Annotated in this window: 32 protein-coding genes (1 of these 32 running past the window's edge); 18 read left to right on the top strand and 14 right to left on the bottom strand. The window is 42.6% G+C overall.

Translation table 11 applies throughout. From position 1 onward, the window contains the following. On the bottom strand, positions 1 to 792 hold the 5' portion of the coding sequence (locus H6G14_RS22310) for a serine/threonine protein kinase (RefSeq protein ID WP_190569742.1). Its footprint begins 222 nt before the window's first position; 792 of the gene's 1,014 nt are visible here — the first part of the coding sequence; the start codon lies at positions 790 to 792; the stop codon falls past the left edge of the window. 169 nt (positions 793 to 961) lie between these two features. Further along, positions 962 to 1,864, bottom strand: a complete 903-nt coding sequence (locus H6G14_RS22305) for an alpha/beta fold hydrolase (protein WP_190569740.1) — start codon at positions 1,862 to 1,864, stop codon at positions 962 to 964. 212 nt (positions 1,865 to 2,076) lie between these two features. Between H6G14_RS22305 and H6G14_RS22300 the strand changes: the two genes are divergently transcribed. The 6 genes from H6G14_RS22300 to H6G14_RS22275 all read left to right on the top strand — a co-directional run bounded on the left by H6G14_RS22300 (position 2,077) and on the right by H6G14_RS22275 (position 7,631). Further along, on the top strand, positions 2,077 to 2,598 hold the full coding sequence (locus H6G14_RS22300) for a Ycf51 family protein (RefSeq protein WP_190569738.1): 522 nt from the start codon (positions 2,077 to 2,079) through the stop codon (positions 2,596 to 2,598). Positions 2,599 to 3,047: 449 nt separating this feature from the next. After that, positions 3,048 to 4,238: an iron-containing alcohol dehydrogenase family protein gene (locus H6G14_RS22295; RefSeq protein WP_190569736.1), complete on the top strand. Its 1,191-nt coding sequence runs from the start codon at positions 3,048 to 3,050 to the stop codon at positions 4,236 to 4,238. Next, positions 4,235 to 5,446, top strand: coding sequence for an aspartate aminotransferase (locus tag H6G14_RS22290; protein ID WP_190569733.1), 1,212 nt, complete (start codon positions 4,235 to 4,237; stop codon positions 5,444 to 5,446). Before H6G14_RS22295 ends, H6G14_RS22290 begins: the two co-directional genes overlap by 4 nt. A gap of 29 nt (positions 5,447 to 5,475) precedes the next feature. Further along, positions 5,476 to 5,802, top strand: a complete 327-nt coding sequence (locus H6G14_RS22285; RefSeq protein WP_011316916.1) for an ArsR/SmtB family transcription factor — start codon at positions 5,476 to 5,478, stop codon at positions 5,800 to 5,802. A 220-nt stretch (positions 5,803 to 6,022) separates the two neighbouring features. Then, positions 6,023 to 6,793, top strand: coding sequence for a pentapeptide repeat-containing protein (locus H6G14_RS22280; RefSeq protein ID WP_190569730.1), 771 nt, complete (start codon positions 6,023 to 6,025; stop codon positions 6,791 to 6,793). A gap of 217 nt (positions 6,794 to 7,010) precedes the next feature. Further along, a complete protein-coding gene (locus H6G14_RS22275; RefSeq protein ID WP_190569728.1) occupies positions 7,011 to 7,631 on the top strand; it encodes a TenA family protein in 621 nt (206 codons plus the stop codon). 16 nt (positions 7,632 to 7,647) lie between these two features. Here H6G14_RS22275 and H6G14_RS22270 read toward each other — a convergent pair whose 3' ends face one another. After that, on the bottom strand, positions 7,648 to 8,886 hold the full coding sequence (locus H6G14_RS22270) for a glycosyltransferase (RefSeq protein ID WP_190569726.1): 1,239 nt from the start codon (positions 8,884 to 8,886) through the stop codon (positions 7,648 to 7,650). A gap of 450 nt (positions 8,887 to 9,336) precedes the next feature. Between H6G14_RS22270 and ilvD the strand changes: the two genes are divergently transcribed. The 3 genes from ilvD to H6G14_RS22255 all read left to right on the top strand — a co-directional run bounded on the left by ilvD (position 9,337) and on the right by H6G14_RS22255 (position 13,338). Further along, positions 9,337 to 11,028, top strand: a complete 1,692-nt coding sequence (gene ilvD / locus H6G14_RS22265) for a dihydroxy-acid dehydratase (RefSeq protein WP_190569724.1) — start codon at positions 9,337 to 9,339, stop codon at positions 11,026 to 11,028. Between the two features lie 250 nt (positions 11,029 to 11,278). After that, positions 11,279 to 12,592 carry a cytochrome P450 gene (locus H6G14_RS22260; protein WP_190569722.1) on the top strand — a complete coding sequence of 438 codons (1,314 nt, stop codon included), beginning with the start codon at positions 11,279 to 11,281 and terminating at the stop codon, positions 12,590 to 12,592. 8 nt (positions 12,593 to 12,600) lie between these two features. Continuing rightward, on the top strand, positions 12,601 to 13,338 hold the full coding sequence (locus H6G14_RS22255; protein WP_190569720.1) for a hypothetical protein: 738 nt from the start codon (positions 12,601 to 12,603) through the stop codon (positions 13,336 to 13,338). On the opposite strand, the gene H6G14_RS22250 is transcribed toward H6G14_RS22255, so the two are convergent. After that, complete coding sequence (locus H6G14_RS22250; protein WP_190569758.1) at positions 13,318 to 14,478, bottom strand: NAD(P)/FAD-dependent oxidoreductase; 1,161 nt, start codon at positions 14,476 to 14,478, stop codon at positions 13,318 to 13,320. The two genes, H6G14_RS22255 and H6G14_RS22250, sit on opposite strands and share 21 nt — an antisense overlap. A gap of 275 nt (positions 14,479 to 14,753) precedes the next feature. Here H6G14_RS22250 and H6G14_RS22245 point away from each other — a divergent pair, with 275 nt between their 5' ends. The 3 genes from H6G14_RS22245 (at position 14,754) to H6G14_RS22235 (ending at position 34,078) form a co-directional block, all read left to right on the top strand. Beyond that, on the top strand, positions 14,754 to 15,494 hold the full coding sequence (locus H6G14_RS22245; RefSeq protein WP_190569718.1) for a hypothetical protein: 741 nt from the start codon (positions 14,754 to 14,756) through the stop codon (positions 15,492 to 15,494). Positions 15,495 to 16,754: 1,260 nt separating this feature from the next. Further along, on the top strand, positions 16,755 to 33,275 hold the full coding sequence (locus H6G14_RS22240) for a CARDB domain-containing protein (RefSeq protein ID WP_190569716.1): 16,521 nt from the start codon (positions 16,755 to 16,757) through the stop codon (positions 33,273 to 33,275). Between the two features lie 53 nt (positions 33,276 to 33,328). Then, on the top strand, positions 33,329 to 34,078 hold the full coding sequence (locus tag H6G14_RS22235; protein ID WP_190569714.1) for a PEP-CTERM sorting domain-containing protein: 750 nt from the start codon (positions 33,329 to 33,331) through the stop codon (positions 34,076 to 34,078). Between the two features lie 492 nt (positions 34,079 to 34,570). Here the strand turns inward: H6G14_RS22235 and H6G14_RS22230 are convergent, their stop codons facing one another. Then, a complete protein-coding gene (locus H6G14_RS22230) occupies positions 34,571 to 34,870 on the bottom strand; it encodes an RNA recognition motif domain-containing protein (RefSeq protein ID WP_190569712.1) in 300 nt (99 codons plus the stop codon). Positions 34,871 to 35,781: 911 nt separating this feature from the next. On the opposite strand from H6G14_RS22230, the gene topA reads away from it, so the two are divergent. The 4 genes from topA to H6G14_RS22210 all read left to right on the top strand — a co-directional run bounded on the left by topA (position 35,782) and on the right by H6G14_RS22210 (position 43,198). After that, on the top strand, positions 35,782 to 38,427 hold the full coding sequence (gene topA, locus H6G14_RS22225; RefSeq protein WP_190569710.1) for a type I DNA topoisomerase: 2,646 nt from the start codon (positions 35,782 to 35,784) through the stop codon (positions 38,425 to 38,427). 507 nt (positions 38,428 to 38,934) lie between these two features. After that, positions 38,935 to 39,378 (top strand): type II 3-dehydroquinate dehydratase, encoded by a 444-nt coding sequence (gene aroQ, locus H6G14_RS22220; RefSeq protein WP_190569757.1) that lies wholly within the window; start codon positions 38,935 to 38,937, stop codon positions 39,376 to 39,378. A 232-nt stretch (positions 39,379 to 39,610) separates the two neighbouring features. Beyond that, complete coding sequence (locus H6G14_RS22215) at positions 39,611 to 40,546, top strand: ADP-ribosylglycohydrolase family protein (RefSeq protein ID WP_190569708.1); 936 nt, start codon at positions 39,611 to 39,613, stop codon at positions 40,544 to 40,546. Positions 40,547 to 40,672: 126 nt separating this feature from the next. Beyond that, on the top strand, positions 40,673 to 43,198 hold the full coding sequence (locus H6G14_RS22210; protein ID WP_190569706.1) for an HD family phosphohydrolase: 2,526 nt from the start codon (positions 40,673 to 40,675) through the stop codon (positions 43,196 to 43,198). A 58-nt stretch (positions 43,199 to 43,256) separates the two neighbouring features. Here H6G14_RS22210 and H6G14_RS22205 read toward each other — a convergent pair whose 3' ends face one another. Further along, positions 43,257 to 43,748, bottom strand: a complete 492-nt coding sequence (locus H6G14_RS22205; RefSeq protein ID WP_190569705.1) for a hypothetical protein — start codon at positions 43,746 to 43,748, stop codon at positions 43,257 to 43,259. Between the two features lie 407 nt (positions 43,749 to 44,155). Between H6G14_RS22205 and H6G14_RS22200 the strand changes: the two genes are divergently transcribed. Continuing rightward, positions 44,156 to 46,096 (top strand): FAD-dependent oxidoreductase, encoded by a 1,941-nt coding sequence (locus H6G14_RS22200; RefSeq protein WP_190569703.1) that lies wholly within the window; start codon positions 44,156 to 44,158, stop codon positions 46,094 to 46,096. Positions 46,097 to 46,163: 67 nt separating this feature from the next. On the opposite strand, the gene H6G14_RS22195 is transcribed toward H6G14_RS22200, so the two are convergent. The 6 genes from H6G14_RS22195 to H6G14_RS22170 all read right to left on the bottom strand — a co-directional run bounded on the left by H6G14_RS22195 (position 46,164) and on the right by H6G14_RS22170 (position 50,968). Next, positions 46,164 to 46,481 carry a type II toxin-antitoxin system RelE/ParE family toxin gene (locus tag H6G14_RS22195; protein ID WP_190569700.1) on the bottom strand — a complete coding sequence of 106 codons (318 nt, stop codon included), beginning with the start codon at positions 46,479 to 46,481 and terminating at the stop codon, positions 46,164 to 46,166. Further along, positions 46,481 to 46,735: a type II toxin-antitoxin system ParD family antitoxin gene (locus tag H6G14_RS22190; protein WP_190569698.1), complete on the bottom strand. Its 255-nt coding sequence runs from the start codon at positions 46,733 to 46,735 to the stop codon at positions 46,481 to 46,483. Before H6G14_RS22190 ends, H6G14_RS22195 begins: the two co-directional genes overlap by 1 nt. Before the next feature lie 43 nt (positions 46,736 to 46,778). Next, complete coding sequence (locus H6G14_RS22185) at positions 46,779 to 47,066, bottom strand: DUF433 domain-containing protein (RefSeq protein WP_190569697.1); 288 nt, start codon at positions 47,064 to 47,066, stop codon at positions 46,779 to 46,781. Between the two features lie 259 nt (positions 47,067 to 47,325). Next, positions 47,326 to 49,860, bottom strand: a complete 2,535-nt coding sequence (locus H6G14_RS22180) for a tetratricopeptide repeat protein (RefSeq protein ID WP_190569695.1) — start codon at positions 49,858 to 49,860, stop codon at positions 47,326 to 47,328. A gap of 305 nt (positions 49,861 to 50,165) precedes the next feature. Further along, on the bottom strand, positions 50,166 to 50,564 hold the full coding sequence (locus H6G14_RS22175) for a hypothetical protein (RefSeq protein ID WP_190569693.1): 399 nt from the start codon (positions 50,562 to 50,564) through the stop codon (positions 50,166 to 50,168). Positions 50,565 to 50,626: 62 nt separating this feature from the next. Continuing rightward, the gene (locus tag H6G14_RS22170) at positions 50,627 to 50,968 is read right to left on the bottom strand and encodes a hypothetical protein (protein ID WP_190569691.1); all 342 of its coding nucleotides are present in this window, start codon (positions 50,966 to 50,968) and stop codon (positions 50,627 to 50,629) included. A gap of 294 nt (positions 50,969 to 51,262) precedes the next feature. Between H6G14_RS22170 and H6G14_RS22165 the strand changes: the two genes are divergently transcribed. Next, positions 51,263 to 51,649: a hypothetical protein gene (locus tag H6G14_RS22165; RefSeq protein ID WP_190569689.1), complete on the top strand. Its 387-nt coding sequence runs from the start codon at positions 51,263 to 51,265 to the stop codon at positions 51,647 to 51,649. A 235-nt stretch (positions 51,650 to 51,884) separates the two neighbouring features. Here the strand turns inward: H6G14_RS22165 and H6G14_RS22160 are convergent, their stop codons facing one another. Both H6G14_RS22160 and H6G14_RS33380 read right to left on the bottom strand, forming a co-directional pair. Further along, entirely contained in the window at positions 51,885 to 56,963 is a 5,079-nt protein-coding gene (locus H6G14_RS22160) for an nSTAND1 domain-containing NTPase (RefSeq protein ID WP_190569687.1), read from the bottom strand. A gap of 526 nt (positions 56,964 to 57,489) precedes the next feature. Further along, positions 57,490 to 57,671 (bottom strand): hypothetical protein (locus H6G14_RS33380; RefSeq protein WP_206757610.1); only part of this gene is annotated, 182 nt, incomplete at its 5' end.

Genomic DNA, 57,671 nt, shown 5'->3' with positions numbered 1-57,671 from the left:
AGTATAGCGATACTGCCACTTTGGTTCCACCATGCCCATTAACCAAGAGCGGAAGCGTAAATCGATTGGAGAATCTAGTTTCTGGAAATCAAAATAACCCTTATTGTTAATTAACTTACCAATATCGACAGAACGGATATTAGCAAGTAAACAAACTAGTGTCGCCCCTAAACTGTATAAGTCCGAAGCCAAAGACAAAGAATAGCCTAATTGTTCCTCTGGTGGTATAAAGCCTGGTGTCCCTGTTAGTAAGCTGGTGAGAGCTATTTTTGTATCCTGTACCCTCGCTAAACCAAAATCTACTAAGTAAGCATTCAGTTGGTCATCAACTAAAATATTTTCTGGTTTGATATCCCGATGAATAATTGGATCAATTCGTTGCTGTAAATACACCAAAATTTCTAAAATTGACACAGCTATTTGTTTAATTTCTTCTGCTTGGAAGCTGCGTTTTGAGCTTAATGGTAGAGCGTGTTTATATTCCTGTACTAAATAGAAAGCTGTCTGCGTTGCAAAAGAATCCAGATAGCGGGGTATGCGGGGATGATTTAGTTTTTGTAAGATTTGCGCTTCACTTTCATAAGCTGTAAAACCAAACCAGTCAGTATAAGTATGAGCAAAACTGAATTCTTTAATTACTACCTGTTGCTTAGAATGATGATGAGCTAAATAAGTGATGCGACCTTCTTCTTGGTTTCGTCCCAGTTCTCGAATAACTTGATAACCTAAAGCAGAACAATCTGGATGATTGATTAAGGGAATTGCTCCTTTATTAAACGCATCAAGCTCCATACACACCACCTGAGTTTGATTTTGTCAAGGTGCAATCAAAAAATTATAAATACTCACCCAGATTGTTACCTGCCATTCTGCCTTAATCTTCCTATGGAATGATGAGTTAAAAAGAGGGCATCATTAATTAGTTATTATTTCCCCCCTGCGTCCCTGTCTCTAAGAGTCCCTATTTCCTCCGTGCAAGCCAATCAATAATCTGGGCATTGACGACGTTGGGAACTTCATCGTGGGGACAATGACCAGCACCAGGGATAGGAATAATTGTTATGTCTTTACCATTATCCTGGGCTTGCTCGTAAATCTTCGCCCCTGTAATTGGTGTCCACGGGTCGTCAGCGCCCCAAATTACCAGTAAAGGACGTTCTACTTGGGGTAATAGTTCCTCTGGTGTGGGGCCAGGAGGTGCTGTGAGGATGGAGGCGAAAACTTGCTGCGCTCCAGGGTCGCAGGATGGGGTGTAAAGTAAATCAACTAACTCATCAGTGACGGCTGTACGATCGCGGTAAACTTGGTAGAGTGTGCGGCGAATTTGGGATTTTTGTCTGATACGGTTAAAGACAAATTTGCCTGTAATGGGCGATCGCACTACTCGATTAAATGTGGCCATCACAATCCGTAGTGGTGGGTTTAGTTCATGGGGGCGATGGCTTAAACCACCTGCTGAGTTGATTAAAACGCCACCAGATGTAATCTCTGGATGTTTTGCCAATACTATCAGGCTTAAAAGTGCGCCAATGGAATTACCGACAAATACGGCTGGTTGTTGAATATGGGCTGTCCAAAAGTCTTTTAGCAGTTCTACCCAAACATCTACACTGTAATCAATTGCCGCTTTGTCAGAACCGCCAAAACCCAATAAATCAATTGCAAAGACTTGGTAGCCAGCATTTGCCAAAACGGGAATGTTCTTGCGCCAATGTCCGATAGAAGCACCAAAACCGTGAACTAGGACTAATGGCTGTCCAGTACCCATGACTGTGTACTGAATTTTGTAATTACGCCAAGTCCACACCAGTTTATCAAAATTAGCGATCGCCGTCGCTGCTAGCGGTTGAGTCTTTAAAGTCATTATTATTAAGATTTCTAAACTATTGCTTTATATATTAAAGCCTCTCACGAGTCGTGTATGAAAAAGCAGAGGAGCTTCTGCATCGCCGTCTTGGTTCTTACCTCTCCCCCTGCCCCCTGCCTCTTATCAAGCATTATTCCCTGCTCCATGCACTACTCCAGTAAAATAGGTGTGTCCGTGATCAACTAAAAACACCTAAGTAGCCAATCTGTATGCTCACAACGGCTGAATTTCTGAAATATACTCAATGGTCTGGTATTGCCACTGTGGTATTTGCAGTTTTGGCAATATTAGCGTTCCTATTCAAATGGGGCATCCGCTTTCGGCTAGTGGGTACGACTGGCTTTATGTTGGTGCTAACTGCTGGTTTATTTGGACTTTCAATAGTTCCTTTGAGTCGTACTGTTATTCCTGGGGCTGTCAAGTACACTCTAGTTTACGATAATGGCTCAAACCAAGCAGTGATCTCCCTATCTCCCAAAATTTCCCCTGCGGAAGTAGAAGCAACTTTATTACAAGTAGCCAGCAATCTCAATTCTTTTGGGCGTTCTGGTGGCAGAAATGATGACAAGGTGACAATTCGCGCTCGTACTCTGATTCACCCAGAACCAGGGCTAACAGTACCACTTTACCTGGGAGAAGTTAAGCGATCGCTCGCTAGTCGAGAAGATACTCAGATATCTGTGGAAATATATCCAGAGAAATTTGCTCAATTGCCACCCGCAAAAGCTTAAGATCAGGAGTGCTGAGTTAAACTCAGCACAGGCTGAACGCCCCGCAAACAGCAAGTATTATGTTTTTTCACCACATATAGCGAGTGTATAAGTTTTTTGTATTTTCATATACAATTTTTGTTATTTTTAGATTAAGATATTATTTACCTAAATTTAATCAACCAGTCATTCATGGATGATGAAAAGTGTAAATTCTATTTCCTCATCCATGCGGTGATATGAATAACAATACTTTGGCTGAGTATTCTGACAGTGGTATTGTTAATAACTATATGTTTATTCAAAAGTTTGGTAGTTCAGAATTTAAGGATAATGGGCAATATTTAATTTCAGGCAACCCCGCTAATTATGTTCTGACAAGCATTTCCCTTCTTTGGGGAAACCGATATGAATTCTAATTAGTCTAAATTTTATGAAGATATATCAAGGTTTTTGGCAAACTAGAGTATATGCCTAATCAATTATCTAATCAAACCTTGTCTACTCAAACTGCTAGTTCATTCATTACCCTGGCGGTTGCCCCGGCAAAAGTCATCCGTGGCTGTAATATATTGCAGGTAGCCGCTACAGAAATTGCCAAGTTGGGCAGTCGTCCTTTAATTGTGGCAGGCAATAGCACCGTTGCTATCAGCCAAGAGAATCTGCAACCAATTTTAGAAGCCCAGAATCTGCACGTTGCCCAAGCCTCCTACGGTGCAGATTGTGCGGAAGCTAGCCTAAAAGCCTTGAGGAAAGCAGCCAAAGAACATAAAGCCGATGTCATTATTGGGATTGGTGGGGGTAAAGCTTTAGACACAGCGAAGTTAGTTGCCCATCAGTTAGATTTACCCGTAGCCACAATTCCCACCTCAGCCGCTACCTGTGCCGCTTGGACGGCGCTATCCAATGTATATTCTGAGGACGGGGCGTTTCTTTACGATGTGGCTTTATCTCGCTGTCCCGACTTACTGATACTTGACTACGACTTGATTCAAACAGCACCACAACATACACTAGTGGCAGGGATTGGGGATGCGATCGCTAAATGGTACGAAGCTTCCGTTAGTAGTGGGCATCTAGAACAAACTTTAATTATCTCCGCAGTCCAACAAGCGCGAGTTTTACGCGATATTTTATTCCAAAAGTCGGCAATTGCTTTACAACAACCAGGTAGTGAAGCTTGGCGGGAAGTTGTGGATGCCACAGTTTTACTTGCTGGTGTCATCGGTGGACTAGGTGGGGCCCAGTGCCGTACAGTAGCCGCCCATGCAGTTCATAATGGTTTAACCCACATTGCCGGACACAGTAGCATCCACGGTGAAAAAGTCGCCTATGGGATTTTGGTGCAACTGCGCCTGGAAGAAATGGTGCAAGGCAACCAACTAGCCACCGCCTCACGACAACAACTATTAAAGTTTTATGCAGAGATTGGACTGCCACAAAAATTAGGAGATTTGGGGTTGGGTAATATTACCTTAGGCGAGTTACAAACAGCCGCCGAAATCGCTTTAACACCTCAATCTGACATTCATCGCCTACCATTCAAAGTTGCGTTGGAACAGTTAATGGCAGCGATGGTTTCTACCACTGCACCAACAGATAGTAGAGACTCAGTTCATCGTGTCTCCACCAGGGGAATAAGTGACGAGGTTGAGGAATGAGTTTCGATTGGATTACGCCAGCAGATAGGATACAGCAACTACCACCTTATGTATTTGCCCGTCTTGACGAGCTGAAAGCTAAGGCACGGGAGCAAGGAATTGATTTAATAGATTTGGGGATGGGAAATCCTGATGGCGCGACACCACAACCAGTGGTAGATGCGGCTATCCAAGCTTTGCAAGACCCAGCCAATCACGGTTACCCCCCCTTTGAAGGTACAGCAAGTTTCCGCCGTGCCATTACTAACTGGTACAATCGCCGCTATGGGGTTGTACTAGACCCCGATAGTGAAGCCTTACCCCTACTCGGTTCTAAAGAAGGATTATCCCATTTAGCGATCGCCTATGTGAACCCTGGCGATGTGGTGCTGGTTCCTTCCCCCGCCTACCCCGCCCATTTTCGTGGCCCAATAATCGCTGGGGGTACAGTCCACAGCTTAATTCTTAAACCTGAGAATGACTGGTTAATTGATTTAACCGCCATTCCTGAAGAAGTTGCCAGAAAAGCCAAAATCTTATACTTTAACTATCCCAGCAACCCCACAGGCGCGACTGCACCCCGTGAATTTTTCGAGGAAATTGTGGCATTTGCCCGCAAATACGAAATTCTCTTGGTGCATGATTTGTGTTATGCCGAGTTAGCCTTTGATGGTTATCAACCCACCAGCTTGCTAGAAATTCCTGGGGCGAAAGATATCGGCGTGGAGTTCCACACCTTATCGAAAACCTACAATATGGCTGGTTGGCGTGTGGGTTTTGTTGTGGGAAATCGTCATGTAATTCAAGGCTTGCGGACACTCAAAACCAACCTGGATTATGGCATTTTCGCCGCCTTGCAAACAGCCGCCGAAACAGCCTTACAACTACCAGATATTTATCTGCACGAAGTACAACAACGCTACCGCACCCGTCGGGATTTCCTCATCCAAGGATTAGGCGAACTCGGCTGGGATGTTCCCAAAACCAAAGCTACCATGTATCTGTGGGTGAAATGTCCTGTGGGTATGGGTTCGACAGATTTTGCTCTCAACTTGTTGCAACAAACAGGCGTTGTCGTCACCCCTGGTAATGCCTTTGGGGTTGCCGGGGAGGGATATGTGCGGATAAGCTTAATTGCAGATTGCGATCGCTTAGGTGAAGCCTTAGACCGAATTAAGCAAGCTGGCATCCGTTATCGTCCAGAAGCTCTCGTTTCTACGCCAGAATAGAAATAGCAGCCCTTTATTGACTTTCATTCATGCAAACCCCCACTGCTACCGTTCCTCATTTCATCGCTGCTGGGTTCCATGCTCTTTCCGATCCTATTAGGATTAATGTATTGGAATTACTCCGTCAGCGAGAATTGTGTGTCTGTGACTTGTGCGAAGCTTTGGGGGTAAGTCAATCAAAACTGTCTTTTCACCTTAAAACTCTCAAAGAAGCTAGTTTAGTTAACTCCCGTCAACAAGGACGCTGGATTTATTACAGCCTGAATTTGCCTCAATTTGCTTTATTAGAAAAGTATTTGACAGATTACCAACACTTTGGGCAAGTATTACCTGCACGCTGCTGTGATAATAAGTAGTGGCACTATAGTAAACAACCCCTCACTTTATTTAATGATGGGTTGGGGTAGTTCTAAACAACATGATACGCAGTGATTACCAACTTTTGGTTCGGGCTATATATTAACTCAACTCTCGGATAACTACTTGCTTTATATCGGTCTATACGGAGGGCAAACTGCTCAAGTGACTCATATTATAAGCGGTTGAGTACTGAGTAGAAAAACTCTGAAATCGACGATGAGAAACCTAATTTTTATTGCTACTACTTTTATAACTACAATTAGTTTGACCAATATTGCCCAAGCCGCAAATCAAGAACATATTAGACAGTTGTTGGCAACTAAGCAATGTCAAAACTGTAACTTAAGTGGTGCTGGTTTAGTAATGGCTGACTTAACTGGAGCCAATTTAAGCGGCGCTAACCTTGCGGGTGCAAATCTGAGCCGGGCAAACTTGAGTGGTGCTGATTTGCGTGGTGCAAACTTAAGTGGTGCAGGTTTATTTGGAGTGAACTTGAGTGAAGCCAAACTTGGTGGAGCAAATTTAGCCGGTGCTGATTTAAGAAGTACATTTTTAAGTAATGCCGAATTTACTGGTGCATATTTGCAGGGAACTAACTTTCAAGGTGCGTTAGGGATACCATTGCAAATTGCGACACCAGACGAATTTTATGCTTTGGGTGTAGCAGAGGCACAAAAAGGCAATCAACAACAGGCTATTAATTATTTTAACCAGGCGATCGCATCTAAACCAGAATACGCTGGTGCATATTTAGCCCGTGGTATTGCTCGATACCAGCTACTTGACCGTCAAGGTGCTACCCAAGATGCCCAAACCGCCGAAAAGCTCTTTACATCTCAAGATAACGCTACAGGAATACAAACAGCTCAAGCTTTCATCAAAGAATTACAAACACCATACACAGAAAAAGTAAGTGCCGGTAAACCCAGTTTTTTCGACTTTTTAGGCAGTCTAGGTTCAGTATTGCTACAATTCCTACCATTTTGAATGCTTAATTTTGAATTTACGCCTGATGTGAATTAGGGAAACCTGCTATATCCAAAAAATCGCCTATGCTTGGAGCTAATAAGACTTGGTAAGGGCGGGTCAATCAAATATCATAAACAATTAACGATGATTCCGGTGAACCCGCCCCTACAAATTTCTACGGAATTGTAAGATATTAATTCACATTAGACATAATTTTGAATTGGAGGGAAGCAACTTGACTCTCTCAAATCAACTTTGGATAGCAAATCAAGATTTAGCCGCAGCTTGTCTAGAGCATCCCTTTGTTCAAGGTATTGGTAATGGTAGCCTGGAGAAGCAGAAATTTGCTTATTATGTAGGGCAGGATGCTTTTTTCTTAGAAGCCTTCGCTCGTGCTTACAGTATTGCTGCGGCTAAATCACCAGACTGGATAGGTTTTACTAGGTTTCACAATTTAGCTGGTGGTGTATTGGCAGAGATGCGTCTACATGAAAGCTACGCAGTCCAATGGGGAATTGATTTACATTCTGTGCAACCAGGAGTAGCCACCCGTCGCTATACCGATTTTTTGTTGGCTACTGCTTGGGGTGGAGATGTAGGTTTAACTGCTGCGGCCATGGCTCCTTGTATGCGTCTGTATGCTTTTTTGGGAGAACAGTTAGCCAAGAATGGTATTCCTAATCATCAATACGCTGATTGGATTCGGACTTACAGTAGTGCTGATTTTCTACCATTAGTACAACAATTAGACAGTTTACTAGAAAACTACGCTACTGCTAATACCTTAACCAATTCAACTTATCGCTACGCCATGCTTTGCGAACAAGAATTTTTTCAAGCGGCCTGGATGATTTAATCACAGCACATTCTACTTATTTGACTTGAGTTACGCGCCAACTGAGGCGCAAGTTTACCCAGAAGTTCCAAACAGTGGCTATGGCGATCGCAATCAAGTTGGCAATATAGCGGTTAGGAATGAGATAATTAAAGATAATATTCAATATCAGTACATTCAGCACTACCCCGGCCAAACAAACAATATTGAATTTTAAAAATCGCTTCACACGTTGATGCCAATGCTGTTGCTGCATGGATACATCTGCAAATGTCCAGGCATCATTCCAGAGAAAATTGTTAAAAATTGCTATTTCTGAGGCAATAATTTTACTGCGGGTCAGTGGCCAGGCTAATGTTGATGGGTCACTTAATAGGTACAGTATCACCATATCTACAAATACACCACTCAACCCTACCAAACCAAAACGGATGAATTTATCAAAGGGAAAGCTTTGATGAATTCTTTGTAGCCTGCCGGTGGAGACTCGCAAGCGAATTAAATGGTGGATGTAATCTACATACTGCTTCCAAGTAACTTTGCTCTCACCTTCTTGGCGTTCACAGAATACATAACCCGCTTCGGCAATTTCGTCTACTTGACCTCGCCCAATCACTTCTAATAAGATTTTATACCCTACCGGATTAAAGGTGGCATTAGTAATACAGTTGCGCCGCACCATAAAGTAACCACTCATGGGGTCGGAAACCCTACCCAATACACTAGGTAGAATTACTAGTCCTAATAATTGCGCTCCACGAGACAAAAAACGTCTGATAAAACTCCAGCTACTTACACCACCCCCATCTACGTGACGACTAGCTACGGCTAAATCTGCACCCCTATGGATTTTCCGCAAAAGTTCCAGCAATACATGGGGTGGATGCTGTAAATCTCCATCAATTACCCCCAAAATACTACCTCTAGCTACCTGCCATCCACGAATTACGGCTGTAGATAGTCCTCTTTCTTCCTGCCGTCGCATTACTCGTAACTGTGGATATTCTGCCGTCAAAGATAGGGCTACTTCCCAAGTACCATCTGGGCTATCGTCATCTACTACAATCAGTTCATAATCTCCTGGTATAAACTCATCCAGTATCTGGCTTAATCTCTCAACGACATTCCTAATATTCCCGCTCTCTTTATAAGTAGGAATGATGAGAGAAAATTGGATGGGTTGACCAGTCACACCCGAATCACTAGGTGGAAACTCAGGAACTTGTAAATTACCTGCGGGTACTGGCAACAATGACTGAGTTTTATTGATACTCATGTATTAGAATTCAGGTGGTAGAAGATTCTTTTAAAACATTAACTGTATCTGCTTAAGTATACATAGAGTCAGTAGATATTCTTCATGAATTCTTAAATATTTTTCTCTGTGAAATCAGCTACCGGATACAAGTATTTTATCTCTGTATTTAAATTTTCCTGACGTGAAGACGGTACTAGGTACTAGATTTATCTATAATGCTGTTGAATCGTAAATTTAATGTTGTTATTTGAATTATTATACAATTTACGATTTTTCTGTTGACAAATAGAGGTATATGTGTATCTAAGTGACAAGTCATCACCAATAAAATTTTCCATCTAGACTATTGGGTGATGGTAAGTAGATGAATTTTCTCTCAAGATGAATGCAAATTAGTACATCATCTGCATGAGAAAATACAGGTAATACAATCGCTACAAAAGCGATGAAGGCACTGAAGGAAAAACGATGTCGGAGAATCTTAGAAGCAAGGCTATCACACAAGGGGTGCAGCGATCGCCTAACAGAGCAATGCTGCGGGCTGTTGGTTTTCAGGATGCAGATTTTACCAAAGCCATTGTCGGTGTTGCCAATGGTTACAGCACGATTACCCCTTGTAATATGGGGATAAATCAACTAGCACAAAGGGCAGAAGCTGGTATAAATCGTGCTGGAGCCAAGCCACAAATATTCGGTACAATTACGATTAGTGATGGGATTTCGATGGGAACCGAAGGGATGAAATATTCCCTGGTATCACGAGAAGTAATTGCTGATTCCATTGAAACAGTTTGTAATGGGCAAAGTTTAGATGGGGTAATTGCCATCGGTGGCTGTGATAAAAATATGCCAGGGGCAATGATTGCGATCGCCCGGATAAATATCCCTGCTATCTTTGTTTACGGTGGCACGATTAAACCCGGACACTACAACGGCAAAGACTTAACTGTTGTTAGTTCTTTTGAAGCGGTTGGTGAGTACAGCGCCGGCAAAATTGACGAAAATGAACTATTAGCAGTAGAACGTAATGCTTGTCCTGGTGCAGGTTCCTGCGGTGGGATGTACACAGCAAATACCATGTCCTCCGCCTTTGAAGCTCTGGGGATGAGTTTGCCCTATTCGTCTACAATGGCGGCAGAAGATGACGAAAAAGCTGATAGTACTGAAGAATCAGCCAAGGTATTAGTAGAAGCAATTCGTCATCAACTATTACCCAGGCAGATTATTACCCGTAAATCCATAGAAAATGCCATATCTGTAATTATGGCAGTGGGTGGTTCTACCAATGCCGTGTTACATTTTCTAGCGATCGCCCGTGCAGCTGGTGTAGAGTTAAATCTAGACGACTTTGAAACTATTCGTGGTCGCGTCCCCGTTTTGTGCGACTTGAAACCAAGCGGTAGATATGTCGCCACAGACCTGCACAAGGCTGGCGGTATACCCCAAGTCATGAAAATGTTACTCGTGCATGGTTTACTCCACGGCGACTGTATCACCATCACAGGTAAAACCATTGCCGAAGTTTTAGCAGATATCCCAGAAGAACCATCCCCCGACCAAGACGTGATTCGTCCTTGGAATAAACCAATGTATGCCCAAGGTCACTTGGCTATACTCAAAGGTAATCTGGCAACAGAAGGCGCAGTCGCCAAAATTACAGGCGTGAAAAACCCTGTGATTACCGGGCCAGCCAAGGTATTTGAATCAGAAGAAGACTGTTTAGATGCAATTTTGGCAGGTAAGATTAAAGCCGGTGACGTGATTGTCATCCGCTACGAAGGCCCCAAAGGCGGCCCCGGTATGCGGGAAATGTTAGCCCCCACCTCAGCGATTATCGGTGCAGGTTTAGGTGATTCAGTGGGATTAATTACCGATGGACGCTTCTCCGGTGGTACTTACGGTATGGTTGTGGGACACGTTGCACCAGAAGCAGCCGTTGGTGGAGCGATCGCTTTGGTGGAAGAAGGTGATAGTATCACAATTGATGCCCATGCGCGTTCTTTGCAGTTGAACATATCAGACGAAGAATTAACCCGTCGTCGTGCCAACTGGCAACCCCGTCCCCCTCGCTACACTAAAGGCATACTCGCAAAATATGCCAAGTTGGTAGCTTCTAGTAGTGTGGGCGCTGTTACTGATTTAGACTTATTCAATGAATAGGTGGTAAATCCAAAAAAAGGCTCTTATTCTTAGATTTCGTGTTTTGAATCGATGCAGAATGATAGCCGGTGATTTTCACTGGTAATTAGAGATGAGCGGTGTCTTGAAATATTTTGAGGACTTACGCACCCAGATTTTTGGTAGAGACCGGGTGTGAGGGCGTAAAGGTTTTCAACCCCTATACCCCTATACCCTTGATTTTCGAGTTGCCGACTCATCTTTTATTGGGTGTTTTAAAATATTTTAATTTATGAAAAATCCTCAAGTTCCTCCCGGAAGCTACGGTCTACCGATAATAGGTGAAACCCTGGCTTTTGTTACTGATAAAAACTTTATTGAAAAACGGTATCAACGCTATGGTTCTATATTTAAAACCCATCTTATTGGTAGACCAACAGTAGTAATGATAGGGCCACAGGCTTTGGAGTTTGTTCTTTCTAGCCAGATGGAAAGTTTTTCTTGGCGTGAGGGATGGCCTGAAACTTTTAAAGTATTGCTTGGGGAATCACTGTTTTTACAAGATGGAGAAGAACACCGCAGAAATCGCCGTTTGATGATGCCTGCTTTGCACGGGCCAGCATTAGCTAATTATGTGTCTACAATGGAAAACATTACACACAGCTATCTGAAAAAATGGGAAGAAAAAAAAGAGTTTACTTGGTTTGGAGAATTTAAGCAATTAACCTTTGATATTGCCAGCCAATTATTATTAGGAACTAGTCCTGGTGAAGAATGTGTCAACCTGAGCAAATTATTTACAACCCTAACCAATGGACTATTTACTATTAATCCTTTGCCCTTACCATTGACAAAATTTGGCAAAGCTTTAGCAGCGCGTAATCAAATTTTAGAATATTTAACTCAAGTTGTCCGACAACGCCAGCAAAACCCGACCAAAGATGCTCTCAGCTTGTTAGTACAAGCTCAAGATGAAGATGGCAATAGTTTAAGTGAGAAAGAAATAATTGCCCAAGCAGTGTTATTACTATTTGCTGGACATGAAACCACAACTTCTATGTTGACATGGTTATGTTTAGAGTTAGCCCGTCACCCAGAAGTATATCAACGTGCTAGAGAAGAACAACTCCAACTTGCCAGCCAAGGTAATTTAAACTTAGAACAATTGGGACAAATGCCTTATTTAGAGCAGGTTTTGCTGGAGGTTGAAAGATGTCATCAACCTGTGGGTGGGGGGTTTCGTGGTGTAATTAAAGACTTTGAATTTAATGGCTTTCATGTGCCGGCTGGTTGGCAACTTTTGTATTCAATTTTGATGACTCACCGCTTAGAAGAAATTTACCCTGAACCGGAGCGTTTTGATCCAGACCGTTTTAGCCCCCAGCGCCAAGAACACAAAAAATATCCCTTCAGCTTAATTGGGTTTGGGGGTGGGCCAAGGGTTTGCATTGGCATAGCTTTTGCCAAAATGGAAATGAAGATTGTTGCAGCCCATCTTTTGCGTAGCTATCATTGGGAAATCTTGCCCAATCAAAGTTTAGATGCGGTACTAGTCCCTACCAATCAACCTCAAGATGGGTTGCGAGTTCGATTCCAACCTCTGTAAGATGTTTTATGTCATCCCCAGTAGAAATAAATTTATCTGAAGGTTTACTACAACATTGGCACACCGCAAAGGGTTATGTTGACCAAAGCGTTAGCTCTTTAACCGACTCAGCACAAAAACTTGGGCAATCTTTACAAGAAACGACTAATACAACCACTGACAAAGCTATTGATGCCGTTACAACAACTCTAGGACAAAGCTGGCAAACAGCAGAGCAAATTAAGAGTACAACATCTGTGGCGGTCAAAACAGCCATTGATGCTTCTGTTAATGATTGGCTAGTACAACACCCTACATTTTGGCGATTAGTGCAGATATTAGGTTGGGCAACCAATCACCCAATTATCAGTTTAGTAATTTTACTATTTGCCATAGCTTTTATTTGGAGCATTATCAAAGCAATAATGCGCTTGATTGAGACAGCTAGCTGGTCAATTATGCAAGTACCATTAAAATTTATTCAGGCTTTAATTCAATTTGTTATTTTATCTTTAATTAAAGTTGGTGGCTTTGCTATGCAAAAAATAAGCAATCATCACATAATAGACTATGCAAAAGCCTTGCCAGTGACAAGCACTGAAGTTTTTGCTCAAGATAAACAGCAAAGATTAATAGATATTGCTCATCGCCTGGAAGAAATTCAACAGGAACAGCAACAGCTTTTACAAGAAGCTCAAGAGCTAATTGCTTCAGATACAATTGAGGTAAAACTTCCAGAAATAAAATTAACTCCCAGTCAAAATTAAAAAATCAGAAAATTGGGGAATAATATCATCTCCTGTACCAGATAAAAATTGAGCAAAGCGCTGTGCTAAGGGTGGTATCAAAACTAAAGGATTGCTGAAACCAGAAAAAATATGCACGCCTGATAATTCGGGAATTGCACCAATTACAGGTAAACTATTACTACTAAATGCAACTAAACAATGATGCCAATTTCCTGGTAAATTACCCAATCTGGGTAAAACATGACTAATACTTTGTCGTAACCAATCCTCACTTTCTTCATGGTTGATATAAGCATCCACATCTGCCAGCACACGACTAATTTGTCCCAAGCGTAAACTCCCATCTAAAAACTGAATTGCACCCGCATCTAATATAGGTGGTGCTAGTTGATTACCGGGTTTATTCCATAATTCATCAACTTGAGTAGATGCAGCTTCTAATTTAAATCTTTGTAAATTAGCTGGCATTACTAAAGTATTTAATCGCAAATCAACAGGGGGAGTTTCAATTATTTCTGCATGGGTAAAATATACTTTAATGGGAACACCTGCGGATTTTAATAACCGTCGGCTGAGTCCACCAGCGCAAACGACTACATTAGCACTGTGATAAGTCACAGTAGTCGTCTTAACGCCACCTGAGCTTACTTGCAACACTTCACCTATCTGCATCTCACCCCCAGCACGCAAAAAGGCTTGAATGTAAGCTTGTGCGGTTTTTTGGGGATGAATATGACCATGTTTAACAGTTAACGCACCTGCGATCGCTCCTGGGTTCAGCAGTGGTTCTAACTCACAAGCTTCTGGTATACTCAACAAACGAGGCGGTACTGCACACTGAGCATACAACTCTGCTGTAACTTCTGGGTCATTGTCAGCAGGAATTGTTAATAATAAATCCAATTCTTGCAATTCAATATCAGCATCTAACTCTTGAGGAAGAATGTTGTAGCGATCGCGCGCCTCCTGGCATAATTGTCTTGTTAATGGTGTACTCCCCGACCAATAGGCAAGTCCGCCATAACTGTAGCGAGTAGCATTCTGGGCTACAGCGTCTTTTTCTAATAGCAGTACACTAAAGCCTGTTTTCACCAATTCGTAGGCGAGTACAGCACCCGTAATTCCCCCACCAACCACAATCCAGTCGTAAGTTTTCATGTAATAGCTTGCTTGTAGACGACTTACAAGATATTCTCCCGCAAGCATCTATAGTGTACACACAAGTCCAAAGTAAGGTAGTAACAGAGGGAGTTGTGGAGTTTGTAAACCTCGTACTTTCTCGAAAATAATCATAGGTTTGAGTATATTCATTAGTTTTTACACAATCTTTATAAAAAATTTATTCCTCAAGATAGATACATCAGTGTATTCTCGTATCATGGAGCGTAAGATTACATTGACTTTTATTTTCACGTATATAAATCAGTGCAATTATGATTGGAAATTTTCAAGTTCAAGAACTGTTAATTGCGATCGCCGTTAGACAGCAAAACCCCAGCATTGTGACCGCAGATTTTCTCAAGTACACGGGGATTGTCCCTAGTGACTGGGAATTAGCGAGACCACCAGTTTTAACTAACACTGCGGCTCAGGTTGTTTACCAGAATGGTGTGAGCATAGTTGCAGAGGTCAATAGAGTGATTTTTGCAGAGGCGATCGCCAATAAGGAAGCGAGCGATGTCCAAATTGGGGCGATCGCACATAAATATATTCAGACAGTCAAACAGGTGAACTACCAGGGTGTGGGAATTAACTTACGAGGAATTGCGCCTTACGAGCCGAAAAACTTGAGCGCACGCAATTACACATTTAGTAAACTCCTCCAGGCTGGAGCATGGCAAGATTTTGGTTCTGCGCCTGCGGAAGCTTCTGTGCGGTTAGTTTACAACTTAGATGAAACACGGCTATATCTGGATATTAATGAAGCGCAATTACAGTATCCAGACCAAACTACTAAGCCAGCAATTTTGTTTTCGGCGAACTTCAATCGTGCAATTACCCAAGAAGAACCAGCAGCAAAGTTGGCGGCTATAGGTGCAGAGATTGACAAATGGCAAACTGATGTAGAAACACTCAAAGAACTTGTTAATAGTAAGTTTTTGGATAATCAAAGCTATTCCGTCAATACAGCAACAACTGAGACGCTGCTATTTCCTGCTGCGATCGCTGAATAATTTCCAGTCCAATTTTTGATCAATGTTGCTCAAGGGCTATTTAAAAATAGCCCTTGCTTTCATGTTGATATCGAATATTGATCAAGTTTTCTGTGGAATTAGCAACAAAAATATTTCAACTAAGCTAATGCGCGCATAAATTGCATAACTACTAACAAAGGCTGTTAACGGTCAACGGTCAACAGCCCTCACGATAGATTATGCAACTTAAAAGCAGAATAGCTTATTTTTATTTTCTAGTTTCAATCAATCCATACACAAGAGCAAGTTTTTTTCAATACGCGTACAAAATTATTTGTACACAAAAAAACTTTTAAAATCTCACTTTCTTGAACTACATATTTCTTGATCTTGAAGTTAATAAGGCTACATTTTTTAACATAAAATATTCTGATAATTCTATGTATTGATTGTACTTATGCACCCATTATATTATTGCAATAGTTTTGAATGCACTCGGCTAAATTCAAAAAAATCAGCTTGTAAAAGCTGTAACAGTAATGTATAAGCAAATTTTTACACAATAATGTAAAATTAATTGCTCTTGCGTATTTATACGCGCACAAAACATAAGTTTTCTTTTTGAGAAATGTTTGTAGACATAGTGCTGTGCTGATTTATTGTTCCCCTACGTTAGTTGTTATTGACATTAACCACGTTACTCACTACGGCTTGCTTTTAATCTCAGGTTAAAAGGATAGCTGTATTTGTATGAATTTAAAAAAACGCAACAGAATTCAAGGCTTTATGATCATTTTCCTCATTGCAAATCGAGTCAAATAATTCGTGGCTTTGAATCTGTTTGTAACTAAATTTGCGCTGAATTTAGTTACAAATTTTAATTAGTTTTTAATGGGTTTTTAACCAGAAAAAGCCACTATTTATTTTATGGGTGTTTATGTTGATTCTTAGCTAAATTTATCAGTTGGCATGACCTTTAGATATGTCAATGCAGCCTAAAAACCTTTATTGCAAATTAATTTAGGACTTCAAGCAATATAAAACGATAAAAATTAATGAACAAAGCTTTAGAAAATCAAGAACTAGCTATTACTATAACTCTGTTTTGAATCCAGACTTTTGAATATACAGGAATCTAGCGAACCAGCCAGCCATTATTCCTGCGCTTATGCAAATGGCAGTTTCTTAAGTCAATATACCTGTGACTTTGAATCTACAGTCGTTAGTTTTTGAGCAGCGATCGCAACTACTATTTAACCCTTCTCCAACAACATCCCAACCACAGCCACTAAACAGAAGATGACTAATACTTACACCATCAACCAAAATCTGCTATTAGAATCATCCTCCGATGATAATTATGAAGAGAATGATACTTTAGCAACTGCTTATGATTTAACTACATCGCCTGGGGTTTTATTAAGTAGTATTGATGGTGAAGGCATTTCCTATGCAGACAATGAAGATTGGTATAAAGTCACCGTCGATGCTTCAGCACAATATTTCTCTGCTTTTATTACCTTTCCCACTAACTCCCGCTACATAGATTTAGAAGTTTATAACTCCGATGGTACGTTCATATCTTCAGCCGCTTATCGATTTGGTACTATAGATAATTTCCGGCGAGAAATTAAAACAATTCTTGCACCAGGAGACTATTATTTAAAGATTAACTCTCCCTTTAGCGATCCCAATACTAACCAGATTAGTAATACTTACGATCTATCTTGGGAGACACAGGCAATCAGTAGCATCACTGATGAGTTTGAAGATAACGATACACTAGAAACTGCTACAGATATCAGCAGCCAAGCCGGAAATTATTTTACTGATCTCCTCTTGACTGATGAAGATTGGTATCAAATAGCGGTGAATCCAGGGGAAGAACGGTTGAGACTTACCTATGAAATTGGTAATTCCGAAAACCCTGTGACGCTAAATATTTATGATGCAGCAGGAAATTTAGTTAACTCATTAGAGTCACTACAAAGTAGTCCCTATGTACAGGAGTTTAATACTAACTTACCCAGTGATGGCACTTATTATCTACAATGGATTCCTTCAGAAAATGACAATACTTACTCATTCATTTGGGAAACATTAGGACTTTCCAACTTAACCATCAGTAATGCTTTTGTCTCTAATTCCAACCCTGAAGCTTACGATACCATTTCTGTATCTTGGACAGTGGAAAATAATGGTAATTATGCCACTTTAGAAGGGTGGTATGATGCGATCTATTTATCTGAAGATACAACGTTAGATGAATCTGATATTTTTCTGACTAATAACTATTACTTTGATAATTTAATTACAGGGTCAAACTATACTCAAACAATAGATTTAACGATTCCTAGTTATCTGGGATTGGGAAGTCGTTATTTACTTTTTGTGGCAGATAACTATAACTATCAGCCAGAAAGCGATGAAACTGATAATGTTTATAGCGTTCCCATTGAGATTGGCGGAGATGCACCTAATTTAGTCATTACCAATGCTACTCCAATACCCACGACAGCTACAGTAGGGCAGAGTATTAATTTGTCCTGGACTGTGACCAATAATGGTACTGCAACTACAGGAATTTCTTATTGGTATGATAGGGTAGTCTTCTCCCGAAACCAAATCTTTGGTGATAGTGATGATATTTATCTGAATGAACAGTATATATACAGTCAGTACGGTTTGCCCTTAGATGTGAATGAAACCTACACAGTGAATACTAGCATCACATTATCAGGACAAACAGCAGGAAGTGGATATTTACTTTATAAAACAGATAACTATAACTATCAAGGAGAAACTGACGAAACTGATAATATTTATGTCCAAGCAATTAATGTTGCTGCACCAAATTTAACCATTACGAATGTCACAGCACCCACAACTGCTGTAGCCGGACAAAGTATTAATCTTACTTGGACAGTTAAAAATGACAGTTCAGTAACTACAGAAAGTTCCATTTGGTATGACCGAGTAGTATTCTCGAAAAACCAAATTTTTGGGGATAGTGATGATGTTTATTTAACTGAAGAATATATATACAGTTTCTATGGTTTACCATTAGAAGCGAATGAAACTTATACAGTCAACAGAACCTTCAATTTATCAGGACAAGCAATAGGTAACGGATATTTATTATTTAAAACAGATAACTATAACTATCAAGGCGAAACGAACGAAAACGATAATGTGTATGTTCATGCCATTGATATTGCTGCTCCTAATTTAGTTGTTACCAATTTCACACCACCCAGTACAGCAATAGCGGGACAAAGTGTTAATGTTTCTTGGACAGTTAAAAATGACGGTTCAGTAACTACGGGAAGTACTTATTGGTACGATAGATTAGTATTCTCGAAAAACCAAATTTTCGGCGATAGTGATGATGTTTATATTACAGAGTCATATATATATAGTTTCTATGGGTTGCCACTAGAAGCAAACGAAACATATACGGTAAATCAGACTGTAAATTTACCAGGTCAAGCGATAGGAAGCGGATATTTACTATTAAAAACAGATAACTATAACTATCAAGGAGAAACGAACGAAAACGATAATGTTTCTGTCCGTGCCATTGATATTGCTGCTCCTAATTTAACCATTTCTAATGCTACTGCTCCTAGTACTGCTATTTTAGGGGAATCAGTCTCAGTTACTTGGACAGTTCTCAATAATGGTTCAGTCCCAGCTAACGCCGATTGGTATGATTCAATTTATGTTTCCAATGATCAAACCTTAGATAGTGGAGACCTAATAATCAGCACTTTCTATCAAAGTGATAAAAGTCCCCTTGCATCTGGAACAAGTTATACAGATACTCGCAATATTATCATCCCTAATAATGTTGCCCTTGGCGATCGCTACCTAATATTCGCCACAGACTACCTATATTACTACAGTAACAACTATCAGGGCGAAACAAACGAAGCAGATAACATTTACGTTCGTCCCATTAGTTTTAGTGCGCCGGATTTAATCGTCTCAGAAGCAACCGCACCAAGTACAGGAATAGTTAACGGCGCAATTAATGTCTCCTGGACTGTGAAAAACCAAGGAACGGTGGCTGCACCTGCGGATTGGTTTGATTATGTTTATCTTTCCACTGACAATATCTTTGGCAATGGTAATGACACTTTCATCACCTCCCAATCCATCACCACACAAACACCATTAGCAGCCGGCGGAACTTACACAATTAGCCCCAGTATCACCTTACCCAATATCGCTGCCGGCAATTATTACTTAATCTTCCGTGCCGATGGTAACAATGCTCAAGGTGAAACCAACGAAAATAATAACAATCGCGCCGTTCAAATCACTATAGGTACACCAGATTTAATCGTCTCTCAAGCAACGGCACCAGAATCAGGTGCATTAGGCGGAAATGTTAGTGTTTCTTGGACAGTAACTAATCAAGGGGACGTGGCTGCACCTGCTGACTGGAGTGATTATATTTATTGGTCAAGTAATGACACTTATGATGCCTCTGACACATTTATTACTACAATCTCCGCAGCCTCTCAAACACCCTTAGCCGCAGGGGGAAGCTATACCCAAACTCAGACTATTACTCTACCAAATCAAACAAACATTGTTGGTAATGGTTATCTGATTTTCCGTGCTGATGGTTCAGGAAATCAAGGAGAAACCAACAATAGTAATAATGATCGCGCTGTCGCTCTCCGTGTTGATGCACCGGATTTAATTGTCAGTAACGCCTCAGCACCAGAATCAGTGACAGTTGGTGCAAGCTTTAGTGTGTCTTGGGATGTCACGAATCAGGGAACGGTAGCAGCAAATGCAGATTGGTACGACTCCGTTTTTATCTCCACAGACCAAATTTTTGATAATAGTGATCAATATCTCACCAATCGTTGGGCAGGCAGTAATACTCCTTTAGCAGCTAACGGGACTTACAGTGCCAGTTTGAATGTTACTCTACCCAGTACTGCCACAGGCGATCGCTATTTGCTGTTTATCACGGATAGATATTACTATGATGGCTATTCCGTGAATAATCTCCAAGGAGAAACGGACGAAACCAATAACGTCCGGGCTGTTGCAATCAATATTTCTGCTGCCGATCTACAAGTTGCGTCCACAAATGCCCCCACAGCAGCAGTTTTAGGGGAAACTGTAGAATTAACTTGGACAGTCACCAACCAAGGTACAGGTACAGCCACCAGAGATTGGTACGATCGCGTTTATCTCTCCAGTAATGAAACCTTAGATAATAACGATGTTCAAGTCACCTCAGAATACATCTCTACCCAAACACCCTTAGCAGCAGGTGCAAGTTACACCATTAGTAAGAACGTCGCCTTACCTAATTTTACCCCCGGTAATCAGTTTTTACTCTTTGTTGCAGACCGGGATAATTATCAAGGGGAAACCAACGAAAATAATAATGTCCGTGCCGTTGGGATTAACTTAAGTGCGCCTGATTTAATTGTCTCTAATGCCTCTGCACCTACAATCGGCACAGTAGGTAAGAGTATAGAAGTTTCTTGGACAGTCCAAAACCAAGGCACAACTTCAGCATCAGCCGACTGGTTTGACTATATTTACCTGTCTAACGATCAAGTTTTTGATGCCAACAGCGATACCTATGTTACGCAAGAATTTATTTCTGCCCAAACACCGTTAGCAGCAAACGGTAGCTATACCATCACCCGCAACATTAACCTACCGAATTTTGCTACAGGCAACCGTTATCTCATCTTCGTTGCCGACGGTTCACAAAACCAAGGGGAGACTAATAACACCAACAATACTCGCATTGTCGAGATTAGTCTCAATGCCCCCGATTTAGTAGTCAGTAATATTACTGCCCCCGTAGAATCTTTATCAGGACAACCCATAGATATTACTTGGACAGTCACAAACCAAGGTACAGCCACAGCAGAAGGAACTTGGTGGGATAGACTTTATTTAGTGAATGCGAGTAATGGGGCATTTGTCAGGGATTTAGGCTACTTTAGCTTTACTGGTAGCATCGCCGCCGGAGCATCCTTAGAGCGATCGCAATCAATTAATATACCCCTGGATTTGACTGGAAATTACAAAGTTGTTGTCACTACAGATTATTACGGCAATATTGCTGAAGGGACGCAAAACGAGTCGAATAACGCCACCACAGACGACCAAAATCTCACAATCCAACTCTCTCCAGTTCCTAATCTCAAGGTCAGTAGCGTTACCGTACCCACAACCGCTTTCTCTAGTCAAGATACCGTAGTGCAGTGGACTGTTACCAATACGGGGAATGGAGCGACTAATGCAGCGATTTGGTACGATGCTATTTACCTCTCTTTAGATAACACCTTTGACGATACTGATGTTTTCTTAGGTTTGGCATCTAATCCCAGCTACTTAAATGTTGGCGAAAGTTACTCCAATAGTTTAACTGTCACCTTACCTCGTGGCATTGATGCTAACTATTACTTCCTCGTCAGGACAGATTACTACAACCAAGCTACAGAAGTTGGCAACGAAGGGGATAACTTTGGGTTTGGCGGTCCCACAGATATCGACTTGACACCACCACCAGATTTACAGGTGACAACGGTAAATGCACCATCGGGAGCATTTTCTGGGCAACCCATGACCTTAAGTTGGACAATTACCAATGAGGGGACAGGACGCACTTTAGAAAACGCTTGGTACGATCGCATTTTCATGTCTGCTGATGAAACCTTAGATGCAGGCGATCGCTTCCTGGGTGAAGTCTTACACAATGGCAGTCTGAGTGCCGATAGCAGCTACGATGCTTCCGCTACAGTTAATTTACCCATTGGTGTGAGTGGTAATTATTACTTGTTTGTCCGTACCGACCATTACAACCAAGTTTACGAAAACGCCTTTGAAGGCAACAACGTTGGTTATGATGCGATCGCCACAAATATTACCCTCACACCACCACCAGATTTAGAAATCGAAACCATTGCCTTACCAAATAACGCCCGTGCCGGTGGCAATTTAATTATTAATTACCGCGTCACCAATTTTGGAGCGACGGAAACACCCGCTAACACCTCTTTTTGGACAGATACCTTTTATCTCTCCCTAGACAATCAGCTCAATACCACCACCGACATTCGTTTAGGAAGTGTCAACCACTACGGAATTTTAGAACCCGATCAAGGATATGACGGCGTAGCCAACTTTACCCTCAGCAACACACTCACAGGAAACTATTACGTCTTCGTCACCACAGATAGCGGCGATCAAGTCTTTGAACTGAATAACAACAACAATACTCTCAGCAGTGACAATCAGGTGCAAATTGTTTCCCGTCCTGCTGATTTAGTCGTCACTACCACTACCGCACCTGCAACTGGCGAAGCAAGTAAAACCCTGCGCGTACAATGGACGGTGAAGAACCAAGGACTCGGAGATAGCATCATCACCACTTGGACAGACCGGATAGTTGCATCAACCGACGCTGTATTAGGTGATGCAGACGATATCATCTTGGGTGAATTCAACCGCACAGGCATCTTAAATCCAGAGGAAACCTACAGCCGTGACGAATTTGTGACGCTCCCCTTTAGTTTAGTTGGGGATTACCAACTGTACGTCGTCACAGATGCTGCTAACAACGTTTATGAAGCCAGCAACGAAAATAATAATACTGGTGCGGCCAAACCCCTGACCATTAACCGCCAAACCCCTGACTTAACAGTTACCCAAATTACCGTACCGACAACTGCCCAATCGGGTGCGACAATTACCATCAATTGGACAGTCAAAAACTTTGGACTAGGTAACACTAATAGTAATTACTGGTACGATCAAGTCTATTTATCTACTGACTCCGCATTGAGTGGTAACGACATCAACTTGGGAGCAGTCTTCCACTCCGGGGCGTTAAATGCCGCAGGCGAGTATATTGGTTCTAGAAACTTTAACCTGCCCATAGACCTGAATGGTACATATTACGTCATCGTGCAGGCAGATAGCGATAACCGCGTGATCGAAGGTGCAGGAGAAAATAACAATTCTCTGGCTGCGACCACAGCCACTACAATTAACCTTAGCTCTGTACCCGATTTCGTCATCCAGTCAGTGGATGCACCCATCAGTGCGATCGCTGGACAACTCTTCAGTTTGACTTGGACGGTATCTAACAACGGTGCAGCCACCACTGGCAGTTGGTATGATGGCTTTTACCTCTCCCGCGACCAAATATTTGACCGTAACAGCGATATCTTCCTTGGTTACACAGATCACAATAGCTTGGGTAGCGGAGCATCCTACACTAAAACCACATCCTTTAACTTACCGCGAGGTTTAACGGGACGCTTCTATGTATTCGCGGTCACTGATGGCAGTAACCAAATTTACGAGCGCAGTGGTGAGTCCAATAATATTGGCTTTGATGCCTTCTCCCTGGAAGTCATTCTGCCACCACCCTCAGATTTAGTTGTCACTCAGATTACCGTACCTGCCAATGGTATTCCCGGTGAGTCCATCAGCATAGGTTACACCATCACCAACCAAGGCACAGATGCCGCAATCGGTAGTTGGTACGATTCAGTTTACATCTCTGCTGATAGCCAATGGGATATCGGCGATACCCTAGTTGGACAAGTCTTCCATAGTGGCGATGTGGCTGGTGGTGCTAGTTACAGTGGCGTGTTACAAGCCGCCCTCCCAGGAATCACACCGGGGAACTACTATGCGATCGTGCGGAGTGATATCCGCAACCAAGTACCAGAAGTTAATCAAACCAACAACACTGGTGTTTCTGTTAATCAAGTAGTGATTGATGCAGAAGTTCTCACCTTGGGAGTAGCAGACACCGATACCCTCTCCCAAGGGCAATCGATTTACTATCGCTTCAATGCTACGGCCGGGCAAACAATTCGCCTCCGCTTGGATAGTCAAGACGATCAGAGCTTTAACGAACTTTATGTCCGTCGGGGAGTGATGCCTAGTCGGGGTCAATTTGACTTGACAACCCCAGAACCTTTCACCACCGACCCCGAAATTCTCATCCCAATTGAGCAAACAGGAACTTATTATGTATTAGCTTATGGGGATACAGTTACAAGTTCACCAACATACACCATTACTGCCGAAGAAATTCCCTTCTCCATCACAGCGATTAGAAATAATCAAGTAGGCAATACAGGCTTAGTCACCTTGGATATTCAAGGGGCGCAATTTAGTCAAGACACAGTTTTTAACTTAATTGATGCAGCAGGCAATTCCATAGCAGCACGTCAATTCCTCCTAGAAAATTCTAGTCGCGCTTACGTCACCTTCAATCTCGATGAGCAACTCCTGGGACTCTACGATCTGCAAGCCACTAAAGGCAATAACCAAACAGTCCTGCTCAACGACTCACTAACAGTAATTGCCGATAATGCAGCTAACATCAACGTGCAGATTGATGGACCAGACTCAGTTCGTCCCGGTCGCAACTATCTGTTTAACATTAACTATGGTAACAATGGCGGTGCTGATAGCATCGCACCTTTAATCTTGTTAGAAAGTGCCACAAATACCCCTGTAGGATTAAGTTTTGATGATTTCAGCAACTCTGGGGTACTGCAACTACTCGGTACTAGCGAAGGCTTTACCAATAGTTTACATCCAGGCGAATTAGGCAATATTCCCGTTTACTTCCAAAGCTCGACCAATCCCATTAACTTTAATGTCAGAGCGATCGCGGCTGACAGTTTAGCAACAGCTAACTGGGATTTAGTAAGAGCTTCCGCCCGTCCTGAAGATATTTCTGTGGGTGAGTGGAATACTTTCTTCAGCAGAATCCAGCCGCGCATTGGGGAAACTTGGGGTGACTATGTCCAATTCATCAATCAACTATCAGTCCGCTATTCCCCAGATGGTGAACCCATTCAGGATGTCCAAGAGTTATTTAGCCGCCTGTATCAAGACGATCCGAATATCTTACCGACATCGATTTTCTCCGGTCAACTGTTGAATTCAGCCACAGGCGAAGCTTTTACAGGAGTTCAGATAGCAGCGTATCAACTGGTAAATGGCGAATTGATTCTTGGTGGCTCAACGGTTACCGATGCTCAGGGTAACTTTAGTATTAATGGTTTAGACGCAGGTGAATATCAGTTAGCAATTGCGACAGATTTGTTTGCTGATAACAACAACATCGCCTTTGACAATAATCAAGATGGTATCGCTGATCAGAATGCACCAATTTATACAATCAGTCCATCCACTGATTTAAATGGTGTCCAAGTTTACGCTTTGCAAGAACAGATAGAGCCAGAGACAGCACAAGACACCAAACCATCATTTATTACAGATGGTTCAGGAACTCCGCACCTGTTCTGGTCTCGCAATGGAGAAATTTGGCACGCTTATTTCGATGGTACAGACTGGATTGATGCTGCCCCAATTCCTGGAGCAAACAGTAAAGACTTTAGCGTGCAGGCAGCGAATAATCTCATTGATGGTTCTGGCTCAGGCTTAATTCTGAGTTGGTCGAATGGAGATGATCTCAATCAATCAGAAATTTATTATGCGATCGCGCGTCCGCAACAAGCAGGCGGCTACCAATGGTCTGAACCTGTAGCCATTACCAATGATGCGATCGCTGATTCTCGACCCACTGTAGTCGTTACCAATCAAGGTCAGGGATTAGTTGTTTACCAAAAATCTGACGACAGTATTCAGGATGATACCGACCTCTACTACAACCTATTTGACGTTGACTCTCAATCCTTAAGCTGGACATCACCATTAAGCCTAGAGGATTTGCTGACTACCTTAGATGCTAGTCCCGGCGCGCAAACCTTCTCTCTGGGGTGGAAATTTGACGGCACGCCAAAATGGGCATTCCTGCAAAAATTAGCCCAATTTAAGACTGAGCTAAGAGCTAATGGCAGTTATGACGTTGCTTGTGAATTGAGACTGCAAGCAGATGGCACAGCTCAAATTGAATTTTCTAGTCGGTTTGCCAAAAAAACCAAAGCGCAAGGGCAACTTTACTACAAAGGTGAGTGGACAGCTAAAGGCACAGAAGATAATTGTTACTACGAATTTAAGAAAGCTTCTTTAGGGTTTAATGTCGGCATTGGTGCTGACTACGAGATGCAAATAGAAGAATTAGTATCTCGCATTCCCAATCCTGCGATTGGTTTACCAGCGACACTCCTTCTCGTAGCTTTGAGGCAACTGGGCATATTTGAAGCTAATTTAGGAGTCAGTGTCCTAGTACAATTGGGTGGCAATGTCCAATGGACAAAACCTTCAGCACCACCAATAGAATATCGTTGGCCGGACACAGGAGCAATCACTTATGATGCACGGGTTGGACTCTACGGTAAAGCCAAACTCCTGAAATATGAAGCCAAAGCTTACGGCAATGTCGGTGCTAAAGGCGATATTTTACCAAATCCCAGCCTTAAAGAAGTTTACGGACAACTAGGCATTGATTTTCGTACTCCCTCCGGGTTCCTTTTCCGCTATGTTTACACTCCGACTTTATTGGGTCCCAACTCAACTGATTTACTGCCTTTCGCTGATGGAACTGATGATAGCGGACTCCCAGCCGATGTAAGTATAGAGTTCCTTTACGATCCCGCTTCAGTCGTAGGCACAGGCAACACTTACTTTGATGATAATAACGCCAGTGTATTAGCCAATGTCGCCAGTGATTTGTATGCTGATGAACCGCCATCCATCGCCACAGGCCCCAACGGCGAAATGATGATGGCTTGGGCGAAGGAGTTCGATCCCACCAGCGCACAAAAAGGTAGTGCAATTTTCGTTTCTACCTTAAATGGAACTCAGTGGAACGCCCCAGTCCAAATCCCAGACAGTTTAAATCTCAGTAACAATCCGGTGATTACCTTCGATGGTAATGGCAATCCTCTAGTTGTCTGGTCAATGGCAGATGGCAGCAATATTACTCCCACTTCTACGGAAGCAGAGTATGTAGCTGCAATTACAGAAACAGATGTTGTTTACTCTGTCTATACGAACAATGCTTGGTCTAGTCCTGTGGCAATTAATCCCGCCGTCGGTTCCGACGAAACTCCCACCTTGGGACTGGGTGCTAATGGTCAAGTGCTGTTGGTTTGGAGTCACATCATAGCTGACATTGAAAACTTGAAGGCAAGTTTCTGGGATGGTACGAGTTGGAGTACAGCCCAAACAATTGTCACAGGCGAAATTATCGACAAAGCCACCATTGGTCAAATCAATGGCAAAACGGTAGTTTATTGGAGTGAAGATACTGACTCCAATCTTGAAAGAGTTAATGCCACGGTCTTCTATAGCATTTATGACAATGGCTGGTCAACAGCGATCGCCTTTAATCCAGAACAAGCAGCTATTCAATCAAGCGGGACTCTGAATGTCAACGGCGATTCAGCCACCTTTACACCATCTAGTTTCACCTTACCGACACCCCCTGAAGAATGTTGTGAGTGTAAAGAAGGCGATCCTGATTGTGATGATGATGACGATTATGATCCCCCAGTTGTCGTTCCCAGAGACCCTAACGACATACTCGGTCCAAAAGGATTCGGGGCAGAAAATTGGATCAATGCTCAAGCTGCTTTGCCCTACACAATCCGCTTTGAAAACGCGGCTGATGCTTCCGCCCCAGCTCAAGTAGTGGTAATTACACAGCAACTTGATCCCGACCTCGACTTCCGCACCTTCCGCGTTGATGACTTTGGCTGGGGCGATCTGCGCTTTGAATTGCCAGGAAATCGGCCTTTCTTTAGCGATCGCATCGACTTAACTGAAGACTACGGCATCTACGTCGATGTCTCTGTTGCTATTGATGTGATCACCGGATTAGCTACTTGGCGGATTGCCAGTGTTGACCCTGCTACTGGTGAAGCCCCCCTCGATGCTCAGGCAGGTTTCTTGCCAGTCAATAATGCCGATGGCGCAGGTGAAGGTTTTGTTAGTTATACCGTCCGCACCAAACGGACAATCGAGACAGGTGATGTAATTGATGCTGCTGCCCAAATTGTTTTTGATACAGAAGCACCCATCGACACACCACCAATTTTCAACACCATTGATGTTGGTATCCCAACTAGTAGCGTGGCATCCTTGCCTGAGATTAGCGAAACCCCAGAGTTTCTAGTACGCTGGTCTGGTAGCGATGAGAGCAACGGCTCTGCTTTGGCAGGTTTCACCATCTATGTTTCCGAAAATGGAGGTGAATTCACTTCTTGGTTAGAAAATACAACCCTGACTGAAGCGACTTATATAGGACAACCTGGTAGTACTTACGCTTTCTACGCTGTTGCTACTGACAACGCAGGTAATCAAGAAGCTGTACCCACAAATGCCGATGCCACTACACGAATAGCAGGCGGCACAACTACTATCGGTGATTTTGTCTGGGTGGATCTCAATGCTAACGGTATTCAAGAGACTAACGAACCGGGATTAGCGGGTGTTACTGTCAGACTTTATACCAATGGTACAACAGCAGCGATCGCCAGCACTACCACCAACGCAGATGGTTTATACACCTTTGCTGATGTCACGCCTGGAGATTACTTTGTCGAATTTGTAGCTACTAATGGCTACATTTTTAGCCCGCAAAATAGCGGCACAAATGACGCTGTAGATAGCGATGCCAATTTGACAACTGGCATCACCGATGTCTTTAGTGCCAACGGTGATAATGCTAACTTGACTGTGGATGCTGGATTGTATCAATTCGCTAGCATCACTGGTCAAAAATGGCATGACCTGGATGGTGATGGCGTTAAAGATGCGGGGGAACTCGGTTTAGCTAACTGGACAATTTACCTCGACACCAACACTAACGGGCAACTCGATAATGGGGAAACCTCCGTTACCACCGATGCTAACGGCAACTACAGTTTCATTAACCTGCGCCCTGGTATTTACACTGTTGCTGAAGTCATGCAGCAAGGATGGCAACAAACCTATCCTGCTTTCAACATCACTACCACCGCAGCAGATATTCCCCTAGTTATTCCCTCTCTGGATCTGGTTTCGTCTTCAGGTGGGGATGTGCAGCTGAACTTTAATGCCGTTAACTACACAGTTACAGAAGACGGTAGGGCAGTCACGGAAATTTGGGTAACTCGCACAGGTAATACAACTGGCTCTGTCACTGCTACGCTGACCTTGATTGATGGTACAGCTCAAGGATGTGGATGCGGCCCCACCGCCGTCACTAATGACTTTAACAATGTTTCCTTCACCATCACTTTTGCGGAAAATGAGACTAACAAACTCATTTCTGTGGAAAATGCTCTGCTGAATAATCCTAATGCGATTCGCATCCGCAACGATGGTAAAGTTGAAGGCAATGAAAACTTTACAATTAAGTTGACAAATCCCACAGGTGGTGCATCAATTGGCAATCAAGGCATTGCCACTGTGACTATTCTTGATGATGAGCAACCTCAAAACATCACTGCTGCCGCTCAAAATATTGCTTCTTCTTCCCTACAAAATTCTGGTCAAACTACCGCCACTGACTTAATCAACCTGCATGACTTATGGGCAGACTCTCGCTTTGCCAACATCAAAGGACAGGGTTACGCTACAGTCATCATTGATACTGGTATTGACCTGAATCATCCCTTATTCGGTACTGATGTTAATAATGATGGCATTGCCGATAAAATCGTTTACCAGTACGACTTCGGTAACAACGACGGCAACGCCAGCGACAAAAACAATCACGGTTCTCACGTTGCCAGCATCGCCAGTGCTGTCGCCCCTGATGCTAATCTGATTGTCCTCAAAGTATTCCAAGACAACGGTTCTGGTTCTTTTACTAACTTAGAAAGAGCCTTGCAGTGGGTAAATAACAATGCAATATCATATAATATTGCCTCTGTCAACCTTTCTTTAGGAGATGGTAAAAACTGGACGACAACCAACGCTCGTTATGGCATTGGGGATGAATTAGCAGCGATCGCTTCCCAAAACATTATCATCTCGGCGGCGGCAGGTAACAGTTTCTACACCTTCAACAGTACCCCTGGACTAGCTTATCCAGCGATCGACCCCAATACCATTTCTGTTGGTGCTGTTTGGGCAAATGATTTCGGTTCTGGTACTTTCAGCAATGGAGCAGTAGACTACAGCACCGAGGCAGATCGCATCGCTAGTTTCTCTCAACGTCATCCACTCCTAGATGTCTTTGCTCCTGGTATTTTGATTACAGGCGCGAATGCTACAGGCGGAACCATTGCAATGGGCGGCACATCGCAAGCTGCACCCTTCATTGCAGGTATTGCTACCCTAGCACAACAAATCGCCCAAACCCACTTGGGACGAGAACTGACTCTGACTGAGTTCCGTACCCTGTTAGATACAACAGGTGACCTGATTATTGATGGCGATGACGAAAATGATAACGTCGCCAATACAGGGGCTACCTATTCTCGAATTAACGCCTTAGCCTTGGCTGAAGCTATTCTTACCCTCAGCACTAGCGCCCCTAATCCAGATCCCGTTGACCCCAACAATAATCAAAATAACGGTTCTGGTACAGCCACAAATTCCCTGAGTTTTGTTCATACCGTCGCCTTGTCTTCTGGACAAACTGCTAGCGGTATTGACTTTGGTAATCAACAGATTGCCCAAGATCAGCCTCCCACAGTCACTATCCCCATTGTCGATATCACGGTTAATGAAGATGCAGACAACACGGTAATTGACTTAACCAACGTCTTCAGTGACGCAGATGGAGATGCGATCGCTACATCCATTTTTGCCAACAGCAACACAGGCTTAGTCACAGCTACGATTGTCAATAACCAACTCACCCTCGACTACCAAGCCAATCAATCAGGTACAGCAGAAATTACCCTACGTGGTACAGCTAACGGAAAATTCATTGATGATATCTTCACTGTCACCGTTAACTCCGTTGATGATGCGCCTGTAATTCAAAATGCGATCGCCGATGTCAATGCTGATGAAGATGCAGACAACACTGTAATTGACTTAACCAACGTCTTCAGTGATGTAGATGGCGATGCGATCGCTACATCCATCTTTGCCAATAGCAACACAGGTTTAGTCACTGCCACAATTGTCAATAACCAACTCACCCTCGACTACCAAGCCAATCAATCAGGTACAGCAGAAATTACCCTACGTGGTACAGCTAACGGAAAATTCATTGATGATATCTTCACTGTCACCGTTAACCCAGTTGATGATGCGCCTGTAATTCAAAATGCGATCGCCGACATCAACCTTGATGAAGATGCAGACAACACGGTAATTGACTTAACCAACGTCTTCAGTGATGTAGATGGCGATGCGATCGCTACATCCATCTTTGCCAACAGCAACACAGGCATAGTCACAGCTACGATTGTCAATAACCAACTCACCCTAGATTATCAAGGCAATCAATCAGGTACAGCAGAGATTACCATCCGGGGTACAGCAGGTAGTCAGTTTGTTGACGAGACATTCAACATCACGGTCAACTCAATTAATGATGCACCAGTTTTAGAGAATGCACTTGCTGATCAAACAGCTACCAAAGACACTCTCTTCAACTTCACATTCCCCGCCAACACCTTTAATGACATTGACGCAGGCGATATCCTCACCTACTTCGCCACCTTAGAAGATGGTGATGAGTTACCAACTTGGCTCACCTTTGATGCAGCAACCCGCACATTTAGCGGTACACCTGCGGATACCGATGTCGGTACACTGAACATCAAAGTTACTGCCAGGGATAATTCTGAAGACAGCATCAGTGATATCTTCATCCTGACAGTTGCCGACACTGATACTAATAATGCCCCTACTTTGGCTGTGGCGATCGCTGACCAAACCGCCACTGAAAATACCAACTTTAGCTTCACCATCCCAGAAACTACCTTTGTTGACACAGATGCAGGGGATATCCTCAGCTACACTGTCAGCCTAGAAAATGGTGGAAATTTACCAGATTGGCTCACCTTCGATACCACAACCCGCACATTTAGCGGCACACCAACAGATACGGCATCCGGCACATACAATATCATCGTCACCGTCACCGATACAGCAGCAGCCAGCGTCAGTGATACCTTCACTCTTAACGTCCTCAACTTTATCAACGGCACATCTGGTAATGAAACCGTCAACGGTACAAATGGTGATGATGTAATTGATGGTGGTGCAGGAAGCGATCGCCTAGTTGGTGGTGATGGTAACGACACCTACATCGTTGATAGCATCCGTGATGTGGTAGTAGAATCGGCAGGACAAGGCATAGATACAGTCAAATCCTCAGTCAGCCACACCCTCATTGCCAATGTCGAAAATCTCATCTTAACTGGCACAGCCAACATTAACGGTACAGGCAACGAATTAGATAACAGCATCACCGGCAACAGTGGTAACAACATCCTCAAAGGTTTAGCAGGCAATGATACCCTGATTGGTGGTGACGGTAATGATACCTTAGTCGGTGGCGCGGGTAATGATAGCCTCACTGGTGGAGAAGGTGCAGATACATTCCTGTTTGGTAGTGGAGCAGCCTTCACCAATACCGCCTTTGGTACCGATACCATTACCGACTTCAGTAAAGGAATAGATAAAATTGCTTTGAGTAAAGCTTCCTTTACAGCATTAACAAGTGCAGTCAATAGCAGCTTATTAGCTAGTGAATTTGCCATAATTAATGTCGCCTCAGTAGATGAAATTGCTACTGCTGGTATTAGCAATGCCAAAATTATCTATAACCAAACAACACAAAACTTGCTATATAACCAAAATGGAGCAACTTCTGGATTAGGTAACGGAGGAATATTTGCTAACCTCAATGCCACTTTAGAAGCCAATGATTTCTTAGTGCAATCTTGACAATTTCTCGGACTGAATAACTGTAAAATTAGCAAAAAAGGGACAAGAAATATATGTTGAAATGGTCAAGTTTAGCACTGGTCATTGCCACTGCTTTTCTGATAACTAATCAAGAAAAAGTCCACGCGATATCCATTAATAATGGCAGCTTTGAAACAGGTAATTTTAGCAACTGGGAAACCGTCGGTTCAACTGATATAAATGTGGGTATAACTCCTACAGTTGAAACTGCTGAAGAATTTGGTGTAACACCTATCAATGGAACTTACCAAGCTGTTCTAGAAACACTCGCAGATACAACAGGAATTAATAGCGCTGCTTTAGAAACTTTCTTAGGGTTATCTTCAGGTAGCTTAACAAGTTTAGAAGCAGAGGAAGGTTCTGCTATCAAGCAAGTTATTACTGTCAATGCTGGAGATAAATTGACTTTTTCCTGGAATTTCCTTACAAATCAAGTGCCAGCAGATCCAACTTACAATGACTTTGCTTTTTTTAGTATTACTGGTGTTACTCAACTAGCTAACACTAATTCCTTAACTACCTTCTCTTTTTCTCGTTTAGCTGAAGAAACTGGATATCAACCTTATACTTATAACTTCACTACAGCCGGAACTTATACTTTAGGATTTGGTGTGGTTGATGTGGGGGATACCACAGTTAATTCAGCCTTACTTGTGGATAATGTCGAACTTACTCCCGTTCCCGAACCTACAACAATGTTAGGGATTTTGATGGGTATAGGATTTGGTTATGCTGCTAAAATGAGATTTTCTCCACAACAAAAAAAAGCTAATTTGAAGTAATTGCCAAATCTTAGCCAAAGACAATCTTAATCTGCGAGGTAAAAGCGAATGCTAGACTATTGTCACCGCAGTCAATGACTTCGGTTGCACCGTGAGAAATTGGGATGGCGAACTGACGGTTAGACTAAAGCATCTCAAGTCTTTCGATTATCCACCTGAGTGTGAGCAGTCGTTGTTTAAGAGTCTTGATTTTCTCCTGAGCAAACTCATTTAAAGCTATAGCCGTAGCCAGATAGATTAGGACATCAAGCCAAGATAAAATCCTGACAACACAAGAATTTCAATTCTGTCAACTGTCAACAGCTATATTTTGAATTTTTTTGGCGCATACTACTCTACGAGTTCTCCGCAGAGTAGCCGTAGGCTATGAGTGAATTTTGAATTGACATCATAAATTTTACAAAAAAGCAGATCAGTGAATCACTAATCTGCTGATTATGGGATGATTTGCTTTTAAGAAATACTAAATCTTCTCAAGAAATAATATTGGCATTAGTAACCACCATTGTTTCTTGACCAACCACCCCCACCGGAACGAGCGCCTTTCTCTTCCCGTGGACGAGCTTTATTAACTTTAAGTACACGCCCCATCCATTCTGCGCCATCAAGGGCTTGAATGGCTGCATCTTCTGCGGTTGATGATTCCATTTCTACGAAACCAAAACCGCGAACACGTCCCGTTTCTCTATCTGTGGGTAACTGAACGCGTGTGACTGAACCGTACTCGGAAAATACTTTAGTAAGGTCGTCTTGTGTGACGCTGTAGGACAGATTCCCTACGTATATTGACATGAAACTCTCCAGAATCCATTGATGCAGAGATGTTTATCCGGAGAGCCGCTTGAGATTATTACTAAAAACAAGATACGTATCACCGAACTTAACTTCTCTAATTATATTTTATCACATCTTCATGATTAGTAAAGTATGTATTGAGATTTTTGTTTTAATGTATGGTAAAATACAAAACTTTTTGACTATCTAGAAATTAAGTTTCTACAAAGAAAGTCTCTGGATCAGTTCCTCTGGTTGTCCAGGAGATAGCCTCGCAGGCTAATATTATCTGGGGTGAAACCCGCAAAACATGGATGAATCATGTAGTGGGGCAAGTGATTTTAATTAAGTAGATTGGCTCAACATCAATGGGGTTGTCAATCTACACAAGGGTATATTCTGCCCAAATATCTATCATCTAATTCAACCGCTCGTGGTTATTGGCAGATACGAACGTAACCAATCCGTTCCTAAAGAAAATATTTAAATTTTGATTTATTACATAACCACTGATGAAACGAATTATCTTGATTAAACCTGCTCCGTGTACCTCAGCGTTAACCTTAGGTGCCTTTGCATTGGGGACGGGGGACTGCTGAGTTCTCAAACAAGAGTTTCCCCTCTCTACTCCCCTGCCTCCTGCCCAAACCTAAGGTATCGTTGTACTAAACTCACGGGGTATATTGAAAACTCTAGTCGCCAATTTGCCTTTGATAAGTTAAAGATGGAAATAGCTGGAATTTCCAGCAGCATTCTTCTAACATATGCTCTAGAAAGGACTAAACCCGCAGTTTGAAGGATTTTCAACCCAACAGACAATCTTGATGAGGCTCAATCTAAAGCAATTGTGACGTTTCATCTTGACATTTCATCGAAGTTAACTCAATTTAACTGTTTAGCTTCACAGCTATTCTTTTTTTTGAAATTCCATGTCAACTCTCGTCATTGTCGAATCTCCAACCAAAGCTCGTACCATTCGTAACTACCTGCCAAAAGACTATCGGGTAGAAGCGTCGATGGGTCATGTGCGTGACCTACCCCAGTCAGCTAGTGAAATTCCCGCCACTGTCAAAGGGGAAGCATGGGCGCAGCTTGGGGTAAATGTGGACGCGGACTTTGAACCAGTGTATGTTGTCCCCAAAGACAAAAAGAAAGTTGTCACCCAGCTCAAAGAAGCGCTGAAAGATGCTGATGAACTGATTCTGGCAACTGACGAAGACCGAGAAGGGGAAAGTATAAGTTGGCATTTATACCAGTTACTTAAGCCCAAAGTGCCGACAAAGCGGATGGTGTTTCATGAGATTACCCAAGAAGCCATCAAAAAAGCTTTGAAGGACTGCCGTAACATCGATGAACAGCTAGTCCGCGCCCAGGAAACACGGCGGATTTTGGATCGCTTAGTGGGCTATACCCTCTCCCCTCTGCTGTGGAAAAAAATTGCTTGGGGACTATCTGCGGGACGGGTACAGTCTGTGGCGGTGCGACTGTTGGTAACCAAAGAACGCCAACGCCGGGCTTTCCATGAAGGTACATACTGGGATTTAAAGGCGTATTTGGAGCAAACTAAAAGCCCATTTACTGCCCAGTTAATCACCCTTGCAGGCACGAAAGTGGCAACTGGGAGCGATTTTGATGCGTCTACCGGCAGAATTACCGCCGGGCGTAATGTGGTGCTGCTGAGTGAAACAGAAGCAGTTGCTCTCCAAGAACGGCTGACTGGTAAAACCTGGAATGTCTCAGAGGTAGAAGAACGCCCAGTGACGCGCAAACCCGCGCCACCCTTTACCACTTCGACATTACAGCAGGAATCTAACCGGAAACTGCGCCTTTCAGCACGGGACACGATGCGGATTGCCCAAAATTTGTACGAGCAAGGGTATATTACCTATATGCGTACAGATTCGGTGCATTTGTCAGAACAGGCGATCGCAGCTGCTCGCAATTGTGTAGAACAACTATACGGCAAACAATATCTCAGCCCCCAGCCCCGCCAATACACCACCAAATCCAAAGGCGCACAAGAAGCCCACGAAGCCATTCGTCCGGCTGGTAGCACCTTCCGCACGCCCCAAGAAACCGGCTTAGGTGGTCGAGAACTTGCCCTCTATGATTTGATTTGGAAGCGTACCGTCGCCTGTCAAATGGCTGACTCCCGCCAAACCCAAATTACCGTACAGTTGCAAGTAGAAGACGCTGGTTTCCGTGCTTCCGGTAAGCGCATTGACTTCCCCGGATATTTACGCGCCTATGTTGAAGGTTCTGATGACCCAGAAGCCGCCTTGGAAGACCAAGAGGTAATCTTACCCAGTCTAAAAGTCGGGGATCATCCAGACTGTAAAAATATCGAAGCAGTTGGTCACGAAACCCAACCCCCAGCCAGATACACTGAAGCGACCCTAGTCAAAACACTAGAAAGTGAAGGCATTGGTCGCCCTAGTACCTACGCCAGCATCATTGGCACAATTATCGATAAGGGTTACTCCCAATTGGTGAATAACGCCCTCATCCCCACCTTTACCGCCTTCGCAGTCACCGATTTGTTGGAAAAACATTTCCCTGATATCGTTGATCCCAGCTTTACCTCCAAAATGGAGCAAACCTTGGATGATATTGCTGAAGGTGAAGCTCAGTGGCTACCCTACTTAAAGAAATTTTATCTAGGGGATCAAGGTTTGGAAACTCTGGTGAGAGAACGGGAAAGCCAAATTGATGCAGGTAAAGCCAGAACTGTAGAACTAGAAAACTTAGATGCTAAAGTCCGTATTGGTAAATATGGGCCTTATATCGAAGTGGAAAACGGTGACGGTGTAGTTACCGCCTCAATTCCCAAAGATTTAACACCCGCCGACCTCGACCCCAAACAGGTGGAAATCATCCTGCGGCAAAAAACCGTCGGCCCAGACCAACTAGGCCGCCATCCCGAAACCGGCGAACCAATTTATGTGAAAATCGGCGCTTACGGGCCTTATGTCCAGTTGGGTGATAAGTCTGATGAGAATCCCAAACCCAAACAAGCTTCTCTACCCAAGGGCGTTACCCCAGAAAATATCTCCCTAGAGACAGCTATTGGCTTGTTATCACTACCCCGAACCTTGGGAACCCATCCTGGTACTGGCGGGAAAATTCAAGCCAGTCTAGGACGTTTTGGCCCTTACGTCGTCCACGACCAAGGCAAAGAAGGGAAAGACTACCGTTCTCTCAAAGCGAGTGATGATGTTTTAACAATTTCTTTAGAAAGAGCGCTGGAGTTGATATCGGAACCGAAAAAGACCCGTGGTTCTACTAGTAGTAAATCAAAGGCTGCTTTACGGGAATTAGGTACACACCCAGAGGATGATGCCCCCATAAATATCTACGACGGCCCCTACGGCCCTTATATTAAACATGGTAAGACCAATGTAGGTCTTCCTGAAGGGACATCAGTCGAAGATGTAACATTAGCTACGGCTCTAGAATTGCTATCTGCTAAAGTTTCTACTTCTAAAACCACACGCAAAACAAGTAAAACCACTACGACTAAATCTAAATCAACGGCGAAATCATCCAGCGCTGCTACGAAAAAGAAGGGGGCGTAAGGTTAATAGTCAAGAGTCAACGGTCAACGGTCAACAGTCAACAGTCAACAGTCCAATATTTTCGACTATGGACTATGGACTAATGACTATGGACTAATGACTATTGACCAATGACCATCCTTAAATACAGTCCGATAGGTTGCTAATGTGATACTCTAAAAAGTAAGAGAGATAACAACACGAAAATTTTAAAATTAGCCTGCGACTGCAATACATAATTGTGTATCAGTCCGGTTGTAGGCCAGAGGTGCAAAATTACGCCAGTTTCTGCGTAGCTGTTAGTCAAAATTGAGGTAGTATCTCAGGAGCGGTCAGTTTAATGGACTATATAGAAAAGGTACTGGAAAAGCTGAAAGAATTGGCACGTAAGCTCATTGAGTCCTTACTAGGGCCAGAAGCCGAGCCGGAACCGGAGATGATTCCGATTCCTGTCAACGATCGCCACCGGCGGGGGGGAGCATCGTCGCTCACGTCGTCGCTAAAAGCCTGAAGGTACGAAACTTGACATTGCAACCTCTAAGTATTTTGGTGCTGCATGGGCCAAACCTAAATTTGCTGGGGAAAAGAGAACCAGGAGTTTATGGCTCCACAACTTTGGCTGAGATTAATAGCTTATTGGCAGAAGCAGCCCTCAAGTTACAGGCGCAAGCGTTTCCCCTACAGTCCAACCATGAAGGCGTGTTAGTAGATGCTATTCATGAGGCGTTGGGGAAACATCACGGAATTTTGATTAACGCAGGAGCTTATACCCATACCAGCGTAGCTTTACGAGATGCGATCGCTGCTGTAAATTTACCTACAGTAGAAGTCCATCTCAGTAATATCTATCGTAGAGAAGATTTCCGCCATCATTCCTACATCGCCCCCGTAGTTATTGGTCAGATTAGTGGTTTTGGTGTACAAAGCTATTTATTGGGCTTGCAGGGGCTAGTGGCGCATTTGAGGGGATGAGATTGAGAGCAGGGGAAGCAGGGGAAGCAGGGGGAGAAAGAGTCTATCTATTATCTTCGCGCTCCAAACTGAATAATTTAATTTTCCTTAATCAGTTTTTATTTTGAATTTTGTAGCTTTAGCTTCCTGTAGGATATTTTGAATTGATTCATTTACTCTCAACTCAGCAGTTTTCCTGTTAAAAAGTTAAAAGTGAAAAGGTAGAATAACTTGCTTTCAACTTTTGAAGATTATGCGCTACTCGTTGGTTAGTAGGTTTAGGGGTGCTTTTGTTGGAGGAATATTAGGGGAAAATTTGGCTAAGGGTGGGGTAGGTAATAATAGGGAAAGTTTCTCCAACTTTGCTAAAACTATTATTCCTGGCGCTGAAAGTTTAATTAAGCTAGGAAAACTGGATGTAGATGAGTGGCTAGTACATTATCAAAAAGAATTTATTGCTTCGACTGCAACTTTAGATATTAAAACAAACTTAATTTTTGCCACAATCCCAGTAGCACTTTTTTTCCATGAAAATCCTGTAAAACTGCATCAAAATTTGGTACGGGTGTCAAATGTCTGGGATAATGCTTCAGTTGTTCGTGATAGTACACTAGCAATAGGGTATGCGATCGCTCAATCACTAACAGAAAAGCTGCACATCCGCACCATAATCCCGCAAATAATCTCTTTTATTGGAGAAACCGAGACATTACTTCCACAAAAATTATTAATAATACACAAACTTTTAGCAGAACACGCTGGTTTAGAAAGACTAAAAGCTGAGTTGAGTAGAGAAGAAAAACTTTCTCATGCTACTGCTGTGGCATTTTATTGTTTTCTCAGCACCTTGGAAGACTTTCGTTTCTCAGTTTTGCGTAGCTTGCAAATAGAATCTATGCACTCACAAACAATAACAGCTATTACTGGTGTTTTGTCTGGAGGTTACAACAGCACCGTAGGTATTCCTGCTAATTGGCAGACTTCACTTTTACCAACTAACTCAGCAGCCAACGAAGCAACCAACCTCTGGCAGATGCTAGAATTGGCCGATGCTCTTGCTGCCGTGTGGTCAGGAGTGTATAATTTTCCCCTAAATTCCAGAGAGTTTCCAGAGTCAGGGTTTATCATGCCTAATCAATCGGTTCCATTTTCTGTTTATGCAGCGCCTCACATTATTCGAGGGCGTTAGATTAATTCAATAACTCTCTATCTACTCATATTTGTACAAAAGTCCCAATTCATCCCGCATTTATGCAACGCCACATGGGAAAAAGCTCGTTGCATCAGCTTTTGAGCCTGAGAGACCTAGCAAAAAATGGCAAAATCGTTAAATAAGAAAAGTTGGGTAGATGCAGTAAATCTGGGCTGGGTGCATGAACAGCGTTCATCCGTTGTTTTGGCGATCGCTATTGTCTCTCTTACGGGGGTAATTGGTCATAAGTTATATAATCAACCAAAGCTGAAAATAGGGACGGTTGCACCCCAAACGATTAAAGCACCTCGTACCGCTAGTATTGAAGATAAAAAACGAACTGAAATTGAACGCAAAGCAGCTCGTAAAAGTTTAACACCAGTGTTAATGGTCGATGGCAAAACTACAGCACAAATCGGCCAAAACCTAGAGAAAATGCTGGATCAGGGTAATGAAATTCGCATATCGGCTGGTTCTTTCCCTTTTTATGATACTTCAGTCCTGTCCTTATCTAGCCAGCATTACCTGCGCTCTTGTTCTGATGCAGAATGGCAAATGATGCTGGTGGCTTTAGAAAATACGGGTCAAAAAAGGTTGGGATTGTTCTTAGAAAAACCCAGTACTCGCAGCCTGCGTAAACAAGAAAATTCCCAGAATTTGCCGAATACGGAAACACAAACTTCTTTATTATTTCCCCCTCCAACAGTTTCCCTCGGTCAGGAAAGTCAAGTTCAAGGTATTTCTATTGACGCTGGTCAACCAAAAGAAAGTATATCTTCCCCAAAAACACAAAATCCTGAAGTCTCTACGAACACTCAGTTTGTGCAAGCGTTGGCAGAATTAGCAACTTTGCGGATGACCACTGCCAATCAAAATTTACCCAGACTGATAAATCAAATTACTCAAGCAAGGGAAGCTTACGCCCAAGCTAGTGTGCAAATTCTACACGTAGATACAATTACAACACAGACAATTTATCACGAAACTGTTCTTCTGGAATTGTCAGACTATGAATGGACTCAAACACAAAAGGGCATCCGCCAAGGTGCAGAACGGATTTTAGCCCAAGGTATTCCTGCGGGTTTGCCCCAGAGTGTTTTACAAAATGCTGTAACTTTGCAAGTGCAAGCTTTTGTCCCCAAAAGTGCGGAATCTTTAGCGACTAAATTATTGTTGGCTGTACTGGAACCGAATCTGAAGAAAGATGAGGAACAAACCAGAGAACACGCTCAAAAAGCTGCATCTGTGGTTGCACCTGTGATGGTTGAGGTGAAACAAGGTGCAGTTATTGTCAAGAAAGGGAAAGAAATTACTGAGTGGGATTTTGAGGTATTAGAGCATTATGAACTGATTAGCCGCGAAAATAACTGGTTAGCTTTGCTGAAATTAGGCGGTTTGGTGACTGGGGGAGTTTGTATATTTGTCCTAGTCGAAACAAGGAGTAAATGCCCACTCAGACAACGCGATCGCCTGTTAGTTTTGTTACTGACCTTGAGTACGCCAGGAGTCCTGGCAATGGGTGTGTCCTATACGACTTGGGGCGCTGTCGGTTTGCTGTTGGGTAGCTTCTATGGCCGTGAATTGAGTATGACAGTTATCGGCTTACTTTTGTTCATACTGCCCATGAGTATGGAAATTAGCACTATTGGACTAGTAGCTGGTGCGGCTGGGGGAATTTTAGGTAGTTACATCGCCCACAGATTGCGATCGCGTGAGGAATTAGCCCTTTTGGGTGGGGCGATCGCTATTACCCAAGGTGGCGTTTACTTACTAATGAAAGTCCTGATTGGTGCGGCTTTTGGCTCCTCCTGGTATCTCATCCTCCAAGAAGCAGGGTTATTTACTTTATCGGGACTGGCTTGGAGTGTTGTGGCTTTGGGTTTAAGTCCTTATTTAGAAAAGCTATTTGATTTAGTTACCCCCATTCGCTTGGCAGAATTAGCAAATCCTAATCGACCTTTATTAAAACGGTTAGCGACGGAAACACCAGGAACATTTCAACACACCCTATTTGTGGCGACCCTGGCGGAAGCTGCGGCGAAACACCTGGGATGTAATGTGGAATTGGTGAGGGCTGGGACTTTGTATCACGATATTGGCAAAATGCACGACCCCCTGGGTTTTATTGAAAACCAAATGGGGGGGCCAAATAAACACGAAACGGAAATCAAAGACCCGTGGAAGAGTGCAGAAATTATTAAAAAGCACGTCAGTGAAGGCTTGGTAATGGCGCGCAGACATCTTTTACCGACAGCAATTCAAGCCTTTATCCCCGAACATCAAGGGACGATGTTGATTGCCTATTTTCATCATCAAGCAGAACAGATGGCACAAATAGATCCTAGCATTGTCCTCAAGGAAGCCGATTTTCGCTACGACGGCCCAATTCCTCAATCGCGGGAAACGGGAATAGTGATGTTGGCTGATGCTTGTGAAGCCGCACTGCGATCGCTCAAGGATGTAAATACTGAACAAGCATTAACGGTACTCAATAATATTCTCCGCGCTAGATGGCAAGACAATCAACTCATTGATTCAGGTTTAACGCGAGAAGAAATGTCACAAATTGCCGAAATCTTTGTAGAAGTTTGGCAACAGTTTCATCATAAACGAATTGCTTATCCCAAAATGAAGTCTGGTAAGGGGTAATACCAATTCAAAATTCAAAATTCAAAATTAAGAAACCTAATTACGGCGATATCAAAATTTAGTCGGCGATCGCCCACCGCACATAAGGACGAAAACCAGCTACAGTTTTATCAATAATTAACCGTCCTGGTGTATTAATATTTCGCAAATCTACACGAAAATAGGCTTTCTTATTTTTAAACTCTACATTGTAGAAAACATATTCCTGACTGCTTGCTTGACCTACACAAGAAGCGTAGTTGCTGCGTAGAGGGGAAACAAATTCTACAAACTGCTGATTATCAGACGCAACTAACCGCGTGTTATCTGCAAAAGCCCTGATATCAGCCACGACTGTATGTTCTGCACCACCCTCATAAGGTAAGATAATCCACCATAATCCCACTGTTGGCGGACAAACTCCACTAATGCGCTGCACTTGAAGATTGACATTAGGCGAAAACAAAGCACCTGGCGCTGATTGTGCTTGTGCTGTAGCGGTAATTGTTCCTAAAAGGAGTATTGGGCTGAATATTTTAGCAATATTTGTTAATTGCGCCCAGTTTTTCATGAGTTTCAGTCTAGATAATTCATATTTATTAGTCTTGACTGCAACAACTATAGAAAAGTGCCTATATAACAGAAAGTTACAGTAGGAAAGCTACTAATCACTTACAAAATGACACTATCAAAACATTTACTCATTGGTATTAATGCAAGGGGTTGCTTTTTTATTTTGATACATATATGCTAACAAATCTACATACAGCATTATCGTAAGCAAATGTAATTTATTACACTTTTTACGTCAAATCATTGACAATTTTCTTGATCGCCACCGTTAACTGCTGACTGATGACTGTTAACTGTCAACCGTCAACCGTCAACGTGAAATCCCATACCCTTTTAGGGATGGGATGAGCTTAAAGTTATAGATTTACGTCAGTATTTCATTGTGAAGAGTTAATTTTATCACCAATGAGTTTATTATCTAATTTGCCAGAGTCTACTAATATATCCCGTCGCACCCTTTTAAAGGTGTTTGGTGTTGGTGCAGTTGCAGGAGTAACAGGATACTCTCGGTTTACTAAGCCTAAGCCAACGGTATTTCAAAAAGATACCTTGAGTTTGCCACGGTTACTGAATCAAGCAAAAAGTGTCATAGTTATCGGGGGTGGTTTAGCGGGTTTAGCTTGTGCGTATGAATTGAGTCAACGGGGGTTTACAGTCACACTGATAGAAAAATCACCCCAACTCGGTGGTAAAATTGCTAGCTGGCAAATAGAAGCCGTGGGCGAAACCTTCATGATGGAACACGGCTTTCATGGCTTTTTTCCTCAGTACTATAATTTGAAAAGTATAGTTGCAGAACTGGGAATAAATGATAATTTCCAATCGTTAAACTTTTATTCAGTTGTTTATCGAGGAGATCAATACAAACCAGAGGTTTTTCGTCCCAGTCATTCAGCATTTCCTTGGAATATTGTAGACTTAGCGATCGCCTCTCCTAATCGCTTCCAATGGGGAATTAATTTAACTAAGATTAAACACCTACAAGTATTTCAAGCTATCACAGGTTTTCAGCGAGAAAAGAATTATCAACGTTTTGATAATATATCCGTGGCTGATTGGGTAAAAACAGAATTTCCCCAAGGTTTATATGATTTGTATTTTCTCCCATTTGCTAAGTCTAGCTTGAACGCACCAGACACGATGAGTGTGGGAGAATTAATGCAGTTCTTCCATTTTTACTTTTTTGGCAATCCAGAGGGACTAGCTTTTAATGGTACGAAAGATGATATGGGGACAAGTTTAGTCCAACCCATCGCCAAGAGTGTGAAAACAAATAGTGGGACAATTCTTACTGATGCAACGGTGAGTGAAATTATCGCCAAGGATGGTAAAATTCAAGGTTTGAAATATTATGTTGGCAGTAATCAGAATAATGTACCTTTTTGGGTAAAACGTAACTCAGTGATTACTGAAGAAAAAACAGAGTATTTTGGTGCGGCTGATGAAGTATTTGCTGTAGAATCTGGTAGCGATACAGCAATTTCTTTAACTTGTACCCATCAAGGTTGTACTGTGAAAAAATCCACAGATGGTAAATACCGTTGCCCTTGTCATGGGGCTGAGTTTGCGGCTGATGGTAAAGTGTTGAAGGGGCCAGCCAAGCGGGATTTACAAAAGTTGCAAGTTGTACAAAAACAAAATGATGAATTGCAACTGCTAGCTACAACTAATGATGCACCGTTACCAGAGACAATCACCGCAGATTATTACGTGTTTGCTACCGATGTACCTGGAGTACAGCAATTATTTAAGCATATTAGTGGTGATGTAGATCAAACAGTGCGATCGCAAGTAGAAAACTTGAGTATCGCTGATCCTTTTGCTGTGTGTCGTTTCTGGTTTGACCAAGATTTTGAGTGGGAACAAAGTAACTTTACTTCCTTATCTGGCTATCAATTAACCGACAGCATCACCTTATATCACCGCATTCAGCAACAATTTATTGATTGGTCACAAAAAACTGGCGGTAGTGTAGTAGAGTTACACGCCTACTGTTACAAAGAAAAAGAATTTCCCACCCAGGAAGCTTTGTTAACTACCTTTGAAAACGAACTATATGAGATAGTCCCCCAGTTGAAACAAGCAAAACTCCTGCATCGGGAATTAGTGAATCAACATAACTTTTCTGGTTATCCACCAAATAGTTATGGAGAACGTCCAGAAACCAGTACAAATATTTCTAACCTATTGTTTGCTGGTGATTGGGTAAAAATGCCCTTCCCCTGCGGCTTAATGGAACGCGCCGTCAGTAGTGGTTTAATCGCAGCCAATGAGATTTTACACCGGGAAGGTTTGCAGAGGCGATCGCTTTTATCGGTGAATCCAGAGGGTTTGTTGCAGATTTAAGGATTATAGAGACCCGACTTTTTCAAAAAATCGGGTCTCTGCATCTTTTGTAGATCCCTAACCAATATCATTCTTGCTCTAAAATTCTTTCTATATCTTGCCCTGCATAAAGAATGCGTATAATTTGAATGCTCTCATCTTGCTCAAAATAAAAAATTAGATACCTTTTAAATCCTTTGACAGCCCATTTACGTAACCCTTGTAAACGAAGATTCTCTAGAGGATAAGGACTACCCATACTAGGCATTCTTGCTAACTGTGCAAAAGTTTCTCTTACAGAGTCAAAAAACAAAAAAGCCTTGTCGGAGTTTTCTTGAGCAATGTAAGCAAAATAGTCATCAATATCTAGACTTGCTTTGGGTGTAATGACTATCCGTTTTGTCATTATTTTTCTTCATATATCTGATTCATTAGGTGTGTGCGTTTTTGCTCCCACCATTCATCATTAACTTCTATTGCTTCTCCACTTTCAAGACCTGCAATTAACAGTTCTTCTATATGTACTTGTGTTTTGCGTTTTTGGTCTTGACTGATTAACTCTTGTAGGTATTCGCTAACAGAACCGTAGCCACCTTGAGTTACCTGTTCTTCAACAAAGGCTTTCATTGACTCAGGCAAGGAAACATTAATATTGCCCATAACTTTGGTATTTCAATTAAATATAAACGAATAATACTCATTTTTAAGTTGCAGCTTTATGTAGTGCAGCTAGTCTTTCATACTCTGCTTGTTCTTCTGCCAAATCTGTATCAATTTCTTCCCGGTTAGCGTGATAGTAAGTGATCGCTGCATAGACCTGCGCTATGGTCAAATGGTTTTTGTCAGCAGCAATTTCTTCGGCGTTATAACCTTGCTTATATAAAGCTGCAATTCGACGCACAGATGTACCTGTTCCGGCAATAATAGGACAACCTCCACGGAAGTTAGGATCTCTGGTAATTAGTGTACCGATATCAGTGATAGTTACCAAGGTTTGTTCCTCGATATTTTGTTTTTACATAAACTAGGTTAACATTCCCATCGCTTGGCAGTATTTCACATTCAATTGCAGCAAAACAACGATGGTGTTGCGCGCGATCGCCTACAATATGGCAAAGCGATCACATCGCAACGCGATTTAAGGGACTTCCAGATCCAAAAATATCCAAGATGTAGGGTGTGTCAGTGCGATAGAACCTAACTATACTCAGCAATTATTCATACTGACGCACCCCACCAAACCTACCCAATTAATGACGATTTAGCGATCGCCGTAACCAGTAAAATGGTAAAAAGAATATTCTCAACAATAATTGTAAAACTCGACTTAATCGCCGTTGCCAAGTAGCAACGGGAGTTAACTGGCGTTGCAGAATTGCCAAATTTTCTTGAACTGTCACCGTAGTGGGATGATTAACCCCTAACACCCGTTGACACATCTGCAAAGCTTCCAAGTACAGGGGTTCGGCTTCTCCATACCTGCCTTGGCTTTTGTAAAGTAGAGCTAAATTGTTCAAGCTATTAGCCACATCGGGATGGTCGCCGACAAACAGGCGCTTTGTCATGGCTAAGGCATCAATGTACAGGGGTTCGGCTTCTCCATACCTGCCTTGGTTATCGTAAAGTGCAGCTAAATTGTTCAAGCCAGTAGCCACATGAGGATGGTCGCCGACAAACAGGCACTTTCTCATGGCTAAGGCATCAATGTACAGGGGTTCGGCTTCTCCATACCTGCCTTGGCTATTGTAAAGTAGAGCTAAATTGTTCAAGCTATTAGCCACATTGGGATGGTCACCGACAAACAGGCGCTTTCTCATGGCTAAGGCATCAATGTACAGGGGTTCGGCTTCTCCATACCTGCCTTGGCTATTGTAAAGTAGAGCTAAATTGTTCAAGCTAGTAGCCACATCGGGATGGTCGCCGACAAACAGGCGCTTTGTCATGACTAAGGCATCAATGTAAAGGGGTTCGGCTTCTCCATACCTGCCTTGGTTATCGTAAAGTGCAGCTAAATTGTTCAAGCTAGTAGCCACACCGGGATGGTCGCCGACAAACAGGCGCTTTCTCATAGTTAAGGCATCAATGTACAGGGGTTCGGCTTCTCCATACCTGCCTTGGCTTTTGTAAAGTCCAGCTAAATTGTTCAAGCTAGTAGCCACATCGGGATGGTCGCCGACAAACAGGCGCTTTGTCATGGCTAAGGCATCAATATACAGGGGTTCGGCTTCTCCATACCTGCCTTGGTTATCGTAAAGTGCAGCTAAATTGTTCAAGCTACTAGCCACATGGGGATGGTCGCCTAGAAATATAGTTTGGCAAACATTGACGCATCCCTCATACCAAACTTCTGCTAATTGATATAGTCCTTGTCCTTCATAAAATCTAGCTACGCCCACAAATACCCAAGCAACTTCATCATTGGGAACTGATGCTGGGGAATTTATCGGTTCCTCACCTGCTTGGTTAACGTCGTCAATTAACCGATGTCCCAAGTCTTCAATATGGGGAACAACATCTTGGATGCTTTCGATATCTTCAGAGGTGGGTGATTGGGGAAGACTTTGAGCTACAGCTATCATCGCCGAAGCAAAGGTGGTTTCTAAAACCGCTTTCATCTCGCCAGCATCGGTTAATTGTTCTTGCAAGAACCACCGCACTAGAGTATAAATTTGATAATATCCTTGGCTGTCTTCTACCAGTTGTAGCAAGTTACGTCTGTAGAGTTCCTTTTTTGCCTCGTTTAATTCCTCTGCTGACCAAGTTAACTGTGTAGCTGCTTCCTGATTTTCCTCCTCACCTCCATCAGTCGCCACCCACACCACCAAATCCCACAGAATAGACTGAGGAGAAAATAAACTCAAAAATCTGCCTAGCTGTTGTGCTATTGGGTCAAGTTCTGACCATGTTAAAGCAAAGGCGGCTTTCACTCCCAATTGCGTTGAGGTGAGAGTTTCCCGGTTTTGTAAGGCTGCTTCGGTTAATTTGCGCTCTTGCAATTGCTCTAACATAACATCTAGAAACAAATCCGGGTCTTGTCGCAAATAAGCCCCCACTAACTCTATTCCCAAAGGCAAATATTCCAAAGATTTACATATTTCCCTTGCAAAGACTGGTTGATTATCAACTCGCCTGTCTGTGTTTCCCAACAGTCTTTTTAACAGTTCTAATGCTTTGTCTGGTTCTTTTTCTGGGGAAAGAACATCTAAGGGAATATCTTGAATAAAATTTGGTTCTAAATTCCGCAGGCGAGTAGTCACTAAAACGCGAAAACGGTTATCAGTGGGGATAACTTCCCGCAAATTGGCTAGGTCGGTGACATCATCAAAAATAATTAATATGGGTAAAGAAGATTCAGCATATTGCAGCCAACACCAAGCGATTTGTTCCTTGAGGGTTAATAGTTTTCCCCCTAGTTCTTGGGAAATCTCTAAACCAAGACCGATAAAATACTCCAAAATTCCGGCGGCGAGATTGTTGGCTCTATCATTAAACCAAGCAACACCATCATAATTAGCTTGATATCGTCTGGCGTATTGGGTGGCTAATTCGGTTTTGCCTATGCCTCCCATCCCTGATATTGCCACATAATTACCACGCTGCAAATCTTCATGCAGCAGTGTGAGTTCCTGTTCTCGACCGACGAAATGAACGGAACCACGAGGAATATATTTTGTGGGGGTAAGCTGTTTCTGCCCTTTAATAATTAGAGTATCAATGTTAACTTGACCACCTGGGGCAGCATAAGCACCAATTTTGTTAGCAACTTTCCCAGAGTAATCAGGCATACATCATCACATCTTGCTGTTTATAAAGTTTGTAAAACTCCTCTCCAAACCTCTCCCCGAAACGGCTACGGTGTACACACATCTTTTGCTGGGTGCATTATGTGGTTCGATCCCCCTAAATCCCCCTTAAAAAGGGGGACTTTAAGAGGGTTCCCCCCTTTTTAAGGGGGGTTAGGGGGGATCAGAACGATACGGGATAAGCTTATTAGACTTGTGTGTACACCGTAGCCCCGAAACGGAGAGAGGCTTTGAATTTATTTCCCCCTTCTTTTGTAGGGAAGGGGGGGCTAGGTCAAAAAATAACTTTAAAACGACATATTTTGAATATTTCCCGTCCCACCTGGCATAACTACCATACCAATTTTGTCTGCCAGTTTTTCTAAGTTAGGCGTTGCTAGAATTTCCGCAAACTTGGGATTAGGTTCTGCTTTCGCTGCTGCGGCTAATTCCTCTACAGCTTGCTTAACTTCTGGGTGCGCTTGAGTTGCTGTTTCTACATCAATTACAGCTTTACCATAATCTAGGGGTTCGTCTGGCGCTTTTTCAATAGCGACTACAGTTTGGGGAGAGTGTTTTCTTAAGGTGACGAGAAACTCACTAGTTTTATCCCAGAGAGTTTCACCGATTATTTCCCCGGTTCTTTCTAAGGCTTTGGTGGCTAGGACTGTGCCAATGGCGATCGCCGCAGTAGTTAATGGTTCCATGTACTATTTTATTATCGGCATATCTTTTATTAACACATGGCTAGTGTGTATATTCCCGTAATTTAAGCGGGAAATTTAGATTTTTGGGGATTTTTAACGCGGAGGGTCGCGGAGGTAAGCGCGGAGGGGCGCGGAGTGTAAGAGGCTGTCTGTCGGAGATTATCGTCCACAATCAACTTAGTTTCGTGACGAATCAACTTAGTTTCGTGACGAATCAACTTAATTTCGTGGCGAATCAACTTAGTTTCGTGGCGAATCAACTTAATTTCGTGGCAAATCAACTTAGTTTCGTGACCAATCAACTTAGTTTCGTGGCGAATCAACTTAGTTTCGTGACCAATCAACTTAGTTTCGTGACCAACGCGAGTTTTTTCAGTGAGTTCACTAGCACACAGATATAACATTATGGAGTAATAAGCTATTCTGCTTTTAAGTTGCATAATCAATCGTGAAGGCTGTTAACCGTCAACCGTCAACAGCCCTTATTAGTAGTTACTAGTTTTTGTGCATAAAAAACACAAGTCACATCTATTGGGATAATGTAGGGAATTTTTTCTGGAAATCAGGAATGCTGTGAGTTGAGTTTGTAGTTAACAATCACAATGCAATATCTACACAGATATGGCTGTAGCTTGTTTTTTATGTGTGATTTCCGGTGATTTGGCTACGAATAATTATTTAACAAAAAACGTAGGTTAATGATGAATAGTCAAATTTATAGTGTAGCGATCGCATTACCAACTATATTACTCACCGCTTTGCCTACCTTGGCAGGCAATAATTATAACGCTTCCCAGATTCAGAGACTAGATGCTAGTTACATTGCCCAGATACAAAGCACTGGTGTAGATGAAGTATCAAGACCTAGACCCCGTGGCCCCGGTGGTCATGAAATTGAAGCCGTACAAGAAACAACTATAATTAATCCGTCAGGATTACGGGAACGTCCTAGACCAAGAGGGCCAAAGGGTGCTGAAGACGGAATTAATGCAATACAAGGGCAATTTCTTCACTTATCACCTACTCTTTTAGAGGAATCTAAACTAGAGGGTGTTCAAAATACCAAATTTAAAACTCAATATTAACGTGTTTGACCTCTCCCCCAGCCCCTCTCCGACGCGGAGAGGGGAGTAAAGTTCTTACGAATTTATTCACGTTAACTAGTTTGCATGGAAGTGTAAAGTTAAGAGAATGGTAGGTTGGGTGGAGCGATAGCGGAACCCAACAAAGTCTTGAGAATGTTGGGTTCCGTTCCTCCACCCAACCTACATCTTACTCCCCTTCCCTTGTAGGGAAGGGGTTGGGGGTTAGGTTCTTTGCTTAACTAGGACAGAGTTTTCGTTCGTTGGGCGTAACATTGGGATTGGTGTTGAGGTAATCCTGTAACCAGTTGCAAGCAGACATGACTAGAGTATTCATGTTGGAAGTTTGGGCTTGCTTGTTATCAAAACGCCAAATTTTGGTGGTAGTGTCTAAACTACCGGAGATGAGAGTTTTACCATCTGGGCTGAAAATTGCACTCATGACTCCGGCTTGATGCTGGGGTAGGGTGGTTAACAGATGACCGTTGATTTGCCAAATTTTTACTGTTTTATCTTCGCTGGCTGATGCAATGTAGCGACCATCGGGAGAGAAGCTAATACTATAAACTACATTACTATGACCTGAGAAAGTATGCAGTAAATGACCGTCGTAAGTCCTCCAGAGTTTGACGGTTTTGTCGGCGCTGGTTGAAGCAAGCATACTACCGTCAGGACTAAAGTTGACGCTGTATACTAAGTCATTATGGGCTGGAAAACTTTTAATTAACTTGCCGCTAATACTGTCCCAGAGTCGGATAGTTTTGTCCGCACTAGCAGAGGCGACAGTTTTACCATCGGGGCTAAAACTGACCCAAAATACTTCCTCTGTATGACCTTTGAGGGTTTGTTTTAATTTACCATCGCTCACATTCCAAAGTTTAACTGTGTTGTCTCGACTGGCGGAAACAAGGGTTTTACCATCTGGGCTAAAATTTACTTTGTTGACTTCGTTGTCATGTCCTATGAGTGTTTTTAAAAGCTGACCATCTCTAACACGCCAAGTCTTCACAGTTTTATCGGCGTTGGCGCTAGCTATTAAATCACCTTGGGGTGTAAAACTAAGACCATAAATTGCTTTGTTCCCTGGTAGAGTTTTTAGTAAACTACCGTCTTGACTGTGCCAAAGTTGAATCTTGCCATCTGCACCGGCTGTAGCAATGATACTACCGTCAGGGCTGAAACTGACTGCATAAACACCGCTATTGCCGGCGAGAACTTCCAAGGGAGATATTAAGGGACGCTGCCAAAGTCTGATGGTGTTGTCTAAACTAGCGGAAGCGAGAGTTTTACCATCAGGCAGGAAATTCACAGCATAAACACCACCGCTATGACCTGTAAAAGTTTCTAGTTCAATGCCGTGACGGTTCCACAGTTTGATAGTATTATCTCTACTAGCAGAGGCGATCGCTTTACCATCTGAGCTAAAATTAACATCCCAGACTGAATCATTGTGACCTTTTAGGGTTTTGACCAATTTACCATCAGCGATACGCCACAGTTTGATGGTTTTGTCCGCACTAGCAGAAGCGAGAGTTTTACCATCAGGGCTAAAACTCAGGCTATTTACCCAATCTTGATGTCCATTGAGGGTTTTTAATAATTTCCCATCTTGGCGATGCCACAGTTTAACGGTTTTATCTTCGCTAGCGGAAGCGATGGTCTGACCATCAGGACTGAAACGCACGCTGATAACTCCAGCACTATGACCATTGAGAGTCATTAAGAGTTGACCAGATGTAGTATCCCACAACTTGATGCTGTGATCACTACTGGCAGAGGCGAGAGTTTTACCATCGGGACTAAACTTAACATTATTGACTGTTTGCTCATGACCTTTGATGGTTTTGAGTAATGTTCCATCCTTGGTTTGCCAAAGTTTAATGGTTTTGTCACTCCCCCCGGAAGCAATAGTCTGACCATCGGGAGAAAAACTTACACTATAAACAGCGTCTTCGTGTCCGTTGAGAGTTCTGAATAACCGACCGTCTCGACTCCAAAGTTTAATAGTCTTATCTAAGCCACCAGAGGCGATAATTTGACCATCCCGACTGATGCTAATACTAATTACGCCGTCTTTATGTCCTTCTAGCCTGTTACGTTCCTGCATCCCCAACAGGGCTTGTTGTAAGGTAGTGACAGTTGCTAATTTGAGATTGTTGGGAACTGCTATTGCATGATTAACCTGTTGTGCAGCTTTGAGGCTGGCGATAAGTGCTGCTAATTGTTGATGAGATAACAAATTTGCCTGGGATGAGGAATTTAACGCTGCAATTTCCCTAAATTGGGCTTCCCTACCTTGCCAATAAGCTAAACCCCCAAAACTGACAGATGCAATACCTAAAACACTCAAGGCGACTACAGCCCTTTGTGCTTGTTTGAGGCGATTTTTTGCTTGTAATTGTTGATGCTTGCGTTCTGCTAAACAAGCGCCTATAAATTCTTGCACATCCGCCCCTAGTTCATCAATCCAGTGAATATAAATATCTTCGGCTTCCGCCAACCTAGCACCTTGTAATAAAAAGTCTGCTTGTTTGCCGCTTTGTTGCCACAACTGACAAGCATGATTAATTTGCCTTTGTTTACGCAGGCGATCGCGGTTTTCTTCTAACCACCAGCGCAAAGTTGACCAATGACGTATTAAAATTTCGTGGGCGACCTCTACTGTCACAGAGGGAGTGGGGGAGGCAGGGGAGGCAGGGGAAGCAGGGGAGGCAGGGGAGGCAGGGGAGGAACTTTTACCTTGTGCTTCTATGTCTGCTTCTAGGTTGATTACTACTAATTTGGCAGTAGTCAAAGCATTGAGAGTTTGTTCTACTAACCCAACCGGATATTTTTTAACTATTAAATCTGACTTATATATGCGTCTTCTGGTATCTTCTGTACCTTCCCCTAACTGAGTTAATGAAAGGAAAATCCACTTGGCACATTCTTGTAATTGTGGTGGTAAACTTTCATAAACCCCTTGACACGATCGCTCTAATGCTCCTTTAATTCCCCCTAGTTGTTCTTGATAGCTTTGTAGAGTTAATTTACCAGCCGTTCGTTGTTGCCATAACTGTTCTAAAACAAATTCCAGTAAAGGTAAATCCCCCACGGATTGATTTAACTCCCGTAACAGCACTTCCACCAGTTCCCCTTCCACCTGCAACCCTACCTGCTGTGCTGGGTTGAGAATCACCCGCCGATAATCATCCAAACTCAGTTTTGGGGGAACTAACACACTAGCTACCTGTAAAGCGTCAGCTAAAGCTGGTACTTCCAAACAAGGAGCAATAAAATCAGCCCTTAAAGTAATAATTAATTTAAAGCGATCGCCTGCATACTGTACAGCCCCCAACAACAATTCTAGAAATAACTCCCTATCTGGTGATGGCGCAAGGGTAAATAATTCCTCAAACTGGTCTATTACCAACACCGTCACCCCCTGGGGAAGGCTACGCAGCCAGTAAACAAAACTTTCTACTCCTTGATGTAAAATTCCCTCAATCACAAGATGGGTTTCTCCCCATTCCCCCAACTTCCTAGCTAAAGCCTCCACAGGATTGACACCAGGACGGATAGTTTTTATCCCCCACTGTTCACTATTGGGGATGTGTTTCCCCTGTCGCAGTTGGGGAATAAGTCCAGCTTGCACTACGGAAGACTTACCGCTACCAGAAGCACCGATAACAGCTAAAAATGAGTTATCCCGCAGATGATGAATTAACTGCTGGGTGACATTTTCTCTCCCGTAAAAATAAGCTGCGTCTGCTTCCGCAAAAGCATTTAAACCCATGTAAGGACACACCCCTAAATCCAAACCGCTTGTCCGTTGGCTTTTGTGTGTGTTGTTAGTCAGAATTTCGATAATTCCCTGGGTTCCTGATAGCCAGACATAGAGAGGGGTTTTACTATCCGCTAAAGATAATTGTAATTGAGCGATCGCCCCAGCCGCAGATAAACCATCTCCTTGAGCAGATGCAGTCAAGGTATCGAGGAATTTTTGGGCAAAGTTTTCTGGTGCTTCTGGAGGTGAGGCGCAAGCAATTAAACATTGTCCATGATGAGATTCAATTTGTAAGTCTTCTATCCAATCCCCTAACGATGCAGTCCCTAGCGGACAATCCAAGATAATTACCTGTTGGCTAGTGCATTGGCGTAACTGTTGTTTTAACCAGGAACGTTTGATGCAGATATCCTCTCCCAATCGTAGCCATTCCCCAGCTTCGCTTTCCTCAATGCGTCCCCGCAGATATAACAAAGTTAGTTCTGCTTGGGGTTGTTGCCAATGACGAGCGATCGCTGCTTTAATATCCTCAGCCGATGTTTTAGTAGCTGGCAAATACTCAACCGCAAAATCTCCAGTACTACCCAGAAGTTTACTAATATCTAAGGTAATTTTACTATTTGATAACCCCTCCACCACCATCCCCAGACCACGATGCACCCCTGGGGCGTTTTTCTCCAATCTTTTCCCTAAAATTAATTCCCCCACTCCCTCCACAATTCTTTTAGGAGTTTGCAAGGGATATTCGTTATAAAGTTGCGTGTCACCCTTCCCCCGTTTCTGCTGATTAATTAGCCGTAATTGTTGATTCGTTTTATCAATATATTGCAGGGTTTGGTGATATACGTAACGATATAAGCCATCCAAATAAATCAAGCCTTGACTATCTACCGCTTCACCTTGCAAACCCCGCATCAAATAATATGTAAATACCCCATGCCCTAATTCAGGAAATTCCCAAGATTGCTGGTTATTGTCACAAGAAAGTAAAGCATAAAAACCTTTACTCTTAGCCGCGCTTTGTTGTAATAACTCAACTAATTGCAGCGTTACTCCCCTAAGAGACATCCCCCCACTATGACAAGCATCTAACCACACTAGCTGATTCTGTACCCCACTATTACCCAAAATTTGCAATATTTCTTGTAAAGCTAAACCTGTATTTGGCAAGTTTGATTTTTGTGTATCTGCTAAACACAAAAACACTTCCTGTGTCGTGGGATCTACAATTCCATGACCAGAAAAATAAAATAAAATCGTATCAATTGGTGATACATGAGACGTTATATCTCGTAGGCTATGATAGACATTTGCTAAAGATGGTGATTGTGGTGCAAAATCGTGATATATGTTGACAACTTTTTGGGTAAATTGAGTGGCTGCTTCAGTTAAAGCCTCAGATAAACCCTGACAATCTATGGCTGAGTAATTCAGGTTAGGTAGGTGTTCGTCCTGATATTGATTTACTCCCACCAGAATTAACCACAACTTAGGGATGTTGGTTTGTTTGGTATGAGTTGTACGGCTGGTTGAAAGACCAATTGGAGGCATTTTTTACACAACAGTAGCTTGGGTAATGGGTAATTATAGAACTTACGCACTCAGGTTGACAGTTGACAGTTAACGGTTAACCGTCAACAGTTTACTCTTTGTGTTATGCAAACATTGTTCCTAAAAGCAATGCGATCGCCATTCAATTAATCAATGTTCAACATTTATAAATAGAAATAAATCATCCTAAAATCTATTTCTTATGGCTTACTACTTAAGGAATAGCTTGAGATATATTCAAGAATACAAAGGTAAACCCTCTAGTTTATCGGAAAAAGATAGGTTCAAAACCTCGCCCCTTGTGGATGGCTGAATGAATTGCGAATTGCGAATTGCGAATTGGTTTTATTCTCTGCTGAAAGTGATAGAAAAGTGTCAAAACGTAACGTTATGTAGCGCGTTGTATTTTTTTAGAAAAAATCACGTATATTACTAGATAGTCAAGCAATTATCATAGTTAAGACTCTTCATTAAAGAAGGAAACAAAAGACCCCTGCAACTAAGCATTAACAGTTTCAGGTGCGGTCTAAATACTCTTTTGTTTTATTTGCTGTTCCCTGTTGACTGTTGCCCATTCCCTCTTTAATAGTTGTTGATTTAATAGACCTATCTTTAAAATAAATTTTATAGGAAAATAAACAGAGGAGCTAGAAAAGCGAGTATTAATAATGACAAGCCCCTTAAAAAGAATAGAATCATACCCAGAGG

This window comes from Nostoc parmelioides FACHB-3921 (assembly GCF_014696625.1).
Lineage (GTDB): Bacteria > Cyanobacteriota > Cyanobacteriia > Cyanobacteriales > Nostocaceae > Trichormus > Trichormus parmelioides.
This window is presented reverse-complemented; position numbering and strand designations above follow the sequence as displayed.

Bases quoted from the DNA above. Each gene is read 5' to 3' on its own strand.
- H6G14_RS22295 (WP_190569736.1), top strand. From the start codon at position 3,048: ATGCCTAATCAATTATCTAATCAAACCTTGTCTACTCAAACTGCTAGT.
- H6G14_RS22195 (WP_190569700.1), bottom strand. From the start codon at position 46,481: ATGACAAAACGGATAGTCATTACACCCAAAGCAAGTCTAGATATTGAT.
- H6G14_RS22250 (WP_190569758.1), bottom strand. From the start codon at position 14,478: ATGAAAACTTACGACTGGATTGTGGTTGGTGGGGGAATTACGGGTGCT.
- H6G14_RS22170 (WP_190569691.1), bottom strand. From the start codon at position 50,968: ATGTTATATCTGTGTGCTAGTGAACTCACTGAAAAAACTCGCGTTGGT.
- H6G14_RS22215 (WP_190569708.1), top strand. From the start codon at position 39,611: ATGCGCTACTCGTTGGTTAGTAGGTTTAGGGGTGCTTTTGTTGGAGGA.
- H6G14_RS22260 (WP_190569722.1), top strand. From the start codon at position 11,279: ATGAAAAATCCTCAAGTTCCTCCCGGAAGCTACGGTCTACCGATAATA.
- H6G14_RS22300 (WP_190569738.1), top strand. From the start codon at position 2,077: ATGCTCACAACGGCTGAATTTCTGAAATATACTCAATGGTCTGGTATT.
- H6G14_RS22190 (WP_190569698.1), bottom strand. From the start codon at position 46,735: ATGGGCAATATTAATGTTTCCTTGCCTGAGTCAATGAAAGCCTTTGTT.
- H6G14_RS22270 (WP_190569726.1), bottom strand. From the start codon at position 8,886: ATGAGTATCAATAAAACTCAGTCATTGTTGCCAGTACCCGCAGGTAAT.
- H6G14_RS22160 (WP_190569687.1), bottom strand. From the start codon at position 56,963: ATGCCTCCAATTGGTCTTTCAACCAGCCGTACAACTCATACCAAACAA.
- H6G14_RS22175 (WP_190569693.1), bottom strand. From the start codon at position 50,564: ATGGAACCATTAACTACTGCGGCGATCGCCATTGGCACAGTCCTAGCC.
- H6G14_RS22205 (WP_190569705.1), bottom strand. From the start codon at position 43,748: ATGAAAAACTGGGCGCAATTAACAAATATTGCTAAAATATTCAGCCCA.
- H6G14_RS22180 (WP_190569695.1), bottom strand. From the start codon at position 49,860: ATGCCTGATTACTCTGGGAAAGTTGCTAACAAAATTGGTGCTTATGCT.
- ilvD (WP_190569724.1), top strand. From the start codon at position 9,337: ATGTCGGAGAATCTTAGAAGCAAGGCTATCACACAAGGGGTGCAGCGA.
- H6G14_RS22290 (WP_190569733.1), top strand. From the start codon at position 4,235: ATGAGTTTCGATTGGATTACGCCAGCAGATAGGATACAGCAACTACCA.
- H6G14_RS22200 (WP_190569703.1), top strand. From the start codon at position 44,156: ATGAGTTTATTATCTAATTTGCCAGAGTCTACTAATATATCCCGTCGC.
- H6G14_RS22255 (WP_190569720.1), top strand. From the start codon at position 12,601: ATGTCATCCCCAGTAGAAATAAATTTATCTGAAGGTTTACTACAACAT.
- H6G14_RS22245 (WP_190569718.1), top strand. From the start codon at position 14,754: ATGATTGGAAATTTTCAAGTTCAAGAACTGTTAATTGCGATCGCCGTT.
- H6G14_RS22235 (WP_190569714.1), top strand. From the start codon at position 33,329: ATGTTGAAATGGTCAAGTTTAGCACTGGTCATTGCCACTGCTTTTCTG.
- H6G14_RS22285 (WP_011316916.1), top strand. From the start codon at position 5,476: ATGCAAACCCCCACTGCTACCGTTCCTCATTTCATCGCTGCTGGGTTC.
- topA (WP_190569710.1), top strand. From the start codon at position 35,782: ATGTCAACTCTCGTCATTGTCGAATCTCCAACCAAAGCTCGTACCATT.
- H6G14_RS22280 (WP_190569730.1), top strand. From the start codon at position 6,023: ATGAGAAACCTAATTTTTATTGCTACTACTTTTATAACTACAATTAGT.
- H6G14_RS22165 (WP_190569689.1), top strand. From the start codon at position 51,263: ATGATGAATAGTCAAATTTATAGTGTAGCGATCGCATTACCAACTATA.
- H6G14_RS22240 (WP_190569716.1), top strand. From the start codon at position 16,755: ATGACTAATACTTACACCATCAACCAAAATCTGCTATTAGAATCATCC.
- H6G14_RS22230 (WP_190569712.1), bottom strand. From the start codon at position 34,870: ATGTCAATATACGTAGGGAATCTGTCCTACAGCGTCACACAAGACGAC.
- H6G14_RS22210 (WP_190569706.1), top strand. From the start codon at position 40,673: ATGGCAAAATCGTTAAATAAGAAAAGTTGGGTAGATGCAGTAAATCTG.
- H6G14_RS22305 (WP_190569740.1), bottom strand. From the start codon at position 1,864: ATGACTTTAAAGACTCAACCGCTAGCAGCGACGGCGATCGCTAATTTT.